At 70.6% G+C, this 57,671-nt stretch carries 45 protein-coding genes, 1 tRNA gene and 1 pseudogene (1 of these 47 running past the window's edge); 26 read left to right on the forward strand and 21 right to left on the reverse strand.

Features of this window, described 5'->3' with window-relative positions; translation table 11 throughout:
* The first annotated feature begins 371 nt into the window (after nt 1-371).
* Together ACWEQG_RS35480 and ACWEQG_RS35485 are read left to right on the forward strand one after the other, a co-directional pair.
* Entirely contained in the window at nt 372-1,526 is a 1,155-nt protein-coding gene (locus tag ACWEQG_RS35480) for a sensor histidine kinase (RefSeq protein WP_452291588.1), read from the forward strand.
* A complete protein-coding gene (locus ACWEQG_RS35485) occupies nt 1,523-2,179 on the forward strand; it encodes a response regulator (RefSeq protein WP_452291590.1) in 657 nt (218 codons plus the stop codon). The genes ACWEQG_RS35480 and ACWEQG_RS35485 overlap by 4 nt, the downstream gene beginning before the upstream one ends.
* Before the next feature lie 10 nt (nt 2,180-2,189).
* Here ACWEQG_RS35485 and ACWEQG_RS35490 read toward each other — a convergent pair whose 3' ends face one another.
* Together ACWEQG_RS35490 and ACWEQG_RS35495 are read right to left on the reverse strand one after the other, a co-directional pair.
* Nucleotides 2,190-3,311 (reverse strand): Gfo/Idh/MocA family protein, encoded by a 1,122-nt coding sequence (locus ACWEQG_RS35490; RefSeq protein ID WP_452291592.1) that lies wholly within the window; start codon nt 3,309-3,311, stop codon nt 2,190-2,192.
* The gene (locus tag ACWEQG_RS35495) at nt 3,308-4,339 is read right to left on the reverse strand and encodes an aldo/keto reductase (RefSeq protein WP_452291594.1); all 1,032 of its coding nucleotides are present in this window, start codon (nt 4,337-4,339) and stop codon (nt 3,308-3,310) included. Before ACWEQG_RS35495 ends, ACWEQG_RS35490 begins: the two co-directional genes overlap by 4 nt.
* A gap of 106 nt (nt 4,340-4,445) precedes the next feature.
* Here ACWEQG_RS35495 and ACWEQG_RS35500 point away from each other — a divergent pair, with 106 nt between their 5' ends.
* The 3 genes from ACWEQG_RS35500 (at nt 4,446) to ACWEQG_RS35510 (ending at nt 10,357) form a co-directional block, all read left to right on the forward strand.
* A complete protein-coding gene (locus tag ACWEQG_RS35500) occupies nt 4,446-4,901 on the forward strand; it encodes a MarR family winged helix-turn-helix transcriptional regulator (RefSeq protein ID WP_452291596.1) in 456 nt (151 codons plus the stop codon).
* A gap of 192 nt (nt 4,902-5,093) precedes the next feature.
* Nucleotides 5,094-6,866 (forward strand): discoidin domain-containing protein, encoded by a 1,773-nt coding sequence (locus ACWEQG_RS35505; protein WP_452291598.1) that lies wholly within the window; start codon nt 5,094-5,096, stop codon nt 6,864-6,866.
* Nucleotides 6,867-6,883: 17 nt separating this feature from the next.
* Nucleotides 6,884-10,357 (forward strand): discoidin domain-containing protein, encoded by a 3,474-nt coding sequence (locus ACWEQG_RS35510; protein WP_452291600.1) that lies wholly within the window; start codon nt 6,884-6,886, stop codon nt 10,355-10,357.
* 8 nt (nt 10,358-10,365) lie between these two features.
* Here the strand turns inward: ACWEQG_RS35510 and ACWEQG_RS35515 are convergent, their stop codons facing one another.
* Nucleotides 10,366-11,301 (reverse strand): MBL fold metallo-hydrolase, encoded by a 936-nt coding sequence (locus ACWEQG_RS35515; protein WP_452291602.1) that lies wholly within the window; start codon nt 11,299-11,301, stop codon nt 10,366-10,368.
* 232 nt (nt 11,302-11,533) lie between these two features.
* Entirely contained in the window at nt 11,534-12,529 is a 996-nt protein-coding gene (locus tag ACWEQG_RS35520; protein ID WP_452291604.1) for a zinc-dependent alcohol dehydrogenase family protein, read from the reverse strand.
* An 89-nt stretch (nt 12,530-12,618) separates the two neighbouring features.
* Here ACWEQG_RS35520 and ACWEQG_RS35525 point away from each other — a divergent pair, with 89 nt between their 5' ends.
* The 4 genes from ACWEQG_RS35525 to ACWEQG_RS35540 all read left to right on the forward strand — a co-directional run bounded on the left by ACWEQG_RS35525 (nt 12,619) and on the right by ACWEQG_RS35540 (nt 16,802).
* On the forward strand, nt 12,619-12,960 hold the full coding sequence (locus tag ACWEQG_RS35525; protein ID WP_452291606.1) for an ArsR/SmtB family transcription factor: 342 nt from the start codon (nt 12,619-12,621) through the stop codon (nt 12,958-12,960).
* Between the two features lie 274 nt (nt 12,961-13,234).
* Nucleotides 13,235-13,840 (forward strand): DUF4956 domain-containing protein, encoded by a 606-nt coding sequence (locus ACWEQG_RS35530; RefSeq protein ID WP_363470922.1) that lies wholly within the window; start codon nt 13,235-13,237, stop codon nt 13,838-13,840.
* A complete protein-coding gene (locus tag ACWEQG_RS35535; RefSeq protein WP_452291608.1) occupies nt 13,837-14,661 on the forward strand; it encodes a polyphosphate polymerase domain-containing protein in 825 nt (274 codons plus the stop codon). The genes ACWEQG_RS35530 and ACWEQG_RS35535 overlap by 4 nt, the downstream gene beginning before the upstream one ends.
* Nucleotides 14,652-16,802: a CotH kinase family protein gene (locus ACWEQG_RS35540; protein WP_452291610.1), complete on the forward strand. Its 2,151-nt coding sequence runs from the start codon at nt 14,652-14,654 to the stop codon at nt 16,800-16,802. The genes ACWEQG_RS35535 and ACWEQG_RS35540 overlap by 10 nt, the downstream gene beginning before the upstream one ends.
* A gap of 99 nt (nt 16,803-16,901) precedes the next feature.
* On the opposite strand, the gene ACWEQG_RS35545 is transcribed toward ACWEQG_RS35540, so the two are convergent.
* From ACWEQG_RS35545 to ACWEQG_RS35555, 3 genes are all read right to left on the reverse strand, one after another.
* The gene (locus ACWEQG_RS35545) at nt 16,902-18,431 is read right to left on the reverse strand and encodes a hypothetical protein (RefSeq protein WP_452291612.1); all 1,530 of its coding nucleotides are present in this window, start codon (nt 18,429-18,431) and stop codon (nt 16,902-16,904) included.
* A 115-nt stretch (nt 18,432-18,546) separates the two neighbouring features.
* Nucleotides 18,547-20,718 (reverse strand): outer membrane protein assembly factor BamB family protein, encoded by a 2,172-nt coding sequence (locus ACWEQG_RS35550; RefSeq protein WP_452291614.1) that lies wholly within the window; start codon nt 20,716-20,718, stop codon nt 18,547-18,549.
* Nucleotides 20,719-20,730: 12 nt separating this feature from the next.
* A complete protein-coding gene (locus ACWEQG_RS35555; RefSeq protein WP_452291615.1) occupies nt 20,731-22,059 on the reverse strand; it encodes a hypothetical protein in 1,329 nt (442 codons plus the stop codon).
* 603 nt (nt 22,060-22,662) lie between these two features.
* Between ACWEQG_RS35555 and ACWEQG_RS35560 the strand changes: the two genes are divergently transcribed.
* Both ACWEQG_RS35560 and ACWEQG_RS35565 read left to right on the forward strand, forming a co-directional pair.
* Complete coding sequence (locus ACWEQG_RS35560) at nt 22,663-22,971, forward strand: DUF7677 family protein (protein ID WP_452291617.1); 309 nt, start codon at nt 22,663-22,665, stop codon at nt 22,969-22,971.
* A 507-nt stretch (nt 22,972-23,478) separates the two neighbouring features.
* Nucleotides 23,479-24,393, forward strand: a complete 915-nt coding sequence (locus ACWEQG_RS35565) for an alpha/beta fold hydrolase (protein ID WP_452291618.1) — start codon at nt 23,479-23,481, stop codon at nt 24,391-24,393.
* Nucleotides 24,394-24,681: 288 nt separating this feature from the next.
* Here ACWEQG_RS35565 and ACWEQG_RS35570 read toward each other — a convergent pair whose 3' ends face one another.
* From ACWEQG_RS35570 to ACWEQG_RS35580, 3 genes are all read right to left on the reverse strand, one after another.
* Nucleotides 24,682-25,416 carry a VOC family protein gene (locus ACWEQG_RS35570; protein WP_452291620.1) on the reverse strand — a complete coding sequence of 245 codons (735 nt, stop codon included), beginning with the start codon at nt 25,414-25,416 and terminating at the stop codon, nt 24,682-24,684.
* A 96-nt stretch (nt 25,417-25,512) separates the two neighbouring features.
* On the reverse strand, nt 25,513-27,117 hold the full coding sequence (locus tag ACWEQG_RS35575) for a serine/threonine protein kinase (RefSeq protein WP_452291622.1): 1,605 nt from the start codon (nt 27,115-27,117) through the stop codon (nt 25,513-25,515).
* 202 nt (nt 27,118-27,319) lie between these two features.
* The gene (locus ACWEQG_RS35580; RefSeq protein ID WP_452291625.1) at nt 27,320-28,144 is read right to left on the reverse strand and encodes an ArsR/SmtB family transcription factor; all 825 of its coding nucleotides are present in this window, start codon (nt 28,142-28,144) and stop codon (nt 27,320-27,322) included.
* Between the two features lie 712 nt (nt 28,145-28,856).
* Between ACWEQG_RS35580 and ACWEQG_RS35585 the strand changes: the two genes are divergently transcribed.
* On the forward strand, nt 28,857-31,553 hold the full coding sequence (locus ACWEQG_RS35585; protein WP_452291627.1) for a ricin-type beta-trefoil lectin domain protein: 2,697 nt from the start codon (nt 28,857-28,859) through the stop codon (nt 31,551-31,553).
* A 77-nt stretch (nt 31,554-31,630) separates the two neighbouring features.
* Here ACWEQG_RS35585 and ACWEQG_RS35590 read toward each other — a convergent pair whose 3' ends face one another.
* On the reverse strand, nt 31,631-32,371 hold the full coding sequence (locus ACWEQG_RS35590) for an ABC transporter permease (RefSeq protein ID WP_452291629.1): 741 nt from the start codon (nt 32,369-32,371) through the stop codon (nt 31,631-31,633).
* The gene (locus tag ACWEQG_RS35595) at nt 32,368-33,072 is read right to left on the reverse strand and encodes an ABC transporter ATP-binding protein (RefSeq protein ID WP_452291630.1); all 705 of its coding nucleotides are present in this window, start codon (nt 33,070-33,072) and stop codon (nt 32,368-32,370) included. Before ACWEQG_RS35595 ends, ACWEQG_RS35590 begins: the two co-directional genes overlap by 4 nt.
* An 87-nt stretch (nt 33,073-33,159) precedes the next feature.
* Here ACWEQG_RS35595 and ACWEQG_RS35600 point away from each other — a divergent pair, with 87 nt between their 5' ends.
* Both ACWEQG_RS35600 and ACWEQG_RS35605 read left to right on the forward strand, forming a co-directional pair.
* Nucleotides 33,160-34,263, forward strand: coding sequence for a sensor histidine kinase (locus ACWEQG_RS35600; RefSeq protein WP_452291632.1), 1,104 nt, complete (start codon nt 33,160-33,162; stop codon nt 34,261-34,263).
* Nucleotides 34,260-34,883, forward strand: coding sequence for a response regulator transcription factor (locus tag ACWEQG_RS35605; protein WP_452291634.1), 624 nt, complete (start codon nt 34,260-34,262; stop codon nt 34,881-34,883). The genes ACWEQG_RS35600 and ACWEQG_RS35605 overlap by 4 nt, the downstream gene beginning before the upstream one ends.
* Nucleotides 34,884-34,982: 99 nt before the next feature.
* Here the strand turns inward: ACWEQG_RS35605 and ACWEQG_RS35610 are convergent, their stop codons facing one another.
* A complete protein-coding gene (locus ACWEQG_RS35610) occupies nt 34,983-35,396 on the reverse strand; it encodes an RNA-binding S4 domain-containing protein (RefSeq protein WP_452291636.1) in 414 nt (137 codons plus the stop codon).
* A 162-nt stretch (nt 35,397-35,558) separates the two neighbouring features.
* Nucleotides 35,559-35,935 (reverse strand): annotated as a pseudogene (locus tag ACWEQG_RS35615) (VOC family protein); the annotation flags it as partial.
* A 610-nt stretch (nt 35,936-36,545) separates the two neighbouring features.
* On the opposite strand from ACWEQG_RS35615, the gene ACWEQG_RS35620 reads away from it, so the two are divergent.
* On the forward strand, nt 36,546-39,437 hold the full coding sequence (locus tag ACWEQG_RS35620; RefSeq protein ID WP_452291638.1) for a glycosyl hydrolase family 95 catalytic domain-containing protein: 2,892 nt from the start codon (nt 36,546-36,548) through the stop codon (nt 39,435-39,437).
* Between the two features lie 239 nt (nt 39,438-39,676).
* On the opposite strand, the gene ACWEQG_RS35625 is transcribed toward ACWEQG_RS35620, so the two are convergent.
* A tRNA-Arg gene (locus ACWEQG_RS35625) sits at nt 39,677-39,751 on the reverse strand.
* A 148-nt stretch (nt 39,752-39,899) separates the two neighbouring features.
* Between ACWEQG_RS35625 and ACWEQG_RS35630 the strand changes: the two genes are divergently transcribed.
* Both ACWEQG_RS35630 and ACWEQG_RS35635 read left to right on the forward strand, forming a co-directional pair.
* Nucleotides 39,900-40,268: a response regulator transcription factor gene (locus ACWEQG_RS35630; protein ID WP_169983076.1), complete on the forward strand. Its 369-nt coding sequence runs from the start codon at nt 39,900-39,902 to the stop codon at nt 40,266-40,268.
* Nucleotides 40,269-40,341: 73 nt separating this feature from the next.
* Nucleotides 40,342-40,962 (forward strand): LysE family translocator, encoded by a 621-nt coding sequence (locus ACWEQG_RS35635; RefSeq protein WP_452291640.1) that lies wholly within the window; start codon nt 40,342-40,344, stop codon nt 40,960-40,962.
* On the opposite strand, the gene ACWEQG_RS35640 is transcribed toward ACWEQG_RS35635, so the two are convergent.
* Complete coding sequence (locus ACWEQG_RS35640; protein ID WP_452291642.1) at nt 40,963-41,670, reverse strand: alpha/beta fold hydrolase; 708 nt, start codon at nt 41,668-41,670, stop codon at nt 40,963-40,965. It lies immediately after the preceding gene.
* 81 nt (nt 41,671-41,751) lie between these two features.
* Here ACWEQG_RS35640 and ACWEQG_RS35645 point away from each other — a divergent pair, with 81 nt between their 5' ends.
* Both ACWEQG_RS35645 and ACWEQG_RS35650 read left to right on the forward strand, forming a co-directional pair.
* A complete protein-coding gene (locus ACWEQG_RS35645) occupies nt 41,752-42,345 on the forward strand; it encodes a TetR/AcrR family transcriptional regulator (RefSeq protein WP_452291644.1) in 594 nt (197 codons plus the stop codon).
* 254 nt (nt 42,346-42,599) lie between these two features.
* The gene (locus ACWEQG_RS35650) at nt 42,600-43,178 is read left to right on the forward strand and encodes a DUF5666 domain-containing protein (RefSeq protein ID WP_452291646.1); all 579 of its coding nucleotides are present in this window, start codon (nt 42,600-42,602) and stop codon (nt 43,176-43,178) included.
* 52 nt (nt 43,179-43,230) lie between these two features.
* Here the strand turns inward: ACWEQG_RS35650 and ACWEQG_RS35655 are convergent, their stop codons facing one another.
* Nucleotides 43,231-44,619, reverse strand: a complete 1,389-nt coding sequence (locus ACWEQG_RS35655; protein ID WP_452291647.1) for a glycoside hydrolase family 16 protein — start codon at nt 44,617-44,619, stop codon at nt 43,231-43,233.
* Between the two features lie 376 nt (nt 44,620-44,995).
* The gene (locus ACWEQG_RS35660) at nt 44,996-45,508 is read right to left on the reverse strand and encodes an anthrone oxygenase family protein (RefSeq protein WP_452291649.1); all 513 of its coding nucleotides are present in this window, start codon (nt 45,506-45,508) and stop codon (nt 44,996-44,998) included.
* 76 nt (nt 45,509-45,584) lie between these two features.
* Here ACWEQG_RS35660 and ACWEQG_RS35665 point away from each other — a divergent pair, with 76 nt between their 5' ends.
* A complete protein-coding gene (locus ACWEQG_RS35665) occupies nt 45,585-46,532 on the forward strand; it encodes a cupin domain-containing protein (RefSeq protein ID WP_452291651.1) in 948 nt (315 codons plus the stop codon).
* A 72-nt stretch (nt 46,533-46,604) separates the two neighbouring features.
* On the opposite strand, the gene ACWEQG_RS35670 is transcribed toward ACWEQG_RS35665, so the two are convergent.
* Entirely contained in the window at nt 46,605-49,361 is a 2,757-nt protein-coding gene (locus ACWEQG_RS35670; protein WP_452291653.1) for a glycosyl hydrolase, read from the reverse strand.
* 411 nt (nt 49,362-49,772) lie between these two features.
* Between ACWEQG_RS35670 and ACWEQG_RS35675 the strand changes: the two genes are divergently transcribed.
* The 5 genes from ACWEQG_RS35675 (at nt 49,773) to ACWEQG_RS35695 (ending at nt 55,417) form a co-directional block, all read left to right on the forward strand.
* Nucleotides 49,773-51,074, forward strand: a complete 1,302-nt coding sequence (locus ACWEQG_RS35675; RefSeq protein WP_452291655.1) for an extracellular solute-binding protein — start codon at nt 49,773-49,775, stop codon at nt 51,072-51,074.
* 81 nt (nt 51,075-51,155) lie between these two features.
* Complete coding sequence (locus ACWEQG_RS35680) at nt 51,156-52,178, forward strand: carbohydrate ABC transporter permease (RefSeq protein ID WP_452291657.1); 1,023 nt, start codon at nt 51,156-51,158, stop codon at nt 52,176-52,178.
* Complete coding sequence (locus tag ACWEQG_RS35685; protein ID WP_452291659.1) at nt 52,171-52,995, forward strand: carbohydrate ABC transporter permease; 825 nt, start codon at nt 52,171-52,173, stop codon at nt 52,993-52,995. The genes ACWEQG_RS35680 and ACWEQG_RS35685 overlap by 8 nt, the downstream gene beginning before the upstream one ends.
* A complete protein-coding gene (locus ACWEQG_RS35690) occupies nt 52,992-54,383 on the forward strand; it encodes a GH1 family beta-glucosidase (protein ID WP_452291661.1) in 1,392 nt (463 codons plus the stop codon). Before ACWEQG_RS35685 ends, ACWEQG_RS35690 begins: the two co-directional genes overlap by 4 nt.
* Before the next feature lie 38 nt (nt 54,384-54,421).
* On the forward strand, nt 54,422-55,417 hold the full coding sequence (locus ACWEQG_RS35695) for a LacI family DNA-binding transcriptional regulator (RefSeq protein WP_452291663.1): 996 nt from the start codon (nt 54,422-54,424) through the stop codon (nt 55,415-55,417).
* A 27-nt stretch (nt 55,418-55,444) separates the two neighbouring features.
* Here ACWEQG_RS35695 and ACWEQG_RS35700 read toward each other — a convergent pair whose 3' ends face one another.
* Nucleotides 55,445-55,783, reverse strand: a complete 339-nt coding sequence (locus tag ACWEQG_RS35700) for a rhodanese-like domain-containing protein (RefSeq protein WP_452291665.1) — start codon at nt 55,781-55,783, stop codon at nt 55,445-55,447.
* A 96-nt stretch (nt 55,784-55,879) separates the two neighbouring features.
* Between ACWEQG_RS35700 and ACWEQG_RS35705 the strand changes: the two genes are divergently transcribed.
* Nucleotides 55,880-56,473, forward strand: a complete 594-nt coding sequence (locus tag ACWEQG_RS35705; protein WP_452291667.1) for a TetR/AcrR family transcriptional regulator — start codon at nt 55,880-55,882, stop codon at nt 56,471-56,473.
* A 78-nt stretch (nt 56,474-56,551) separates the two neighbouring features.
* Here the strand turns inward: ACWEQG_RS35705 and ACWEQG_RS35710 are convergent, their stop codons facing one another.
* Nucleotides 56,552-57,671: the 3' portion of a hypothetical protein gene (locus tag ACWEQG_RS35710; protein WP_452291669.1), read on the reverse strand. 77 nt of this gene lie beyond the right edge of the window; the window shows 1,120 of its 1,197 coding nt (coding positions 78-1,197); its start codon lies beyond the right edge, outside the window — the gene reads right to left on this strand; it ends in the stop codon at nt 56,552-56,554.

Genomic DNA, 57,671 nt, shown 5'->3' on the forward strand with positions numbered 1-57,671 from the left:
CTGGTCTCGACCGCCAACTCCGCCGACGAGATCGGCACCTCGAAGGTCAACGCCGACCTCGCCCTGCGCACCCCCGTCGACGTCGCCGCCGGCGAGTACCACTCCACCCTGACCCTTTCGCTGTTCAACCAGTCCTGAACCGGAGGCCTGGAAGGCCCTCCACCCGGGGTGCCCCGTGACGCGAGTCGCGGGGCACCCGCTTCCGTTCTCAGGCTCGCCCGCGGCGTCTGTCCGCGAAGCCGGGATACTCCCGGCGGAGTAGCCGTACGGCGGACGGAGCATGCCCGAGGTGCCTGTGGCCGGACGACGCGGCGCGGACGCGGCCCGGCCTAGCGTTGCGGCGTCACCATTTCCCTCGTGGAAGGGCCCGCATGGCCGCATCGCACACAGTGCCCGCCTCCGCCCACCCCTTGCATCAGGTTCGCCAGACCGGCTGGATCGCCGACGTCGCACTCGCCGCTCTCACCGTGGTCCTCTTCGTGACGGTCGCCCTCGCCACCGGAGTGCGACAGCCGTGGGACGGCGTCATCCCCGTCGCGCTGATCCTCGGCGCGCTTCTGCTGGTCCGGCGCCGATGGCCGATGACCGTGCTGCTGCTGTCGGTCGCCGCCGTCTTCGCCTATCACCTGGGGCATCCCTCACCCGCCGGATGGATCTGGCCCGTCGCGGCGGCGTACTTCACCGCGGCCACCGTCTGCCGCACACGCTGGGTGGTCGCCGTCGGCGTCGCCCAGCTCGTCTACTCCGCCGTCGACGCCCGGTGGATCATCGAGCGGAACGTCATCCGCTACTTCATCCACACCCTCGGCGAGGGGCTGTTGCTCGCGGCCCTCGTCGCCGCGGGGCTCGCCTACGCCGCGTCGCAGCGCCGGCGCGACCTGCTGCGCGAAGCCGAGTATCGCGCCCGCGCCGCGGAGGAGCGCCTGAGCGTCGCGCGCGAGGTGCACGACATCGTCGCCCACACCCTGGCCGTCGTCGGCGTCCACCTCAACGTCGCCGCCGACACCCTGCGGGAGGAACCGGCCGAGGCCGCCGCGGCGCTGAGCCTGGCCCAGGAGGTCAGGAACCGGGCGATGAAGGACCTCAACGCGCTCATCGCCGTCCTGCGGGAGGGCCCCGCCGGCACCGAGCCCCAGCCCGACGTGTCCGCGATCGGCGTGCTCGTCGCCGACGCCCGCGCCGCCGGGCTCGACGTCACCCTCCACGAACACGGCGATCTGTCCACGATCCCCGCGCCCGCCTCCGTCGCGGTCCACCGCATTGTGCAGGAGGCCCTCGCCAACACGCTCAGGCATTCGGGGGCGACCAGGGCCGAGGTGACGATCGGCCGCCACCCGCGAGCGATCACGGTCGAGGTCGCCGACGACGGCAAGGGCGACCCCTCCGGCGGCGGCGTCACCGAGGGGAACGGCCTCACCGGCATGCGCGAGCGAGTGCGCGCCCTCGGCGGGACGCTCACCGCGGGCCCGTCACCGCGGGGCTTCGCCGTGAAGGCCGAGATCCCTGTGGCAGGCTCACCGGAGTGACGATCAGCGTGCTCCTCGCCGACGACCAGGCACTCGTACGGGCGGGTTTCCGCAGCCTGCTGGCCCGCTCGCGGGACGTGGCCGTCGTCGGGGAGGCCGCCGACGGCGCCGAGGCCGTACGGCTGGCCGCGAGCCTCCGTCCCGACGTCGTCCTCATGGACATCCGCATGCCGGGGACGGACGGCATCACGGCCACCCGGAGCATCGTCACGGGCCAGGACTGCCGGGTCGTCATCCTCACCACCTTCGACACCGACGAGCACGTCTTCGCCGCGCTGCGGGCCGGAGCCAGCGGTTTCCTGACCAAGGACGTCGAACCGGCCGAGCTGCGCCGCGCGGTGACCGCCGTGGCCGCCGGCGACGCGCTGCTGTCCCCCGGGGTCACGCGCCGTGTCATCGAGCGGTTCGCCCGGCGGCAGGACCTCGCGCCCGACGCCGGGCAGCGGCTGGACGCCCTAACCACCCGCGAACTGGAGGTGGTGCGGCTCGTCGCGCTCGGCCTGTCCAACGGCGAGATCGCCGAGCGCCTCGTCATCAGCCCCCTGACCGCCAAGACCCACGTCGCCAGGGCCATCGCCAAGCTGGACGTCCGCGACCGGGTCCAGCTCGTCATCCTGGCCTACGAGAGCGGCCTGGTACGTCCCGGCGGCTGAGGTCTCATGGTCAGGCCGTTGTAAGGGCGGATTCGATGCCGCGGTGCCGGGCGGCGCCATGCGCGAAATCGGGCACTCCCGGCGTGCGGCCCTCGCGCATGTCGTCCAGGAACCGCTTGTAGGCGTGTGCGACGGCGTAGGCCGGCGCGTCGGCGTGGGGGTCCAGCCGCGGGACGCGGACGTAGGACTCCGGCACCGTCAGCGGCGCGAGCCCGGATGCGCCGCGCCCGCCTTCGAGGGTGACCGGGCTGAGCTGGAGATGGCCGACCGGGGCGGTGATGACGAGGTCGCCCTCGGTGCCGTTGATCTCCCAGCGGAAGTTGACGCCCCGGGACATGCCTCCGCGGTAGTGGAAGGTGGCCACCGCGCCGCCCGGCAGCCGTCCCGAGGCCACCACCTGGTCCGGGGCGGTCATGGGCACGGGCCGTCCGCTCTCGGTGTCCACGGCCGACGTACGCCGCGACGCCAGGTCGATCCGCAGATCCTCGGGCTCTCCCAGGACGGACGCGAGTCCGTCGAGGGTGTGCGCGAAGGGGATCGTCAGCAGCGTCATGCCGTTGGCGGCGTCGAGCACGTGGTGATCGCCTGGGCCTACGGTGGCGCCCCACGCGCCGCCCGAGCCGACGACCGTCGTGGACAGCACCTCCCCCACATAGCCGTCGGCCACGAGATCCCGCACGTAGGCGAGCGCCGGGTGCGACCGCGCCTGGAGCCCGACGACGGTCGGCACCGCGCGGCCGCGCGCCTCCCGCGCCATGTCCTCGGCCTCCGCGAGCCCGTTGCCGAGCGGCCACTCGCACAACACGCTCTTGCCGGCGCTCAGCGCCGTCCGCACCAGCTCCCGGTGGTGCGGCACCTTCACCGCCACGACCACGAGGTCCACCTCGTCGCAGGCGGCCAGGTCGGCCGCCGTTCCGAAGGTGCGCGACACTCCGTGCCTGTGTCCGGAGCGCTCCGCCGACTGTTTCGAACTCGTGCTCAGGGCCCTCAGCTCGTAACCCGGGACGGCGCGCAGGGCCGGCAGGTGTGAGCGAGCGGCCCAGCTTCCGTCCGCCCCGAGCCCGACGATCCCCACTCCGATCGGCTTCCCGGACCGGGCCTGCTCGGCGAGCGGTGACGTGGATGTGTTCATGATTCGCGACCTGTTCTTCCTGTGGATGGCGACTCGCTGTCCAGCAGAGCCATGAGGGGTGCGGCGTACCGGGTGCCGGCCACCGCGCCGGCCGGGACGGCCTCGTCGATCGCGCGCAGGTCCGCGTCGTTGAGGGCGACGCCGATCGCGGCCAGGGCCTCCTCGACGCGGTGCGGCCGGCGGGTGCCGAGGACGGCCACGATGGTGCCGCGCTCGCGGCTGCGGGCGACGACCCAGGCGGTGGCGAGTTGCGCCACGCTGATGCCATGCGCCTCGGCGAGCGGCCGCAGCCGCTCGACGAGGGCGAGGTTCGCGGCGAGATTGCCGGGATGGAAGCGCGGCAGCCAGCCGGCGCGGGGGTCACCGCCGGCGGGTTGCCGGTAGGCGCCGGTGAGCAGGCCGTGCGCGAGGACCCCGTAGGCGGTGACGCCGATCCCCAGCGCGCGGCAGGTGTCCAGGATGCCGTTGGTCTCGGGGGCACGGCTGAACAGGGAGTATTCGATCTGCACATCGCAGATCGGGTGCACGGCGTGGGCACGGCGGATGGTCTCCGGCCCCACCTCGGAGAGCCCGATGTGGCGCACGTATCCGGCCCGGACCAGCTCGGAGATCGCGCCGATCGTGTCCTCGATCGGAGTGGCGGGGTCGAGGCGGGCGGGTCGGTAGATGTCGACGTGGTCACTGCCCAGGCGGCGCAGGGAGTAGGCGAGCGCGTTCTTGACGTGGGCGGGCCGGCCCTCGATGCCGACGAAGGCTCCGTCGGGGCCGCGCAGACCGCCGAACTTGACGCTGAGGAGCACCTTGTCGCGATCGCCGGCGCGGAGGGCTCGGCGGATGAGGTCCTCGTTGTGGCCCATGCCGTAGAAGTCGGCGGTGTCGAGGAGGGTGACGCCGGCGTCGAGGGCCGTGTGGATCGTGGCGATGGCGTCGGCCTCGTCGGCGGGGGCGGTGTGGTCGGACATGCCGGCGCAGCCCAGGGCGAGAGGGGCGACCCGAGGGCCGCCGGTTCCAAGGGGTCGGGTGTGCATGGCGCCTCCTGTGGGGCGGGGGAGCATGGACGCCGCCGACAGGGCTGCCGTGAACACAGCCGTCTGTTAGCGTTGATATCTCAACATTAGGAAGAGGCGTGTTGATATGTCAACACAGATTGGTGAGACCGCCATGCCGGACGAGGCCGCGACCGGAGCCGCGCCGGACCCTGTCGACTTCTGGGCTGCCTTCAAGCGCGTCCACGAGGTCGTCCGCGCCCGCGTGATCGCGGACACCGCCGAGGCGGCGGGCCTGTCCGAGCCGGACCTGTCGATCCTCGTCAACCTCGGCAAGGCGGGAGGCGCCCTGCGCCAGAGCGAACTCGCCGCGTCGCTCGGCTGGGATCGCACCCGCGTCTCCCACCAGCTCACCCGCATGGGCACCCGCGGGCTCGTCACCCGCGAGCGCACCGGCGGCGTCATCGTCACCCTCACCGACGCCGGACGCGCCGCCATCGCCGCCGCACAGCCCGGCCTGGACGCCGCGGTGCGCCGCCACTTCACCGACAAGCTCTCCGCGCGGGAGATCGAGACTCTGGCCTCCGTTTTCGGCCGGTTCTAGGACCGGACCGCGAAGCGGTCGACGCCGCCGCGGAACCAGGCGGCCCTCGACTCCCGATCGGCGACTCCGGTGACGCCGCCAGTCAAGATCAATTCCTTGCATACTAAATTCAAGTATTGACCTAAGTATCGAAGGCGATCATTCTCTGGGTCAGGGCTCGCCCTGTTCACCCCCCGAAAAGGAATCGCCACCATGAGAAGACGCCCAACGATCCATTCCGCCCGCCGCGCCCTGACAGCCGTGATCGGCGGGCTGGTCCTGGTCGCGGCCTGCGTCGTGGCCGGCGCGGCCGTGTCCGGCCCGGCGAACGCCGCGCCCGTCCTGCTGTCGCAGGGCAAAGCCGCGACGGCCTCGTCCGTCGAGAACGCGTCCACCCCCGCAACCGCCGCCGTCGACGGGAACACCGGCACCCGCTGGTCCAGCGGATTCGGTGACCCGCAGTGGCTCCAGATCGACCTCGGGACCACCGCGACGCTGAGCCAGGTCACCCTCAACTGGGAGGCCGCCTACGCCAGGTCGTTCAAGATCCAGGTCTCGGCCGACGGTTCGGCCTGGACCGACGTCTACTCCACCACCACCGGCACCGGCGGCACGCAGACCCTCACCGTGACCGGCTCGGGCCGGTACGTCCGCCTCTACGGCACCGCCCGCGCCACCGCGTACGGCTACTCGCTGTGGGAGTTCCAGGTCTACGGCACCACGTCGAGCGGCGGGTGCGGCACGGCCGACGCCGCCCAGGGCAGGCCCGCGACGGCCTCGTCCGTCGAGAACGCCGGCACTCCCGCGTCCGCCGCCGTCGACGGGAACACCGGCACCCGCTGGTCCAGTGCGTTCGGCGACCCGCAGTGGCTCCAGGTGGACCTCGGTTCGGCCAGGACGGTCTGCAGGGTCGTGCTGAGCTGGGAGGCGGCCTACGCCACCGCGTTCAAGATCCAGGTGTCCGGCGACGCTTCCACCTGGACCGACCTCTACTCCACCACCACCGGAACCGGCGGCACCCAGACCCTCACCGTCACCGGCACCGGCCGGTACGTCCGCCTCTACGGCACCGCCCGCGCCACCGCGTACGGCTACTCGCTGTGGAGCTTCACCGTGAACACCACGGGCGGCTCGACCGATCCGACGACCGGCCCGACGACCCCGCCCGACGCCTTCTGGGGCGACACCTCGACCATCCCGGCGGCCAGGAACGTCGTCATGGTCAAGATCCTCAACCGGACCAACGGGCAGTATCCCGACTCGCAGGTCTACTGGAGCTACAACGGCCAGGTCCACTCGATCGCCGAGCAGCCCTACTTCGACATGCCGGCCAACACGGCGGGCCGGATGTACTTCTACCTCGGCTCCCCCAACAGCCAGTATTACGACTTCATCGAGTTCACCGTCGGTCCTTCGGTGTTCAACGGCAACACGACCCGGGTGGACGCGTTCGGCCTGAAGCTCGCGATGCGCCTGCACGCTCGCGACGGCTACGACGTGGCCGTCGGCGAGGACTACGCCACCTTCGCCGAGTCCCGCGCGGCGACGTTCCAGCGGTTCGCCGACGAGGTGCCCGCCGAGTTCAAGCCACTGGCCCAGGTGCAGGCGCCGTACCGCATCCCGGCGCCGGGCAGCGCCTCGATCTTCCAGCCCGGCGGGGCGTACGCGAACTACTTCACCGGCTACGCCGCCCAGCAGGGCGTGACGGCGACGACCTCGCAGGTCACCGGGTGCGCCGGGCCGCTCGCCGAGGCGCCGAAGATGTGCGCGGCGCTGAACCGGCACGTCGCCGGGCTGTCCGACGCCCAGCAGTCGGACGCGTCGAACTACTACAAGGCGGCTCCGGCGAACTACTACGCCAAGTTCTGGCACGACCACGCCATCGGCAAGCTCGCCTACGGCTTCCCCTACGACGACTACGCGGGCCACTCGTCCTTCATCTCGCACGGCGACCCGCAGTGGCTGCTGGTCGCGGTCGGCTGGTAACGCGGACAGGAGACGCCATGAAACACGCCCTTCCGCTACGGCGCGGACTCCTCCTCGTCCTGGCAGTGGCGCTCGCGCTGCTCGCGAGCGTCGTCGCCGGGCCGGCGTACGCCGCGCCCGTCCTGCTGTCGCAGGGCAAGGCCGCGACGGCCTCGTCCGTCGAGAACGCCGGCACTCCCGCGTCCGCCGCCGTCGACGGGAACACCGGCACCCGCTGGTCCAGTGCGTTCGGCGACCCGCAGTGGCTTCAGATCGACCTCGGAACCACCGCGACGCTGAGCCAGGTCGTCCTCAACTGGGAGGCCGCCTACGCCACCGCGTTCAAGATCCAGGTGTCCGGCGACGCCTCCACCTGGACCGACGTCTACTCCACCACGACCGGAACCGGCGGCACCCAGACCCTCACCGTCACCGGCACCGGCCGGTACGTGCGCCTCTACGGCACCGCCCGCGCCACCGGCTACGGCTATTCACTGTGGGAGTTCCAGGTCTACGGCACCACGTCGAGCGGCACCTGCGGCGGCACCGACGCGGCGCTGAACCGGCCCGCGACGGCGTCGTCCACCGAGAACGCCGGCACCCCCGCATCGGCGGCGGTGGACGGCGACCCCGGCACCCGCTGGTCCAGCGCCGCCGCCGATCCCCAGTGGCTCCAGGTGGACCTCGGCTCGGCCAGGACGATCTGCGCCGTCGTGCTGAGCTGGGAGGCGGCCTACGCCACCGCGTTCAAGATCCAGGTGTCCGGCGACGCCTCCACCTGGACCGACGTCTACTCCACCACGACCGGAACCGGCGGCACCCAGACCCTCACCGTCACCGGCACCGGCCGGTACGTCCGCCTCTACGGAACCGCCCGCGCCACCGCGTACGGCTACTCGCTGTGGGAGTTCGCGGTCCGCACGAGCGGCGGCGGCACCACCGACCCGCCGCCGACCGGCACGCCGATCTCGGCGTACAAGCAGGTGGCGGCCTCGTCCTGGGAGGGCGGCAACGCTCCGGCGGCGGCGCTCGACGGGCGTACGACGACCCGCTGGTCGAGCCAGTACTCCGACGACCAGTGGCTGCGGGTGGACCTCGGCGGCGCCGGGCACATCACCGGCGTCACGCTCAACTGGGAGTCGGCGTACGCCACCGGCTACCGGATCGAGGTGTCCGCCAACGGCACGTCGTGGACGCCGATCCACACCACGACCAGCGGCAGGGGCGGCGTCGAGAACCTGAACGTCACCGGCGACGGCCGCTACGTCCGCTTCGTCGGCACGGCCCGGGCCACCGGCTACGGCTACTCGCTGTGGGAGTTCCAGGTCTTCGGCACCGTGGACACGGCGGCCACGACCGCGCCCCTGCTGTCCCCGCCGACCAGGGCCCCGGCGACCACCGGCCAGTTCGCGCTGTCCGCCCCCGCCGACAAGGCCATGATCACCGACACGCGCAGGCCCGCGTTCTCCTGGGCGGCGGTCTCCGGAGCGGTGCGCTACGAGGTCTGGCTGAACGTCAGCCGCACCGACTACGACTTCACCGCCCCGGGCAACCTGATCGACCTCTACACCAAGGTCGCCGAGCCGACCGGCACGAGTTACACACCTGCCTGGGACATCCCCGACCGGTGGACGTACAAGTGGTTCGTCGTCGCGGTGAGCGGGTCGGGCGCGAGGACGACGTCGAACATCCGCGCCTTCAGCCTCTACCTGCCCGACGTCGAGCAGGTCGCCGACGGCGTGGCGGTCGTCAACGGCGCCCGCGACCTCAACAAGAACGGGACGATCGAGCCGTACGAGAACTGGCGGCTGCCCGTCGAAACCCGGGTCAGCGACCTGCTCGGCAGGATGACGCCGGAGGAGAAGGCGTACCAGATGTTCTACAACGCCCAGAGCTACCCGCTCTCGGGCTGGCACTTCGGGCCGGCGTTGCCGAACGACCTGCACGCCGTGCTGCTGAACGCGTCCGGGACCCGGCTCGGCATCCCGCCGGTCTCGGCCGGTGACACCATCGCCGGATACCAGACCACCTATCCGCTGCAGAGCGCGCTCGCGGCGGGCAAGGACTACGCGCTCGACTACAAGCTCGGCGACATGCAGCGCCGCGAGGAGCTGGAGGTCGGGGCGCGCGGCGTGCTCGGCCCGCTCGCCGAGGTCGGCACCAAGGTCCTGTATCCCCGCATCCAGGAGGGCAACGGCGAGAACGCCGACGTCGCCGCCGCCCAGGTCCGCGCGCTGGTGGCCGGGCTGCAGGGCGGCCCCGAGCTCAACCCCGCCTCCGTGCTGGCGACCGTCAAGCACTGGCCGGGCGAGGGCGCGGGCGGCGAGGCGGGGATCACCTACGACGCGGTGACGATCAAGTACCACATGATCCCGTTCAGGGCCGCGATGGAGGCCGGCGCCGTCAACATCATGCCGGGCTACGCCGGGAGCTCCTACCTCGACCCGGGCGGGTCGGGCGCGGGCGACAGCAAGCCGATCCTCGACTACCTGAGGAACAACCTCGGCTACACCGGCCTCATCACCACCGACTGGCTGCCGTCCTCGGTCTGGGTCAAGGCCGCGAACGCCGGCTCGGACGTGATGGGCGGCGCCGACCCCGGAGCCACCGGGTTCACGATGGCGACCTTCCTCGCCAATGTGCCGATGGCGCGGATCAACGACGCGGTGACCCGGATCCTGCGCCTGAAGTTCACGCTCGGCGTGTTCGAGCGCCCGTACGGCGACCCGGTGAACGGTCCCTACCGGTTCCACCAGCCGTCGTACGTCGCGCTCGCCAACCAGGCCGCCCGGCAGTCCGTCACGCTGCTCAAGAACAACGGCGTGCTGCCGCTGAAGCTCAAGGCGGGCGACAACGTCATCGTCGCCGGGCCGCGGGCCACCGACGGATCGGCCTGCTGCATCTGGACGAGCTTCTTCCACCAGGAGTACGGCTCGCAGACCCTGCTGGAGGCGGTCAGGGCGCGGGCGGCCACGACGGGCGTCAACGTCAACCAGGACACCGGTCCCTCACCCAAGCTCGCGATCGTGGCCGTCGGCGAGCCGACCTACACCCACGCCACCGCCTGGGTGAAGGAGCAGCCGCAGCTGCCCGCCGACCAGCTGGCCGTCATCCAGAACTTCAAGAACCAGGGCATTCCGGTGGTCGTCGTGCTCACCCTCCCCCGGCCCATCGTCATCAGCGAGTGGAACGGCCTGGCCGACGCCATCGTGGTGACGTACCGGGGCGGTGAGGAGGTCGGACCGGCCACGGCGAGCCTCCTGTTCGGCGACTACACACCGCGCGGTCGCCTGCCGTGGCAGCTGCCGCGCGGTCTCGACCAGGTCCTCAGACCGGGAGGCGGCGACGTGCTCGCCGACGCCGTCGAGGACTGGAACATTCCCTACGACCTGGGCGCCACCGCCGCCCAGCGGTCGGAGATCCGGGCCCGCATCGACGCGGGCCAGACCGTCCCCACCACCTACGGCAACCCCCTCTACCCGTACGGCGCCGGCCTGCAGGGCTGGTCGTGACGCCGGCCTCACACTGAGGTCGGCAGCGGCCCGCCGTGCCAGGCCATCGCGTCGCCGAAGGCGGCGAGGAGATCCACCTCGCCGCCTTCGGCCTCGGCGTAGGCGCGGTGCAGGTTGAGCACCAGGCGCTCGGCGTCCGCCCATCCGGCGAACTCGCCCAGGCCGGCCGCCCGCGCGGCGGCCAGCGGGGTGAGCCCGTTCTCCCGTCCCGTCCGGGCGACGTCGAGGACGAAGCGGTAGTACCGCTCGTGCGCCGCCAGCACCTCCGGCAGCTCAGCGGCGGTGGCGAGCGGCCCGTGTCCCGGCACGACGTGCTCGGGTTCGAAGGCGGCCAGCCAGTCCAGCGACCGCAACGCTCCCTCGACCGACCCCATCAGCACCAGCGGGGTGAGCCCGTTGAACAGCAGGTCCCCCGCGAACAGCACGCGTTCGCCCGGAAGCCACGCCACCACGTCCCCTGAGGTGTGAGCGGCGTGGCCGGGGTGCCGCAACTCGACGCGGCGCGCCCCCAGATGGACGGTCAGCCCGGAGGTGAACACCACCGACGGCGGGCGGCGCCTCACGTGTCCCCAGTCGGGCACCGGCGTCCATATCGGCGGACACCCGTCGATGAGCGGATCGGCCAGCAACGCCTCTCTCATCGCCGTGTGCCCGAAGACGACCGTGTCGTGCGGTAGCAGGCTGTTGCCGTAGCAGTGGTCCCCGTGCTGGTGGGTGTTCACCGCCATCCGGACCGGGGCGTCGCCGGTCGCCGCGGCGACCGCGCCGAGGAACCGCCGGGTGCGTGTCTCGGTCGCGCAGGTGTCGACGATCAGGAGGCCATCGTCGCCTGCCACGGCTCCCGCGTTGTTCAGCCACCAGGTGCCGTCCGGCTGCACCCACGCGAAGACCCCCCGCTCCACCTCGTGCAACCGTGCTTCGCCGGTCCGCTCCACCACGCTCACGATTCCTCCCTCGTCCGGGGCCTGCCCACGGACCCTACCGACGAGGCGGCCGAAGCCGGGCTCGATGACGGGATGAGCACGCGCATACGCGGCCTCCGGGTCGAATTCCACTCTTCCGCGATTTCGAAATTGGTGCGAAATGTTTTCTCCTCGACAATGCCGATCACCGTCTTGACAATGCCGGTCACGGTCGGTACTGCTCGACCCGAAAGGCATGCGGACTTTTCTGCGCTCAGACCGTGAGCACGATCTTGCCGACGTGAACGCCGGATTCCATGTGCCGGTGGGCCCGCGCGACCTCCTCCAGCGGGAACAGGCGATCCACCACCGGGCGGAAGACGCCCGCACGCAGGCCCGAGGCCACGAAGGCGACCGCGCGGCGCAGCCGCTCGGGGTCCTTGGTGATCTCCAGCACCGTGAACGTACGCATGTTGAGCGCGGGCATGCCCAGGTCGAATCCCGGATAGGGCGTCGGCTGCCCGCTCTGCGCCCCCCACAGGAGCAACGTCCCGCCGGGCGCGACGACCCTGGCGAGCTCGGTCACTCCCGGTCCGGCGACGGCGTCGAACACGTGCCCGGCACCCCTGCCCTCGGTCAGCTCCAGCACGCGCCCCGCGACGTCCTCCTCGTCGGAGACGACGACCTCGGCCGCACCCTCCTCGATCAGCCGCCGCCTCTTGGCACGGGTGCGGGTGACGGCGATCGGGGTGGCGCCGACGCGGCCTGCCGTGTGGATCGCGGCCAGGCCGACGCTGCTGGACGCCGCGGTGATCACCACTGCGTCGCCCGCCCGTATCCCGGCCACCTCCACCATCGCGCCGTAAGCCGTGAGGTAGGGCATCCACACCGCCGCGCCGGACACCGCGTCCAATCCGTCCGGACGGGACAGCAGCGCGGACGCCGGCACGATCGCCCGCTCGGCGTACACGCCGTAGTCGTTCTGCGAGAAGAAGCCCGGCAGGACGCTGACCGGCCGGCCCTCCGCGAACCCGGACACATCCGGGCCCACCGCCTCCACGACACCGGCGGCCTCGGTGCCGAGCCTCGCGGGCAGGTTCTTGACCGGCTCGATGTACCGGCCGCTCCGGAACAGGATCTCGGCCCTGTTGACGCCGATCGCCTCGACCCGGATCCGCACCTCGCCCGGCCCCGGCTCGCCGGGCTCCAGGTCGTCCAGCCGCAGCACCTCTGGGCCGCCGATCTCGTGGAACCGCACCGTCTTCGACATGTCGTCCTCCGCTCGTCGTGATCGCGGACCACTGTGCGGCAGAAGTACGACCATTGTCAAACTTCGATGAACTTCGTACTATTGGCCCCGTGGGACGCACGCCGCCGCACCCAGAGGTGTCACAGTTCAATCTCCAGCAGGTGCTGGAGGCCCTTGTCGACCCGGTGCGCCGCAGCATCGTCGCGCAGCTCGACGCCTCCGAGGTGGACATCCCCTGCGGCGGCTTCGACATCCCGGTCAGCAAGTCCACCGCCACCCACCACTTCACCGTGCTGCGCGAGGCGGGCCTGATCCGGCAGTACTACGTGGGGACCTCACGGATGAACTCCCTGCGCCGCGCCGACATGGACGAGGCGTTCCCCGGCCTGCTCCACGCGGTCACCCGTCGTACGGAGAGAAAGGCCTCGCGCCCCGCGACGCTCACCGGGTGAAAGTTTCACCAAAGCGCGCCCTTCCCTGAACGCGCTCGGCCTTTCTTGACAATGGCGCATCACTCGCCGATATAGGCCGATCAGGGAGATCCTTTCATTTCCGGCAGGACGGCGTACCAGACGTTCATTGACGCGCCACCGGTTATTCACCTATTGTTCCGCACGGGTTGTCGAAAGTTTCTATCGATGCTCGAAACTTTCGAAACCCTCCGGACCCCTGCGAGGAAGCGGGTGGTGCCCTGCCCGTCCCGGCTGCGAATCAGGAGGAACGACCGTGCTGTCCCAGCTCGTTCTGTTCGCGATCGACATCTGCGCAGTGGTGTTGCTCGTCTTCGGGCTCTATTTCCCCCGGCACCGCCGACGCGACCTGGTCGTGTCCTTCCTCGGGGTCAACATCGGCGTCCTCGCTGTGGCGAGTGCGTTGAACGCCACCGACACGGGCGCCGGGCTCGGGCTGGGGATGGCGTTGTTCGGCGTGCTGTCCATCATCCGTCTGCGCTCGACCGAGCTCGACCAGCACGAGGTCGCGTACTACTTCTCCGCCCTCGCCCTGGGGATCCTCGGCGCCCTGAGCACCACCTCGGTGTGGCTCAGCGGCGGCCTGATGGCGCTCATCCTCGTGGTGATGTTCCTCGGCGACCACCGGCGGCTGTTCCGGCACTACCGGCACCAGATCCTGGTGCTCGACTCGGCCTTCACCGACCACGTCGCGCTCGTCGCGCACCTGGAACAACTGCTCGACGCCCGGGTGCACGCCGTCACCGTCCAACGGCTCGACCTGGTCAACGAGACCACCGTGGTCGACGTCCGCTACGCGCGGACCGACCGCGCGCTGATCACCGAATCCGGCGCACCCGCACCCGCCGGAGCGCGCCGATGACCACGACACCCATCGGTGCGGTCCTGGCGCGGCTGGCTCCTGTCGGGCTCGCCGAGCTCGTCGACCGGGCCGCGCTGCAGACCCGGGTGGACCGCAAGTATCTGGTTCCGGCGGAGTCCCTGCCCCTTCTGCTGGAACGGCTCGTGCCGTACGCCCAGGTGCTGGACATCGACGGCGAACGCGGCTTCCGCTACCGGTCGGTGTATTTCGACACCCCGCAACTGGTCAGCTACCACCGCGCGGCGCAGCGCAGGCGGCGGCGTTTCAAGGTGCGCACCCGCACCTATCTCGACTCCGCCCAGTGCTGGCTGGAAGTCAAGATCAACGGTGCGCGGGGAAGCATCACCAAGCACCGGCTGCCCTATCACCCCGGGGACTGCGACACCGTGGACCCGGGGCGCGACTTCGTCGACGGGGCGCTCGCCCGCGAGTCGATCGGTCCCGCCGCCGGGAGCCGCCTCGACCCGATCCTGGTGACCGAGTACCGCCGCGCCACCCTGCTGCTGCCGGACACCGCCAGCCGGGTCACCGTCGACACCGCACTGGCCTGGCGGCACGGCGACGCCACGCTGTGGCTGCCCGGCCTGGCCGTGGTCGAGACCAAGACCGCCTCGGCCGCCACGCTGGTCGACCGCATGCTGTGGCGTGCGGGCATGAGACCCGCCCGCATCTCCAAGTACGCCACCGGCCTGGCCGCCCTCCGCCCCGACCTGCCCGACGGGCCGTGGCGGCGGACGCTGCGCCGCCACTTCCACGGCGCGGCGTCGCCGGTCGGTCCCACACTCTCCCCCCTCCCCGAACAGGAGGCATCGTGCGTCTGACCCTCCGCAGCACCGGCGCGGCCGCCGCCCGCCGCGTCACGAGGGCCGCGGTCGCCGCCGTGGTCCTCGCGGGACTGCTCAACGCGTACCCGTCGCCGGCCGGCGCCGAATCGGCGTCCGGCGCCCGGCCGGCCGGACGCGTCGCGAGCGCCGCCACATCCGCCGCCACGTCGGCAGCCGCGTCCGCCGCGGCGGACGACCTGACAGGCGACATCGTCTTCTCCGTGCCGAGCGGCACCTTCCAAGGCCAGGTGTCGGTGTCGCTGAGCACCACGGTCAGCGGCGCGCAGATCCGCTACACCACCGACGGAACGCCGCCCACCGCGCAGTCGGCGCTCTATCAGGGCACACCGGTGCAGTTCACTCGCACGACCCAGTTGCGGGCACAGGCATTCGCCGGCGGCGCGGCGTCCGGCAGGCCCGGCACGGCCATGTACGTCGCCCGCAACACCACCACGGCCCACGACCTGCCGGTGGTCCTGATCGACTCGTACGGCAAGGGCAAGCCCGGCCGGGATTACCTCGACGCCGCCACCATGATCTTCGAGCCGGGCGGCGGAGCGACGACGTCGCTGGCCGCGGCCCCGGCGGTCGCCACCCGCTCCGGATTCCACCTGCGGGGCCAGTCGTCGGCCAGCTTCGAGAAGGCGCCGTACCGCCTCGAGTTCCGGGACAACGACAACGACGACGCCGACTACCCGGTGCTGGGGATGCCCGCCGACTCCGACTGGGTGCTGCGCGGGCCGTTCCCCGACAAGTCGCTGATCCGTGAAGCCCTGGTCTACGACCTCGGCAAGGAGATGGGGCTGAAGGTTCCCCGGTACCGGTTCGTGGAGCTCTACGTGAACGGCGACACGGGTCCGGTGGGCTCCGACGACTACATGGGCGTCTACCTGCTCACCGAGACGATCAAGAACAGCAAGAACCGTCTCGACCTGAAGAAGCTGGACGAGGACGACACGAGCCTGCCGAAGATCACGGGCGGGTACATCTTCAAGTTCGAGTGGATGGCCGCGGAGGAGCCGACGCTGCCGTGCACCGGGGCGGCGGCCACCTGCTGGACCTACCTCGAAGTGGCCGACCCCTCGCCGCTGCAGCCGCAGCAGAAGGAATGGCTGCGGGGCCACATCCAGGAATTCCACAACGTGCTGCACTCGCAGAACTTCGCCGACCCGAACACGGGCTACCGGGCGTACATCGACGTGAACTCCTTCATCGACCAGCTCATCGTCTACGAGCTGAGCCGGAACATGGACGCCAACTATCGCAGCGCGTACTTCTACAAGGACCGCGACACCAAGATCTTCGCGGGCCCGCTGTGGGACTACGACCTCACCTTCGGCGTGGGCGGGTTCTTCCAGAACGACCAGGCCGCGGGCTGGCAGTACCAGCAGACCCGGCAGCCGGTCGCCAACGACTGGTTCACCCAGCTCATGCGGGATCCCGCCTTCGTCGACCAGGTCAAGTCGCGCTGGCAGACGCTGCGCCGCGGCCTGCTGTCCGACTCGGCCCTGCAGAGCAGGATGGATGCCCTCTCCGCGCCGCTGGCGAACGCGGCGCAGCGCAACTTCCAGCGCTGGCCGAACCTGACGACGCGGACCATCGGCTTCTTCAACACGCCGACCGCCTCCACCTGGCAGGGGCAGGTGCAGTACCTGCGCGACTGGACGCTGCGCCGCGCCGCGTGGCTGGACTCGACGGCGGGGTGGGGCGGCCCGGTCACCTCGCCCAGCCCGAGTCCCTCGCCGAGCCCCTCTCCCAGCGTGTCGCCGAGCCCGTCGCCGAGCGCCAGTCCGAGTCGCTCGCCGAGCCCGTCGCCCAGCCCGTCGCCGTCCGGCGGGACGACCGGCGCGTGCTCGGCGACGGTGCGGGTGGTGAACTCCTGGGCCGGCGGGTTCCAGGGTGAGGTCACGGTGCGCGCGGGCAACGCGGCGATCAACGGCTGGACCGTGAAGTGGACCTGGCCCGGTGGGCAGACCATCACCCAGCTGTGGGGAGGCCTGAACTCCGGCTCCGGCTCGGCCGTGACGGTGCGCAACGAGACGTGGAACGGCTCGGTCGCGGCCAACGGGAGCACGACCTTCGGCTTCATCGGCAACGGTTCGTCGGCGACCCCGGCGGCCACCTGCACCAGCCCCTGACGAGCGACGCGGCCACCCGCATCAGCCCCTGACGGGGGACCTCGAGGTCCCGTTCCGGCCATCGGCCCGGACGGGACCTCGGCACGATCGCGGGACGTTTCAGCCGCCTCCGACGCACCGGGACACCAGCGCCGACATCACGGCGGGCGGCAGTGACGGATTGGCCGCGGCCGCCTCCCCCACCGCCCGGTCGTCGTCGGCGAGCAGCTCGACGACGAGCCGCGGCGGCAGGGCCGGGTGACCCGCGGCGACGGGCCTGGCCCGCGGTTCCCGCAGGCAGGCCGACAGCGCCCGGGCCGTCGCGCTGGGGTGTAGCGCCACCTCGCGCAACGCCTTCCGCGCCGACGGATCGTGCCGGACCAGGTCCTCCAGCAGTTCCGGCGAGGCGTCCGGATTCCTCGCCACCCTGGCGACGACCTGCATGCCGTGCCGGTCGACCATCGCACGCAGCCGGCTCTCGGACAGGCCCGGATGCGGCGCGACAGACTTGGCGACCTTGGCGTCGGGGTCGGCGGCGAGCACGTCGCGGATCGAGGGCGGCAGATCGCGCCGTTCGGCCGGCAACATCCGCACGGCCGGGCTCGGCGAGGCGGCCAGCTCCTCCACCTCCGCCCGCGAGGCGGAGGCGATCCGCGGCAGCAGGGTGGGACCGATCCTGACGGCTCCGGCCAGACGGGTGAGCACCTCCAGCGGCACGCGCGGGTTGTGGGCGAGCCTGCGCCGCACGTCGTGACCGGCGTCTTCGGCCAGCCGGTGGAGCAGGGTCTCGCCGATCGAGGGATTCTCCGCGAGAGTGCCGCGGATGCCCGCCTCCGGGCTGCCGGCGAGGCGTTCGTACACCTCAGGCGGCAGGTCGGTGCGCCCGGCCAGCTCCCATCGCAGCCACGTCGAGGGATGATCGGCGAAGCCGGCCACGGCCGCGGCAGGAGTGGCCGGGTTTCCCAGCGCCTGCTGCCGCGTGGCATGGACCGTGGACTCGTGGGAGCCGTCACAGGAGGCATCGGGCGGGAGCTCGCAGCCGGGTTCCCGGCAGTCCGGGTCGTGGACGAACGGCGTCCGCTTCCGGTCGCAGACCAGGCACCGCCGGGCCGGGGAGACGCCGTCGCCGGTGAGCAGCGCGGCCAGCACCTCCGGCGGTGCCGCCTCGTTGGCGGCCACCGCGCGACGGACCTCGGCATGCGGGTGCTCCGCGAGCCGCGCCGCCACGTCCGCCGTCGTCCACAGCGCGAGCTCCGCGACGACCCCTATGTCGGCGTCCGCCGCGAGAGCCTCCGCCACGTCGGCCGGAAGACCGGGGCAGGCGGCCAGCCGCTCCCGGCGGCCGGGGTCCGGATCCGCCGCGAACAGGCGTGCCCACTCCGGACGGCCGGCTCCCACGGCGAGCAGGGCGAGCGCGGCGGACGGCTGCGCCACCGGATCGAGGTCACCGGCCGTCAGCAGGCCCCGCTCCGCGAGCTCCACGGCGCTGTCCTCGTCACGCGCGACCAGCGCCGCCGCCTGCTCGCGGGTCAGGTCCGCGCGCTCGGCCAGTCTGGCGGCGACGATCTCGTCCGCGGTCCTGACCAGCCGGTCCAGCAGATCGGACGGCAGGGCCGGATTGACCGCGAGGCCGTACAGGACATGGTCCACGGGGACATACTGCCCTGACCGTGATCACTCCGGCGTGGTCTCCCTCGACACCGCCGAGAAGCCTCGGCACGCCTATCCGTGCCGCGGCCGTCGCCGCGGGCACAGCGTCACGCGTTCAGCTCTCCCCGGTGCCGACGTAGATCACCGCGTGCTTCACGGCGACGGGCGTCCACGGCACGATGACCACGGCGCCGTCGCGTTCGAAGACCCGCGCGTCCTCCCCGTCGGTGCCGTACTTCTGCGGCAACTCCGCCACCTCCGCCGCCTTGCCGGTGGCCGCGTCCAGGCGCACGAGCCGGGGAGGCAGATCGCGCCGGTCGCCGACTTCCAGGGCGAGCAGGCCGTGGTCGTCGGCGCGGACGAGAGTCAGCATCGTGGGCTTGGTGCCGGACGACTGCCACACCTGCCTGCCGGTCTTGAGGTCGAAGGCGAGCGCCTTGTCGCTCGACCGCGCCGCGCCCTTCACGTTCTCCGGGAAGGTCATGAGGTAGAGACGGTCGCCGTGCACGGCATAGCGGCGCTGCTCGAACATCCCGTTCACGAACGCCACGTTGTTCATCGCGAGCATGTCCACCTTGCCGGTCGTGAACTCGCTGACCTTGCCGCCCCGGTCGTCGAGGACGGTGAAGGTGTTCTTGTCGCCGTCCTCCTGACTGACGATCAGCGGGTCGGCCGACAGCATCGTGCTCATCAGGCGCAGCTCACCCATCTTGTACTGCCACCCGGCCTTGCCGGTCTTCGGGTCGAGCGCCTGCACGACGCCGCCGGAGCCCTGGAAGGCGCAGTCGAGGAGCAGCGCCACACGGGTCGCCGCCGCGTTCACGTCCTTGATGTGGCAGCCGTCGGGCAACTGGTAGGTCCACTGCTTGCCGCCGTCGGACAGGCGGTAGCCGGACAGGACGCGGTTGGCGTACACCACGGCGATGTCGCCCGCGCTCATGATCTGCGGCACGACGAGCAGGTTGGCCAGCCGGGACTTCTCCGCCGGAATCCTGACCTTCCAACTGATCTTGCCTGTCGCGGTGTCGATGCCGGCCAGGTGGTCGCACAGCTGGTCGCTACCGTACGCCACGGCGCCCTTGCCGCCGGCCAGGTCGGGAGTGGCGCCGCAGAGCTGGTCGCCGGGCGAGGGCGTGCCCCAGGCGCGCTTGCCCGAGGCCAGCTCGTAGGCGAGCACCCCGTCCCGCTGCACCCGCATCACCGTCTTGTCGCTGAGCCAGCTCGCGAACGCGAGCCCCTGGGTGAAGTCCATGCTGTCGGCGTTCGCGAGCGGGACGGACCACTCCTTCTCTCCGCCGCCGGGTCCGGTGCCGGAACCTCCGCCCGCGACGAACCAGGCGGTGCCCGCGCCCACCGCGAGCAGCACCACCAGCCCGAGCGCGACGAACAGCAGCGTTCTGCCTCTGCCTCCGGGCGCCTGCGGCTGTGGCGGGGAGCCTTGGGCGGGATGTGCCGGAGCGGCGTAACCCTGCTGGCCGGCGTAACCCTGCTGGCCGGCGTAGCCCTGGCCTGGGTAGCCCCACTGCTGACCGGCGTAGCCCTGCTGATCCGGGTGCCAGGTCGCCTGACCCTGCCCGGGCGGAACGGGGGCCGGAGCGGCCTGGCCCGGCTGCTGCTGTTCCCAGGGCTGCGGGTAGGGCGAACCGGGATACCCCTGCCCCGGCTGACCCTGAGCTGACTGGCCCGGCCCCGGATACCCCTGACCCGGCTGGACCTGACCCGGTTGCCCGTACGGTGCCGAGGCGCCGGGGGCGCCCGGGCCCCAGGTCGCGGCCTGGCCGGGCGGGCCGTGACCAGGAGGGCTTTGCGGGCCCGGCCCGGGCTGAGTCGGCGGGACGGGCGCACCCCACTGCCCCTGACCACCAGGCTGACCGTACGCCTGCTGGCCATAGGCCGGCTGGCCGGACGCCTGCTGATCGGGCGCGGGCTGCCCATACGCCTGCTGGCCATAGGCCGGCTGACCGTGCCCCGGCTGGCCGGGCGCGGCCTGACCGTACGCCTGCTGCCCATACCCTGCTTGGCCTGGCGCAGGCTGACCATACGCAGGCTGGCCGTAGGCCGGCTGACCATACCCTGGTTGGCCGGCCCCGACCTGCCCGTACGCCTGCTGGCCGTACGCAGGCTGGCCGTACGCCTGGCCGGGCGCGGGCTGGCCGGGCGCGGGCTGGCCCCACCCCCCTGCGTCACCCGGCTGTCCCTGGCCCGGGTTCGGCTGCTCCTGTCCGGTGGGATACGGCGAGGGCGCGTTGGAGCCGATGTACGGGTCCCCGGCGTGCTGGTCCGTCATGTCTCTCCCCGATCACGCGAGCTGGGAGCGGACGTAGCCCGCCCACTGCCGCTCGAAGCCCGCCTTCGTCACCCCGAGCGCCTGGAACAGGGCGGCCTCGCTGTCATCGCCGGACGCTCTGTAGGCCGCGACCACGCCCTCGACCAGCTTCCGCTCGCCGTACTTCTCGGCGATGAACCGCATGGCCAGATGCCCCATGAGGTAGTTGGTGTTCGTCATCCCCTTGAAGTCCCAAAGAGCGTTGGTCGGCAGCGTGCCCTCGAAGGGCATGGCGAGCCGCCCCTGCAGGTAGGCGCGGCCCTCCGGGGATCGCCGGTTCTCCCTGATCGGCCGGTCGCGGCCGGCCATGTACTCGGCGAAGCCCTCGACGATCCATTTCGACCTGCCGAGGAAGCTGAACTCCGCACTGTCGAGCCCGGCGATCAGCGAGTGCGCCAGCTCGTGCTCGGAGATCTCCAGGATGCCCTGCTCGTCCTTGAAGAACGCGGTGGTCGTGTCCATCACGACGCGGGTGCCGCCGACCTTCACCGTGTCGTCTCCGACCCCCCAGCTCGGCATCCCGATCGAGATGCCGGCCTCCTCCGCCTTGGCCGTACGGAACAGCCTGCCGAGCTGGGCCTGTCCCTCGACCAGCGCCACCACGAACCCGGTCGGCACGGCGGCGTTCGGATCGCCGTTCTTCCGCCAGAACGCGAGGTCGCCCGCGGCGGCGGCGGAGACCGTCGGCGCGACGCGCCGGGCCAGGGCGGCGTCCTGCGGCCTGGCGAGGACGAGGTTGCTCCCCGCCTTGACCACCGCGATGTCCGGCCAGATGTCCCACGGCCCCGGGTAGTACATGGTCTTCGACTCCTCGCCGCTGATCGTCGGCGGCGCGCCTGCCACCTTCGTCACGACGAGAGGCGCGTCCGGTGACGCCTTCTCGATGGTCCAGCGGTACCACTCGGCGACCGGACGCAGATCGATCCCGGTGAAGCGGTGGACGAACGCGACGTCCTGCGTGAACTTCACGCCCCGCCCGAAGCTGTCCTCGGCCCGGCCCTGGCGGCGCAGCACCTGATAGGACTTCTCGGCCAGCGGCATCTTGCGCAGGTTGGCGAAGACCCTCGCCTGACCGCGGACCAGAGCGGCGTTCCGCTTGTCGAAAATCGAGGTGAACGCCTTGGCGTCACCCGAGGCCAGCGCCTTGCTGTGCCCTTCGACCAGCTTGGCGATCTCCTCGTCCTTCACGACGACCGTGTTCGGGTCGGTGACGCCGTCACCCGTGGCATCGCCACCGGAGTCTCCGCCCCGCAGGACCAGGCCCACCCCCGCACCCACGGCGACGACGAGGACGAGAGACACGACGCCGAGCGTCACCCACAACCCGGTCTTACGTACGGGCGGAGGAGGAGGCGGAGGGGGTGACTGCCATTGCTGTGGTGGAGGACCGTACCCCCATTGCGGCTGAGGGGGAGGTGGAGTCTGCCACTGCGGCGGCTGAGGCGGATGCTGCTGCTGATAACCGGGCCCCGTCGTCACTTCTGCCCCGTAATGATCAAGTTACCGAAAGGCGTAAATCGTACCAGTGGTCAAGAAGCGCCCACGGGCGCTTCCCCGAACGCGCCATGGACACTTCGACATGGCGTTTGACCAGGCGATTTGTCGCCTCCCAGCCGAATGCGCGGGGCCTTCACAGGGTCCCCCGCCATTAGCGCGAACCGCCGGGTGCGGTACGCACCGAGGGTGGAACGATCCATTCTTATTGCGGCCGCCATATCGAATTGAACCGGTGATCACCTGAAGCCGAGAGTGTTCTTCGGGGTCGCGGAGCAGGACCGACCCGCTCAACGGCGGAACCCTCCGCACTGCGGCGGATGAACCGCGACGCCGCCGCCGACCGCCGATTCCCGATCCCCGGGCGAAGCGTCCCATTCGCACCGGAGCGAGACCGAGTAGGTTACGCCCATGGCTTTCCGGCTCACTCCTGGCGCATCGGGGGCCATCCGTCGTTTCGCGGGGTGGGTCGCCCGGGGCTCGGTCGGCCATCCCCTGCTCGACGGAATCGACTACTGGACCGAGTTGCGGGACTCGCCCTCCCAGATGGAAACCTGCTTCGCCATCTTCGCCAACGTCCTCGAACTCGACGACCGGGGAGAGCCCGTCAACGAGAAGTACGCCGAGCGCCGTGCCGCCACCTGGCTCTATCTGTACTGCACCGGAGAGCTTCCTCCCGGAGAGCCGGACCTTGAGCCGTGGGAGTGCGCGCTCCACTGACCCGGCATGACCGATACCGCTGACATGCGGGCGGTGGGATCGGCACGTCGACGCCGGCCGCGCCGGCCATAGGCAACCTGGTCACGAGTGCGCCGCCCGTAGCCCCGGCCGTACGGGGCGACCGGCCAGTGGACGGAGCTCGGCGCTCGCCGAAGTCGCTCACCATGCCTGCCCCACCTCCCGATGACCGCCTGCCTCGGTCTGGACGAATCCACGATGTCCGGCCTCGTCGACCGCACCCGGCGCCGGGGCTGCTAACGCGCGGCGAGAACCCCGATGACGGCCGGGTCGTCGATGTGTACGCAACCCCTGCCGGGCTCGAACTGGCCAAGCGGACGGAGGACGGCATGTGTCCCCCGCGCGAGCTACCGGCGAATGTCCACTGAGCGGTGACGATCTCGGACCGTCCGATCCGTAGCGTTACGACGCAGCCACGGCGCTCCGTCGCTTTCCCGCCGCACCGCCGTGCGCGTGACTTCGTCATCGACTCCCTCACTGGAGGATTTCATGCTTGGCAGAATCAGGACATCCGCTGTGGCGGCGCTGTGCTGCACCGTGCTCGCTGTAGGGGTCGCCGGCTGCGGCGGCGACGCGCTGGAGAAATGGGACCCCTTGGCCTCCGCCACACGGACGCCCGACGCCACCCCGATCTCCGGGACAGAGAAGATCGATGTCGCGGGCCGGTCGGTGAACGTGTCCTGTTCGGGCGACCCGGAGAAGGGCAGGCCGGTCGTCATCCTGATGCACGGGGCGGGCGATGGGCTGGACAAGCTGGCCGACATCCAGAAGACGCTGAGCAAGCGGAACCGGGTCTGTTCCTACGACCGGCTCGGCTCGGGCGCGAGCGACCAGCCGGACGGCGCTCAGAGCTTCGCCGACACGGGCGAGATCCTGACCTCGGTGCTCGACCGCGTAGCCGGCGACAACCCGGTCGTCCTGGCCGGACACTCGCTGGGCGGGCTGATCGCCGCCAGGTACGCCCCCGAGCACCAGGACAGGGTCAAGGGGCTGGTCCTCATGGACGCCACCCCGCCCACCATGGCGCACGACATGGCGAAGGCGATCCCCGAATCCGCCACGGGCCCGGCGGCGGAGTTGCGCGCACAGAACCTCGCGATATTCCAGGGCGAGAACCCGGAGAAGCTCGTCGTCCCCGACGGCAAGGTCCATTCCGCCGGGAGCATTCCCGTGGGGGTGATCCGGCACGGGACGCCGTACCTCGCGGCCGTCCCCAAGTACGGGCCGCGTCTTGAGCAGGCGTGGGCCACGGGCCAGCGCAAGTGGCTCGCGCTGTCCAGCGACAGCAAGCTGACCACGGCCGCGAAAAGCGGCCACTACATCTACGTCGACCAGCCCGATCTCGCCGTGAAGGCCATCGAACGCGTCACCGCGCAGGCCGCACGTCAAGCGCATGGGGAGTGACCGGCCTCCCGGTGACTCGGGGTCGCTTCCCGTCACGACCTCGCCGCGTCGAACAGGGGCCGGCGCAGCCAGGTGGTGAAGCAGTGGTCGCTCGGACGCGGGTTCCAGACCGTGTCGATGCTCAGCCGGGGAGAGGGAACGGGACCTTCTCGATCCGCAGGTCGACGAGCGTCCGCGTCTCAGAGCCGACCCGGTAGCTCAGGAGGGCGACCCCGCCCGCATCGCGTACACACACATGTTCCACATGGCCTGACATAGATCACCTGCATGACCCGAGCCTGCCGGAGCTCAGGCTGGAGCGAGGACGCAGAACTCGTTGCCCTCCGGGTCGGCGAGGACGATCCACGAGACGTCGCCCTGGCCGACGTCGGCGGGCCTCGCGCCGAGTGCCCGCAGCCGCGCCACCTCCGCGGCCTGGTCGTCGCCGGGGTAGGGCAGCAGGTCGAGGTGGACGCGGGTCCACGTCGTCGTCGCGCCGGGCGTCGTGCGGACGAACTCGAGGTACGGCCCGGCGCCCTCGGCGGAGCGCAGTCTCGCGTGGTCGCCGGTCGCCTCGTGCACGGTCCAGTCCACCGCCTCGCTCCAGAACCGGGCCATCGCCCGCGGGTCGGCGCACTCGACCATCATCGCGGCGATCGGCCCGGTGTCCCGGTAGATCTCCCGGGGCTCCAGCACACAGAACACGTTGCCCTCCGGGTCGGCCAGAACCGTCCACGGGACCTCACCCTGCCCCACGTCGGCGGGCCTCGCGCCGAGCTCCTTCAGCCGCGCCACCAACTCCGCCTGATGGGCCGCGGAAGTGGTGGCCAGATCGAGGTGCACGCGATACCTCACCGTCTCGGGATCCGGGACGGCGACGACGCAGACGGCGAGGGACTCAGGCCAGACGAAGCCCACGGGCCCGACACCTGTCACTGGGGGTCCCTCGCTGAAGACACCCCAGCCCAGCGCCTCCGCCCAGAACCGGCCGAGCGCCGGACTATCCCGGGCTTTGACGTTCACCAGACCAAGTCGCAGCGCCATGCCGCCCACCCTAGATCGGCTGTGGGCCCGCGCGGCTCCGGCCCGACGGGCGGCGACGGGCAGGTAGGTCCTGGCGACACCGCCGGTTCGGAATGGTCAGTCCCTGATCAGGAGGCCCCGGAAGGTGACGTCACCTTCGTCGCCGTCCCATCGGTACGCGAGCCCTTCGCCGGTCTGGATCAGGGTGACCCTGCCCACGGCGCACGTGCCCAGCCGGAAGACCAGTGCCGTGCCGGAGCTACGGGTCAGCGTCAGACTCCCCCGGCATGAGCTGTTGGTGTCCTTCCAGCTTCCGGTGCGCCCGCCCGACTCCAGCACGATCTGGACGTCGGTCTCGCTGGTTCCCACGAGCTGGTCGGGCTCCAGATGGCCGCCCCAGGTGCCGGCGAACGCGGCCGGAACCGTCCCGCCCGGCGTGGTCGACGGCACGGGTGCGGCCTTCGGCGTCGTCCCGGCGTCCCCCCCGGCGTCGCCCGTCGTCGCGGTGTCGTTCGTCGCGGTGTCGTTCGTCGCGGTGTCGTCCTGTCCCGCGCCGGCGTCGTCCTGGGGCGCACCGTCGTAGTCCGTGACGGTTTCCCCCGGCGTGGGGTCGGCGGGCGGCGCCGGTGAGCCGCCGGTGTGCGAGACGGTCGTCGTGGCCGCGGGTGACGAGGTGACGGCCGTGCCGCTGGACAGCAGGCGCGGCCCCAGCAGAGCGGCGGTGACCGACACCGCGGCCACGGCGGTCACCACCCCGGCGACGATCCCGGCACGGGAAGCCTGCCGACGGCCGCCCGCCCCGGTGGTCTCCGAGCCCGACGGGCGCGTCCCCGCCGAGCCGTGAGCCGGGAGGATCGCGGTCGTCCCGCCCTGCCGTACGTCCTCCGGCCTGGTGGTCGCCGCCGCCGCGCCCGCCTGGAGCGGGTCGGGGGCTGACCCGACGAGTTCCAGCAGCAGGTCGCGGGAGGCCGGCCGGCGCGCGGGATCCTTGGCGAGGCATCGTTCGACCACCCCGCGCAGCGACCGGGGCAGCGCCGACGTGTCGGGCTCTGCGGTCAGGATCCGGTGCATGACGGCGGGGACGCCGGCGGCGCCGAAGGCCGCGCGGCCCGTGGCGGCGAAGACGATCGTGGCTCCCCAGGCGAACACGTCGCAGGCGGGCGTGGCCGGGTCCCCGGCGATCTGTTCGGGAGCCAGGTAGGCCGGGGTGCCGACCGGGCCCGCCGTGATCGTGTCACTCGCGCCGTTCCTGGCGATGCCGAAGTCCACCACTCGGGGGCCGTCCGGCCCCAGCAGCACGTTGGCGGGCTTGAAGTCCCGGTGCACGATCCCGGCCGCGTGAATGGCCGCCAGCGCCGTGGCCGTGCCGACGGCGAGGCGTTCCAGCTCGCCGCCTTCCAGCGGCCCGCCCGAATCGACCCGCTGCTGCAGAGACGGCCCGTCGATGAACTCGCTCACCACGTACGGCACCCGCCCGTCGGCCACCGCCGTCAGCACCCGGGTGGTGCAGAAGGGCGCGACTCCGCGCAACGCGTCGAGCTCGCGGACCAGCCGCTCCTTCACCGACGAGTCGAACCCCGACTTGAGCACCTTCACCGCGACCGGTTTCCCGCGCGGCGATCGGCCGAGGAACACCACCCCCTGCCCGCCCTCGCCGAGCCGTCCGCTGAGTGTGAACTCACCCAGGACGCGCGGGTCGTCGGGCTCCAGAGGAGTGACCATGGCACCGAACCCTAGCGACGCGGGGGCGCGGTTCGGTATGCCTCACGACAACCGGACGCCGGCCACGGAGACGAGCCCGCGCCACTCCCTGTCGACCGGGCAGCCCCTCACCGAGTGCTGCTGTCGCCCTCCTCCGGGACGGTCGCCTCCGCAAGCCGGCCCGGCGGCGGCTCGCGACGCCGTCGAGCCCCGATCGCGGAGGTCACGCATCCTCCGGCAGCGGCTCGCCGGTCTCCAGCAGCGACTTCAGGCTCGCCACCACGTTCGGCCAGCCGTGGCTGACCATCTCGGCCATGCTCGATCCGGGCTCGAAGCCGTCGTGCACGACGGTGAGCTTCACCACCTGCGCGGCGGCCTCCTCGATCGTGAAGGTGACCTTCGAGCGGGCCTCGCCGGACAGCCGGGCGAGCAACTCCTCGTCCCAGCCGAAGCGCTTGGCGAGCTCCGGGGTGATGGCGTGCCAGGTGTAGGAGAGCCGGCTGTAGGGTTCGGCCTCCAGCACGACCTGCTCCGGGTCGCTGATCAGCACGCCGTGGTTGTCCCATGTCATGGGCGAGCCGACGGACCAGTCCGTGGTGAACTCCGTGGCCCAGTAGCGGCGGGTGAAGGCGGGCTCGGTCAGTGCCTGCCAGAGCTTCTGCGGCGTGGTGCGGATGTAGGTGGTGTAGACGAAGGTCGGTGCGTCCATCGGGGTCTCCTCGAGGGCGAGTTTCAGGTCCGCCAGGGCTTGGACCCTGGCCCGGTCGTAGCGGCTGATCCACCGATGGGCGATCTCGTGCACGGGCGCGGCGTTGAGGTAGTGCAGCTTCTCCCGGCCCCGCCGTACGGTCGCGACGAGCCCGGCCTCCTCCAGCACCGCGAGGTGCTTGCTGACGGACTGCCTGGTCATGTCGAGTCCGGCGCACAGCTCGCGCAGCGTCTGCCCGTTGCGGACGTTGAGCGAGTCGAGCAGCGCGCGCCGGCTCGGATCGGCCAGCGCCTTGAACACCTCGTCCATGCCCGCCCTCGTACCCGGGTTGCCGTTCACGATATGCAGCCTTTCGGTTGCATGTAAGTTAGGCAGCCAGATGGTTGCCTGTCAAGGCGTGGCTACCTTCGGCCGAAGGTGCGGCTCTCGACGAGCTCGAGGGTGGAATGTGATCACATTTGAGCGATGAAAGTTTCATCAGCAAACGTGATTCACCACAGCTGAGACCAGCGCTCCGCGTATGACCGGCGGCGTCCCTTCGCAGCCCCCGAAAAGCCCACGATGTCGGGGAAGAGCACCCGGCGCCGCCAGGGGTGGACGAGGGTGCGCCTTCCCTCCCTCCTCGACTGCCGCGCGGCGCCCCTGTCGATGCGACATCCCCCTAGACATCAGTCGGCATACGTCATACGTTTCGTCCCGAAATGGCAGCGCCACGTCTGCCACAGACCTCTTAGGGCGTGTTATGAGGCGACCTCGCGCGCCGGCGGCGTGACCCTCGTCAGCGTGGGGCCGGTGTGGACGGCCAGGACTTCTCCAACACGGGCAGGCTCTTCCTTCGCGCGTACTGGAGGGCCGTGAGTCGCACATACGAATGCTCTCTGCGTGAGACCGGCCCGCCCCTCGCCCCGCAAATATGCACGGCCCTCCGATCGACGCCCGCGACTGCAAGACAAGGCGCCACGTCCGCGCAATGGCACACCCCGATGAGTTCTGCCAAGGCGGTGCGATTTCGCGGCGGAAATGTGCTCGGAACCAGCGAAAGGAACAGAGCGTGAAGTCAGCCCTGTCCACCACTGGGAAGGCGTTAGCAGCGCTTGCGGTGTTCGTCGCCGCTGTGTTGCTGCCGGCTTTCACAGGTAATACCCCCGCCTCGGCGGCGACCCAGGCAACCTACTACGTCGCCCCCGACGGCAACGACGCCAACCCTGGAACGATCACGTCGCCGTTCAGAACCTTGCAGCGCGCGAGGGACGTCGTTCGCACGGTGAACGCCGGCATGACAGGCGACATCTACGTGTATCTCCGCGGGGGCAACTATCCGGTCGGCAGCACGATCGACTTCACGCCGGCCGACTCCGGCACGAATGGGTTCCGGGTCATATACGCCGCGTACCAGAACGAGACGCCGGTCCTCACCGGAGGCGTCCAGGTGACCGGATGGACGCAGCACAGCGGTAACATCTGGAAAGCCCCGCTGAATCGCAGCAACAAGCTCCGTGCGCTCTACGTCAACGACAAGCGAGCGTACATGGCTTCGAAATCGATAGGCTCGCAGGGGTGCTACGGCACCTACACCATCACGGCAGGACAGGCGTCCTGGGCGTGGGAATCGGGTTCGCAGTGCGCGGGAGCGAAATACAGTCTGAGCGATTTTCCCGCCATCGCCGCCAATCAGGACGACATCGAGATAGAGACGTCGACGACCTGGACCACGGCCATCGTGGGTGTCCGGCAGGTCACCACTGAGGGCTCGAACCGTATCGCTCTGTTCCAGCAGCCGGGAGCGGCCATCGCCCAGGGCGCCTTCAACGGCAACGCCCAGATCGGCGGCACCCACAAGGTCATGAACGCCTACGAGTTCCTGGACGCGCCGGGCGAGTTCTTCTTCGACAAGACGAGCCGGACGCTGTACTACTACAAGTCGAGCTCGGAGGACATGACGACCGCGGCGGTCTGGGCACCGAACAATGTGTCCACCCTCATCCGGGTCGCCGGCACCTCCACGAGCAACCGCGCCCGGAACATCACGTTCTCCGGCCTCACCGTCCAGCATTCCGACTGGAACCTGTTCAACGTGGCCGGCTCGGTGCTCAAGCAGGCCCAGCAGGGCAATCTCGGCGCGCTCGCATATGCCAAGCAGAACTTCCACGCCTACTACTACCGCAACGTCGACCTGGCGCCCGGCATGATCCAGATCGAGAACGCCGACGGGCTCGTCCTGCAGAACAACCGGATACAGCACACCGGTGTCGACGGAATCACCATGGCCAACGACGTGGTGAACACGCAGCTGATCGGGAACTACACCAACGACATCGCCGGATCCGCCATCTCCGTGGGCCATCCCCAGCATGTCTACATCGGGGACTACACCTCGTCGAACCGCGAGAAGTATCCCGCTCAGGTCGAGGGCGCCCCCAAGAACATCGAGATAAAGAACAACTACATCTACGACAGCGCCGTGTTGTTCAACGGGCACAGCCCCATCTCGGCGTACTTCGCCGACAGCCTGTCCATCCAGCACAACCGCATCGAGAAGACCCCGTGGTCCGGTATCACGCTCGGCTGGGGGTGGTGGAACTTCGACGGATCGTCAGGCTCAATCGCGCCCAACCGGCCGACCACCACGGCGAAGAACAACACCATCAGCTACAACCACATCATCGACACGGTGCAGCGCCTTAGCGACACCGCACCCATCTACACGCTGGGCAGCCAGCCCGGGACCACCATCACCAACAACTATCTGCAGGGCGTCCCGTCCGGTCACAAGTACGGACTCCACCCGGACGAGGGCTCGGCGTACATGACTTTCCGCGACAACGTCCTGAGCGTGGACAAGAATGTCACCTGGCTCATCAACTCCGACGACTTCGGGCGTAAGCATGATCTGAGCATCACGCAGACATACGGCCCTATCAACAAAGTCTCGAACAAGAACCTGCCGAACAGCACGGTCCAGGACATCCTCGTATCCTCCGACTACGTCTGGCCGTCGCAGGCCTACGGCATCGCCGTGAACTCCGGACTCGAGGACGCGTACAGGAACATCATTCCGCAGAGCAATCTCTCTCTGCCGGATTACGTCCTGCCCGCCAGCACGTCCGTCGGCGCCGGGGTTACATCGATTCCCATTCGCAGCACCGGCGATGCGAGCAAGACGGTCTGGCTGGCCCCCTCGGGTACGACCTCCTTCTCCGTCGGCAATACGATGACCCGGGCAGGCGGAACCGCGACCTCCATCGCCGTTCCGACGTCGACCGGTGAATACCGGCTCTACGTCGTGGACGCCCAGGGGAACCGGTCGGCCGAGTCGAAATCGCTCGTCAGGCAGGGCAACGGCGGCGGGACCGGCCAGCAGAGCGGCTCGATCGTCGGCGCCCAGTCCGGCCGATGCGTGGACGTCACCGGCGCCTCGGCGACCAACGGCGCGCAGGCGCAGCTATGGGACTGCAACGGACAGACCAACCAGCGGTGGACGTACACGTCCGGCAAGCAGCTGCAGGTGTTCGGCAACAAGTGCCTGGACGCGTACAACCGGGGTACCTCGAACGGCACCCAGGTGATCATCTGGGACTGCAACGGACAGAACAACCAGCAGTGGAACCTGAACTCCAACGGCACCATCACCGGTGTGCAGTCCGGGTTGTGCCTGGACGCCAACGCGGCCGGCACGGCCAACGGTACGAAGCTCATTCTGTGGTCGTGCAACGGCGGCGCGAACCAGCAGTGGAGCCTGCGCAGCTGACGTGAGGGTCCTACCGGGCCGCGGGCGGTCGTACACGCACCACCCGCGGCCCACCCTCGACGCCGCTCCATCAGCGGTTATGCGCGGTTGTTGGCGAGAACCGCGATCACCAGCGGCACCACAGCCCAGGCGCCCAGGACGGCGAAAGCGGCCGCGTCCGGCATGATGTCCGGCATCTGCTCGATGAGCTGGAGCACCGGATAGCCCGGCAGGATCCGGTTGACCACCTCGCCACCCGGCAACATCCGCCCGGCGAAGGGAACCAGCACCAGGAGCACCACGAGCACGGAGATGGCCACGACGCCGTTGCGGACGATCGCGCCGAGTGCCAGCCCCAGCATCGTGGTCATCACGATCGCGAGCGTGCCGCCGCCGATCACCACCCATGCTGCGGCGGGTGGCAGCGTGGGGTCGGACCCGGAGGCCACCACGTGCCCGTACAGGTATCCGGGGATCGCGATGAGCAGCGAGGCGGCGACGGCTATCCCACCGAGCACGGACGCCTTGGCGAGCAACACCCGTGCGCGCGACGGTGTGGCGACGAAGGTCGTGTGGATCATCCCGGAGGTGTACTCACCGCTGATCGACATGGTGCCGAGCATGCCAAGCGGCAACTGAGCCAGCACGACCCCGACATAGACGGCCACGACGATCCCCATCGCCGCCTGCTCGCCCGTCCGTCCCGGATCCCACCGCGAGACCACCGTGGATGCGCCGAGCGCGGTGAGCGCGAGCGCCGTCAGCACTCCCGAGCCCAGGGCCCACCAGGTCGACCGCAACGTGCGCAACTTGATCCACTCAGCGGCGACGGCGTTCACGACGCGCTCCCCTCGATGACGTTCATGAACGCGTCCTCCAGCGACAGCCCGGGCCGCACGAACCGCGCGGTCTCCATGTCGGCCAGCAGCCGGCCCCGCCCGATGACGATCAGGTGATCGGCGGTGACCGCCATCTCGTGCATGAGATGGCTGGAGACCAGCACGGTCCGCCCTTCGGCCGCCAGCGACTTCAGCAGTCCGCGCATCCACCGGATGCCTTCGGGGTCGAGCCCGTTGAGCGGCTCGTCGAGCAACAGCACCTCGGGATCGCCGAGCAGGGCGGCGGCCAGACCCAGCCGTTGCTTCATGCCGAGGGAGAAGCCGCTCACCCGCTTGTGCCCCGCTTCGCCGAGCCCGACCAGCTCCAGCAGCCCGCCGATGCGCGTACGGGAGATCCCGTTGGATCTGGCCAGCCACTGCAAGTGTTGCTCGGCGCGACGTCCGCCCTGCACAGCGCAGGCGTCGAGCAACGCGCCGACTTGCGTGAGTGGTCTATCCAATGTCCGGTACGGCACGCCGTTCACAGTGGCCCGTCCGGAGGTCGGCTGGTCCAGTCCGAGGATGATCCGCATGGTCGTGGTCTTGCCCGCGCCGTTCGGCCCGAGGAACCCAGTGATCTTTCCGGGGGTGACGGTGAAGGACAGGTCGTCGACCGCGGCGCTCCGCCCGAAGCGTTTGGTCAAACCGGTGACTTCGATCATGTCCCTCACGATCCGCCTCGGCGGCCGGACCGCACATCGGTCCTGAGACCGATACGCGCCGCCGAGCCCGTGGTTAGGGTCGCAAACGTGCGTGATCAGCCCCGCCCTCCCCTGCTGAGCCGAATACCGGACTGGGCCTGGGTGTCCCTCGACACCGTGGTGGCCCTGCTGCTGGCGGCCGGCTTTCTGGGGCTCATCGCTTCGCGTAACCCCGCGCCGCCCGACGCGCTCGACTACATGGTGGCCCTGGCCACCAGCCTGCCCCTCGCGGTCAGGCGCCTGTGGCCGCGGGCGGTGTTCGTGGTCGTGCTGGCCGGCGGGCTGGGGATGCGGGAGTTCCTCATCCCGCAGACGGATCCATTCGGCCTGCCGCTCGTGCTCTACACGCTGACCACCCGGAGCAGGGCGCTGCCCGCGCTGCTCGTGGCGGTGGCGGTGACGCTGCAGGGAGTACTGGAGTTCCCGCTGCGAACCCACATGATCGATCAGCTCGGGCTGGCGCTGGCGATCGTGGTGGCGGCCTGGACCACCGGCACCGCGGTACGGCAGCGCAGGCGCTACATCGAGCAAGTGTCCGTTCAGGCGGAGGAACGGGCGCGTGCCGAGGCGGCGAGGGAACGCCTGCGCATCGCCCGCGAGCTGCATGACGTCATCGGCCACAGCCTCAGCACGATCGCCGTACAGGCTGGCGTCGAACGGCACGTCGGCGACGCCGAGGAGATGCGCCGCACGCTGGGCTCGATCGAGGAGACCAGCAGGTCGGCGCTGCGCGAGACCAGGCGCCTGCTCGGCGTGCTGCGAGAGGACAGCCCGGCAGACCTGGCCCCCGCTCCGGGGCTCGGCGACCTCGACGATCTCCTGTCCAGGACCAGGGCCGCGGGCCTGGAGGTGGAGTTGCGGCTCGACGGCGAGATTCGGGGGGAGATGGAGCTCACGGTCTACCGCATTGTGCAGGAAGCGCTGACCAACGTGCTCAAGCACGCCCGGGCCCAGCGGGCGACGGTGCTGATCGAGCGGCAGGAGGAAGAGCTGGTCGTGGAGGTCACCGACGACGGCAGGAACGCACGGGAGCGGCCCTACGGCCACGGGCTGACGGGGCTGCGCGAGCGCGTGCGTCTCTTCGGCGGCGAGTTCGAGGCGGGCGTCCGCCCGGTAGGTGGCTTCCGGGTGATGGCGAGGTTGCCACTGTGATCAAGGTGCTGGTGGCCGACGACCAGGCGCTCGTCAGGGCGAGTTTCCGTCGGCTGATCGACAGCGTGCCGGAGTTCCAGGTGTACGGTGAGGCCGCGACGGGCACGCAGGCAGTGGCCATCGCCGCGAGCGAGCCGCCCGACCTGGTGCTGATGGACGTGCGGATGCCCGAGATGGACGGCATCGAGGCCACGCGCCGTATCTGCGCGGCGAATCCGCAGACTCGCGTGCTCATCGTGACCACCTTCGACCTGGACGAGTACGTCTACGGAGCGCTCCAGGCCGGCGCCACGGGCTTCCTGCTCAAGGACACCCCACCGGCCGAGCTGATCAGGAGCGTGCGGGCCGTGGCTTCCGGCGATTGCCTGCTGGGGCCCAGCGCCACGCGGCGGCTGATCGAGCGTTACGTGAGCTCACCGGCTCGTCACCTGGCCATCACCGAACGCGAGCGGGAGGTCCTGGTCCTGGTGGCGCGCGGCCTGTCCAACGCGGAGATCGCGCAGACCCTGTACGTCTCGCTGAGCACGGTCAAGACGCACGTCAGCAACCTGCTGCTGAAGCTCGACGCCCGTACGAGGGTTCACCTGGTCATCGCCGCCTACGAGGCGAACCTCGTCTAGCCGGTGCGGTGACCACGAAGGTTCGCCGCCCCCTTGGCGAACACCTGGCCAGGTCCGGTCCGCCGTGATCGCCGTGCTCAGGGAGCTTGATGGAGTACGTCAGTTTCCACGTGGCCGGCGGTCCCGCTCCTCGGCCAGCGGGCGCCCGAGCAGCTTGTCGATGCTGCGGCGCTCGCGTTTGGTGGGGCGTCCCGCGCCACGCGCCCGAACGGCCACCGTCACGGCCTCCTCGCGCGGAGGAGGCGGAGGGCTCTTGTCGACGTAGCACTCGGCGGCCACGGGCGCGCCGACGCGCTTGGTGATGACGCGGGAGACGACCACGACGCGTTCGCGCCCCTCGTGCCGCAGACGGACCTCGTCACCGACCCGCACGACGTGCGCGGGCTTGACCCGCACCCCGTTGACCCGGACGTGACCACCCCGGCAGGCGTCGGACACGATCGAACGAGTCCGGATCAGCCGCACCGACCAGATCCAGATGTCCACCCGTACGCCCACCTGCTCACCCGACACCCCGCCACTGTACTGAGAGCGGCGCGTTACCGGCGTGCGAGCCCACCTGGCCCCCGAAGCTCCGCTATCGGTGCGACGACCGCGATCCCCCAGGCGTTCCCGCTCCGGCCACGGTCTGGTCTCGCAGCGCGAAGGCCCGGTGAGGCGAGCCTAGACTCCGCGTCAGGCTGGAGCGAGTACGCAGAACTTGTTGCCCTCCGGGTCGGCGAGAACGATCCACGACGCATCGCCCTGGTCGACGCCGGCAGCGTCGCGCCGAGGATCTGCAGCCGGGCCACCTCCGCCGCCTGATCGTCACCGCGGTACGGCAGCACGTCGAGATGGACGCGGTTCCACACGGTCTTCACGCCGGGCGTTGTGCGGAGGAACTCGAGATAGGGCCCGGCTCCCTTGGCGGAGCGCAGCCGCGCATGGTCGTCGGTCACCTCGTGCACGGTCCGGTCCATCGCCTCGCCCCAGAACCGGGCCATGGCCCGCGGGCGCAGTCCACCACCACCGCGGCGATCGGCCCGGTGTCCCCGGTACGTCTCCCGAGGCTCGCCTACCGGGGCGGTCACGTCCGGGTCAACGGGGTGCGGGTCAAGCCCGCGCACGTCGTGCGGGTCGGTGACGCCAGCCGAGGCCGCCATCGAAGCCGGCGGGATTCCGCTGGCGGTGGTGTGGCTCGGGCGCACCACCGCCGACGATCAGCAAGATTCCAACAATCGTGCATGGATTCTTCGCCGCACGACTACCAAAGGTGGGATGACTCTCTGCGGGCGCGTCGCGCCCACGGATGGATCAACCGACGATAGGCGCACACCTCGCGGTCGCCGTTCTGGCGCTCAACCTTCCCGTCGGTGAAAGTTTCACCAAGCTCCCGAAAGAGGCGTCGGCCGTCCTGGAAACCGGGACCAGGTTACACGGCGCTCGAGATTGTTCTTGACCCGATACATCAGACGTCATACGTTACGCGAAACGCGCCTATTCATGGGATGTCCTCCCGACAACCCAACTGTGTTCTTGCCCTCGGAGGCACCCCTTTGGCCGCATGCGCTGCATCAGGGTGTCCCGTCGAATCGCGGCCGTACCGCGGAGGTGGACCAGTCGTGGCGGCACAGCCGGCACCCGGCCGCAAGCATCACGCCCAACTCGCCACCAGGAGCTTCAATGAACATGCCGCTGAACCGTCGACGCTTCATCGCCACCACGGCGGCGACCGTCGGCGCCGCCGCGCTTCCTTCGGCGATATTCTCTGGCCGGGCGGCCGCCGCCGTACCGCCGCAGGTGACGCTGCCGCAACGCGGCATCTACGACACGGCCGCCGCCGCCAACTGGACCGACGCCTTCCTGACCGGCAACGGCGAGTACGGGGCCATGCTCTACGGCGCGCCCACCCTGGAGAAGGTCGTCTTCACGCATCATCGGTTCGTGCTGCCCAACGGCACCCGCAACCTGACCCCGCCGGTGCTGTCGGGGCGGTTGGCGGGGGTCAGGGACAAGGCGCTCGCCGGTGACTTCAACGGTGCCACCGGCGACTTCACCTCCGGCTGGTCGCTGCGCTGGACCCAGACCTTCCATCCGGGCTATGAGCTGCGGATCAGCACCCCGGGGATGACAACGACCGCAAACTACGCCCGGATCACCGATTTCAGGACCGGGGAGATCACCTCGACGTGGACCGACAGCTACGGTGCGTGGACGCGCCGGGCCTTCGCCTCCCGAGCCGACCGGGTCATCGTCCACGAACTCACGGCCGCGCCGGGCCGGACGATCGACACCACGCTGAGCGTCAACACGGCCCTGAGCGGCGTGCCGGGGTCCGTCGGCTTCGCCACCCTGGCCACGGTCGGCAATGGTGACGGCTACCTGAACCTGCGGGGCACCTACCCCGCCGGGCAGGGGGCGTTCGGCTACGAGGGCGTCACCCGGGTGGTCGCGACCGGCGGCTCGGTACGGGTGAGCGGGTCGGCCATCGTCGTGGCCGCGGCGACCAAACTCGTGCTGCTGACCAAACTCGACCGCTACGAGTCGTCCACCGCGTGGGACGCGAAACCGCTGCACACGGCGCTGGCCGCGCTGAGCGCCGACTACGCGACGCTGCTCACGCGGCACACCGCCCAGCACACCCCGCTGTACGACCGGTCACGCCTCGACCTGAACGTCAGCGCCGCCGATCGGCAACTGTCGACCGGTGAGCTGATCGCCCGGCAGAATTCCAACCGCAACGTCATCGACCTCGCGTTGCTGGAGCGGATGTACGACTCAGGCCGTTACCTGTTCCTCAGTTCCAGCGGCGTCCTGCCGCCGCGACTCACCGGGCTGTGGACGGGCGCCTGGGACGCGGCCTGGGCCGGCGACTTCACCACCGACGCCAACGTCAACTTCCAGGTCGCCGCCGGCAACATCCTGTCTCTCACCGAGGCCATGGACGGCTACTTCAACCTGATCCTCGGCCAGATCAACGATTGGCGCACCAACGCCAGAAATCTTTACGGCACTCGCGGGCTGCTCGCCCCCTCCCGCACCGACGGCGAGTACGGCAAGATGCTGCACTTCGACGGCGGGTTCCCCGGCCACACCTGGATCGGCGGCGCCGACTGGCTGCTCTATCCGCTGCTCGAGTACTACCAGGTCACCGGCGACGCCACCTTCTACCGCACCAAGCTCGCTCCGGTCCTGATCGAGCTCGCGTTGTTCTACGAGGACTTCCTCACTCGCACCGACGCCAACGGCAAGGTCGTCTTCGTGCCGTGCTTCTCCATGGAGAACAGCCCCGGCAACACGGGCAGGCAACTGTCGATCAATGCGACCGGCGAGATCGCCGCAGGCAAGCATGCGCTGCAGGCCGCCATCGACGCCGCCGACTTCCTCGGCACCGAGCAGGGCCCAGGCCAGGGCGTGCAACGCTGGACCGCCCTGCTGGCCAAGATGCCCGATTATCGGGTCAACGGCGACGGGGCGCTCGCGGAATGGTCGTGGCCCAGCCTGACCGACCGGTACAACCACCGTCACGTGCAGCACATGTATCCGGTCTGGCCGCTGCACGAGATCAACCCCGAGGACAAGCCCGACCTGATCCGCTACGCGAGCCGTGCCCTGGATCTGCGGGGGGACGAGGGAGGGGAGGCCCACGGCGCCATCCACCGCAGCCTCGCCCGGGCCCGGCTCAAGGACGGCGCCGGCGTGTACGGCAGCCTGCGGAAGATCCTGGGCAACAACATGATCTTCCGATCGTTGATGACCTCGCACAACCCGAACCTGTCGATCTACAACGCCGACGCCGCGAACTCGCTGCCCGCGATTCTCGCCGAGGCGTTGGTCTACACCAGGCCCGGCATCCTGGAGTTGCTGCCCGCGCTGCCCGACCAGTTCGCCAAGGGCACGATCACCGGCGTACGCGGCCGCAACCGCATCCGAATCGACTCGCTCACCTGGGACATCAGCTCCCGGACCGTCACCGCCACCGTCATCTCCGACATCACCCAGACCGTGACGCTCATCTGCAGGCGCGGGATCTCCTCGGTGACCACCAGCGCGGGCGTCGCCGACTCGCCGTTGGGCGGCCATGCCCGGCAGGTGTCACTGACCGCGGGTACGACGACCCAGATCACCGTCGAGCTGGGCACCGGCGGCCCGTCCACCGGCGTCGTCCGCCTGGTCAACCGCAACAGCGGCAAGGTGCTGGACGTCTACGGCGGCTCCACCGCCGACGGCGCGACCGTCGTCCAGTGGCCCTGGAAGGGCGGGGCCAACCAGCAGTGGCGGATGACGCAGAACTCCGACGGCTCGTTCCGGCTTATCAGTGTCGGCAGCGGCAAGGCCCTCACCAGCCCGAACGCCAATCAGGGCACCGCCCTCGTCCAGATGACCGACACCAACGGCACGAACCAGCGGTGGAAACTCGTCCCCGCTGCCACGAGCGGCTACTACCGGCTCGTCAACGTGGGCAATGGATTATGTGCGGACGTCGAAGCCGGCTCCACGGCCGACGGCGCCCGAGTCATCCAATGGGCCGGCAACAGCGGCGCCAATCAGGAATGGCAGATCACCGCCGTGTGACACCGGGACCCGGCCGCGTTCCTTCGCACTACCCGGCTAGCTTCCCGTCAGCTGTGGGACTGCAACGGACAGACCAACCAGCAGTGGAACCGCAACTCCAACGGCACCATCACCGGTGTGCAGATCTCTGCCCGCAGACCCTGTCGCCACGCGTTCGACACCGTCGCAAGACGGCAAGCCGCAATAGTCGTATGACATGAAAAAGGCCAGATCACACGATGTGCGATCTGGCCTTGATCTGGTGCCCCCTGCAGGATTCGAACCTGCGCACCCGGCTCCGGAGGCCGGTGCTCTATCCCCTGAGCTAAGGGGGCTCAACCGCTGATAAGGCTACCAGCACTTGAAGGCCGTTCGTCACATCAATACGGCCGCCCGGGAGTGTGCGCCCGTAGATCAGCGAAAACCGCGCGCCCACCCCGTCTCATTGCTAGCTTTGCCGCCGTGAGCGAGCTTCTGGGACGCGTGCTGGTCGTGGATGACGACGAGGTCATCCGGCAGCTCATAGCGGTGAACCTGACCCTGGAGGGGTTCGAGGTCGAGACCGCCTACGACGGGCAGGACTGCTTGGACCGCGTTCACGACGTGGATCCCGATGTGATCACGCTCGACGTGATGATGCCGCGTCTGGACGGTTGGGAGACGGCCAGGCGGTTGCGGGAGGACCCGAGCACCCGGCACATCAAGGTCATGCTGATCACGGCCCGGGCCCAGGAGGACGACCGCAGGCGGGGATACGACATCGGTGTCGACGCCTATCTCACCAAGCCGTTCGACCCGGCCGAGCTGATTCAGATCGTACGGGACCTCGCCAAGGGCCCCGGCTCGCTCTGAGCGGATTGGTCCACGCACACGGCGGCCGATTGGCCCGGGAACGCGGGACGGAACGCTTCTAGCCTCGGCAAGCGTGATCGATACTTCGACGTTCCTGGTTTTCACGGCGACCTCGGCCGCTCTGGTGGCCGTGCCGGGGCCCAACCATCTCTACATCGCCGCACGGGGAGTCACCCAGGGCCGCCGCGCCGGGGTCGCCTCGGCCCTGGGCGTGGAGACGGGCACGCTGGTGCACATCGCCGCCGCGGCGGCCGGGCTGTCCTATCTGCTCGCGCGGTCCGCGGCGCTGTTCGCCGCAGTGAAGTGGGCCGGCGTCGCCTATCTGGTCTATCTCGGCGTCCGCGCCATGACCGGCCGGGGCACCGGCGGCGACGAGCCGAGGCCGCAGCCGCTGCGCCGGGTCTTCCTCGAAGGCGTCGTGGTCAACGTGCTGAATCCCAAGACCGTGCTGTTCTTCCTGGCGTTCCTGCCCCAGTTCGTGGATCCCTCGGGCGACGTGCCGGGGCAGGTCCTGCTTCTCGGCCTGGTGATCGCCGTCATCGGGCTGGCCTCCGACCTCGCGTACGCGCTCACCGCCGGGTCACTCGGGAGGCGGCTGCGCGCGAGCACGCTCAGGTACGCCTCGGGGCTGGTCTACCTGGCGCTCGCCCTCGTCGCCGCGCTCGGCGGAGCCGGACGTACGGCGCGGGGGTGATCAGGCCGGGCAGCCGGAGACCGTCTCGGCGGCGGCGTCGACGAAGCGGGCGAGCCAGGCGGGGTCGGCGAGCACGGTCAGATGACCCCGGCCCGGCACGTGCGTGAGGCTGCCGTTGGCGCAGGCCCGCAGGAACGCCTGCTCGTCGACCCGGAACGGGTCGCGGGCGCCGTTCACCAGCCAGACCCGCCCGGGATAGGCCGCCAGGGAGGCGAGAGGGTCCTCCGCGGTGACCGCCGCGATGACGGGCGCCACGACCTCGCTGCTCAGTCCGCCTTCGATCATGGCCTCGCCGGCGGCGCCCGGCAGCATCCGGCGCAGCGCGAAACGGCTGACCCTGTCGGCCCGCTCCGGGGTGCGGGAGGCCAGGCGCCCCAGGAACCGGTAGGCGTGCGCGATGGGCTGGTCCGGGCGCGTCGTGCACCCCATCGCCACCAGGCCCGCGACGAGGCCGGGATGCCGTGCGGCGGCGGCGATGCCGACGTAACCGCCGAGGGACAACCCCACGACGAGCGCCCGGCCGCCCAGGCCGGTGATCGCCTCCGCCACGACGTCGCAGGCCGCCTCCGTGTCGTACGGCCAGCCGCGTCGGCGACCGTGACCGGGCAGGTCGGGCGCTGCGGACGGGGCCCGCAGCAGCGCCCGGACCGGGGTCCACATCGTGCCGCTCACGCGTATGCCGTGGACGAAGACCACCGGCAGGCTCATGACAGTCCTCCTTAAAACAACGCACCGTTGCGTTGCACTTGTCCAGTAAAACACAACGGCGCGTTGCAGTAGGCTCCCGGCATGGCCCCACGCAAGAAGGACGACATCCTGAACGCCACGCTGCTGCTCCTGGCGGAGAAGGGGTACGAAGGCCTCACCATCGAGGGCGTGGCCGAACGGTCGGGGGTCAACAAGACGACGATCTACCGGTGGTGGCCGTCCAAGGCCGCCCTGCTCGGCACGGCGCTGGTGGAGGCGCGGGCGCTCGACTTCGACGTGCCCGACACCGGCAGCCTCCGTGGCGACCTCCACGCGCTGCTGGACGACCTGGCGCGGCTGGTCACCACTCCCCCAGCGGCGGACATCGCCGTCGCGGCGCTCGGGGCCGCCGCCAACAACCCCGAACTGGCGGCGGCGGCCAAGGGCTTCTTCGCCGACCGGTTCGCCCGGGAGCGCCCGATCTTCGAGCGGGCCCGGGAACGCGGCGAGATCGGCGATGACGCCGACCCGATGACGATCATGGATCTGCTCGCCGGCGCGGTCTGGCTGCGGGTGGTATTCCGGCAATTGCCTCTGGACGATGGCTTTACCGCGCGGGCGGTGAGCGCCGTACTCGATGGGGTAGGGCGGCCAGGGGATCCGAAGGCAGGCCGACCGGCGCTCACCGGCGGCTGACCAGGCGGATCGGGCGGATCGGGCGGATCGATCGGGCGGCCTGGGCGGGCACGCCCGTGGCGGCCCGACGGGCTCGCCGGCGCCGCGCGCTCCACGCGCGGCCGCGTGCGCCCGGCCCATCTTTCCCGCGGACGTTCCAGGACCCGCCGCGGTCACGTCCGCTCACGTCATTCGCGCACATCCCAGCCGCGCCGGCCACGTCAGGCCGCACCGCGTCATGCCGTGCCCCGGCGCGGAGTGGAGGGAGCACACCGATGACCACTTCCAGCAAGCCGCCGAAACCTCACGGCAAGCGGCCCCGGCTCCTTCTCGGAGTCGCCGCGGCGCTCACCGTCGCCACCGGCGCCGGCCTCGCCGCGGCCGGCGCTCCCGGTCAGGACCAGCCGCGGTACGCCCAGGCGACCCAGATGCGGCCGGGCCCGGAGCAGTTCGGCATGACCGACCTCGCCCTGCTCCAGCTCGGACCGGCCGGGGCACAGGCACAGCCCAGCCCGTCCGGCGACTACCAGACCTTCACCAGCCAGACGGGCGCCGTGGACTCGCTGCAGGGCAGCACCCTCACGGTGAACGGCCGCGCCTACACGGTCGACGAGTCGACCAGGATCGTCGCCGACTACAAGGGCCTGCAGGGCATCCGGCAGGGCGACCAGGTCTGGGTCGTGGGCACGACCGGGAACAACCCGAAGGCGATCATCGTCGCGGACGCGAGCCGGCCGGCGCTGCCGGGCCACGGCGGCGGTGGGGCGCCCCCGACGGGGGCCCCGCAGACCCCGACCGCGCCCGCGACACCCAGCGAGACGGCGTCGCCGGAGACCGTCACACCCACCGAATGACGTCACTCGTGGTCCACGGGCGGGGACCACCGCGGCCCCCGCCCGGGCGAGCTCACGACGTGGCGAACGTGAACCAGTTGAGGTTGACGAAGTCGGCCGGCTGGCCGCTGCTGAAGGTGAGGTAGACGGTGTGGGTGCCGGTCGTCGGCGCGATGTTGGCCGGGATTGTCGTCCACGTCTGCCAGCCACCGGTGTTGCCGACGGCGAAGTCGCCGATGGGAGTGGCCGTCGGGCTGTCGAGCCGCACCTGTACGAGGCCGCTCACGCCGGCCGCCGCACCGGAGGCGACCCTGGCCTTGAACTGGCGCGCCGCCGTCGAGCCGAAGTTGACGCCGTCATAGCGCAGCCAGTCGCCGTTGGAGATGTAGGCGACGTTCTGGCCGCCGCCGGTGTCCTGGGTCGTCTCCGTCTGCGTGCCGCTCTGCGCCTGGTGGTTCTCCGCCTGGATGGTGGAACGGGCGTCCACGCCACCCGGCGGGGGCGAGCTCGGCGGCGGGCTGCTGGTGGCTCCGCTCTGCCACACGGCCACGTAGTCGACCACCATGGGCCGTCCGGACACGGTGGAAGAGGTCGGTGTGGAGAACCCGGCGACGCCGTTGGGGAAGCCGCCGCCCATGGCGACGTTGAGCAGGATGAAGTAACCGGCGTGGGAGGTCATGTTCGACCAGGTCGTGGCGTCGAGCTGGCTCTGGCTGATGCTGTGGAACTGCTGGCCGTCCACGTACCAGCGGAGCTGGTTGGGGGTGACGCTGCGGTCCCACTCGAAGCGGTAGGTGTGGAAGGCCGACTGGCAGGTCGAGCCCGGGCAGGCCCGGCTCGCGCCGATGCCGTTGGTCTCTCCGCACGCCCCGCCGGGGTTCACGCCGCAGTGCAGCACGCCCCAGACCGAGTTGATGCCGTTGACGTTCTCCATGATGTCGAACTCGCCGATGGCGGGCCAGTTCTGGTAGTTGCCGCGGTACGGCGAGCCCAGCGCCCAGAAGGCCGGCCAGTAGCCGAGGGCGGCGTCGCCGGTGACGTTCGGCATCTGGATGCGGCCCTCGATGCGCAGGATCCGCCCGGCCGCGGGCTTGAAGTCCGTACGACGGGTCTCGATGCGGGCGGAGGTCCAGTTCTGACCGCTGCCGATGGGGGTGATGCGCAGGTTGCCGGAGCCGTCCAGACTGACGTTGGCGGGGTTGGCCGTGTAGTTCTGGATCTCGCCGGTGCCCCAGTTCGAGGGGCCTCCGGGGTAGGAGTGGCCGGTGTCGATGATCCAGTTGGTGGACGACGGGAGCGATCCGGCCGCGCCGGTGAAGTCGTCCGACCAGACCAGCGACCAGCCGGACGGCGTCCCCGGGACGGACGCGTCGGCGGGCCGTACGGCGAGGGCCATGACCGCGGTGGCCGCGGCGAGCAACGCCAGCATCGAGCGCCGCCATGGGGAGTGGAGCACACGCATGAGTACCTCTCTCCTCGGTCCGGTCGTCGCGGCGGGGGGATGGGGGGTGCGGGCGGCCTCACGGAGTGGAGACGGCAGACGCCTGCCGGAAGGCCGGACGGCGGCGTCCGGAGGGGGCCGTGAGAGCCCGCGCACCGCGACCGCGGACCACTTGAGCGCCACTGTCCCCTCTGGGTCTCACTGGCGTCAAGAGGGTCTGTGAAATTCGAGAGAGCGTTCTCTCGACCACATCCCCAGTGAGTGGCCCCAACGGAGAGCGCTCTCCTCCACACAGCCCGTCGCCGTCTCCCGTCGCGGACATGCGGGTGCCCGCCCTCAGGGACCTGGGCACCGGAACTCGTGGGGGTTACGTCAGGATCGGGACGCTGGGGCCCGGTCAGGAGCCCCGGCCCCAGCGGTAGGCGCCGTACCCCATCAGCAGCAGGCTCACCCCGCCGGCCACGGCCCGCCAGGTGTTCCAGGCGGTCCACCGGGACGAGTAGTCCGACCAGAGCCGCGCGGCGGTCTCGGTCAGGTCGCCGTGGGCCGCCGCGGCGGCCAGGGCGTCGTTCATCGGCACGTTCACCGCGGCCGTCGTCAGGATCACGCCGACCGCGTAGACCGCGGCCGCGGCGAAGAACGGCCAGGCCGCGCCGGAGTGAGGGGTGGCCAGCAGGAAGGCGCCCGCCCCGGCGGCGGCGACCGGGGCGAGGACGAACGCCGCGAGGAACACCGGGTTCTGGATCTTGACGTTGATCGCGTTCATCGCGTCGATAGCCGAGGAGGCCGGCATCGCGTTCAGTCCCGGCATGACGCCCACCGAGAACCCGAAGAACGTGCCCGCCATCCCGGCGGTCATCAGCGTGGACAGGGCGGCGGAGGCGGCGGCGAGGAGGTACATCATGGTCATCAGTGAACCGGCCGGCCGCTCCGGGCGACATCGTCGAGGATCTCGGCCGCATATCCGGGCGTCTACGATTCCCGGCATGGACGCGCTGGCCGATCTCCTGGACGGGCCCCGGGCGCGCGGGGCGTTCCTGCTGCGGGCGACACTCAGCCCGCCCTGGTCCGTGCGGATCCAGGACGAGGCGCCGCTGTGCCTGGTCGCGATGGTGCGCGACCAGGCGTGGATCACCCCGGACGGCGACCCGGCCGTACGGGTGGGGCCCGGCGACGTGGCGGTCGTGCGCGGGCCCGGCCACTACATGGTCGCCGACGACCCCGCGACCGCGCCGCAGGTCGTGATCCACCCCGGGCAGGTCTGCACCACGCCGGACGGCCGCGGCATGTCGGCCGAGATGGACCTGGGCACGCGCAACTGGGGCAACGACCCGGACGGCTCGGCCGTGATGCTCATCGGCACCTACCAGATGCGCGGCGCGGTCACCCATCGGCTGCTGGCGGCGCTGCCGGCACTGCTGGTGCTGCGCGGCGACTCCTGGGACGGCTCCCTGGTCACGCTGCTCGGCCGCGAGATCGTCAAGGACGAGCCGGGTCAGGAGGTGGTGCTCGACCGCCTGCTCGACCTGCTGCTGATCGCCGTGCTGCGGACCTGGTTCTCCCGCCCCGACGCGCAGGCCCCGGGCTGGTACCGCGCGCACGGCGACCCGGTGGTGGGGCCGGCGCTGCGGATGCTGCACGCCGATCCGGCCCGTCCCTGGACGGTCGCCGAGCTGGCGGGCCGGGCGGGGGTCTCCCGCGCCGCGCTGGCGCAGCGGTTCGGGAGGCTCGTCGGCGAGCCGCCGATGGCCTACCTGACCGGGCTGCGGCTGGCGCAGGCGGCCGACCTGCTGCGTGAGACGGACGCGACGCTGGAGACGGTGGCCCGCCGGGTGGGATACGGCACCGCCTTCGCGCTGAGCTCGGCCTTCAAGCGGGAACACGGCGTGAGCCCCCAGCGGTACCGCGAGAGCCTGGGACGCGCGACCGGCTGAAAGCCGCCGTCGGGGCGGCACGCCGTTCCCGGCGTGCCACCCGCCGCGGTCGTCGTCCGTCAGGACCGTTCATCAGGATGTGGCGAACGTGAACCAGTTGAGGTTGACGAAGTCGGCCGGCTGGCCGCTGCTGAAGGTGATGTAGACGGTGTGCCTGCCGGTGACGCCCGTGATGTTCGCGGGGATCGTCGTCCAGCTCTGCCAGCCGCCGGTGTTGCCGAGGGCGAAGTCGCCGATCGGGGTCGCCGTCGGGCTGTCGAGCCGCACCTGTACGAGCCCGCTCACGCCGCCCGCCGCACCGGAGGCGACCCTGGCCCTGAACTGCCGCGCCGCCGTCGGCCCGAAGTCGACGTCGTCGTAGCGCAGCCAGTCGCCGTTGCCGATGTAGGCGACGTTCTGCCCGCCGCCGGCGTCCTGCGTCGTCTCCACCTGCGTGCCGCTCTGCGCCTGGTACGCCTCGGCCTGGATGGTCGAGCGGGCGTCCACCCCGCCCGGAGCGGGCGACGGGGATCCCGAAGGGGAAGGCGACGGAGACGGCGAGGGCGAGGGCGAGGGTGACGGGGAGGGCGAGGTGGACCCGCCCGCGCTGGTCGCCGTGGACCGGGCCGGCACGGTCAGGGTCCTGCCGTCCGAGAACCTCACGACCCTGGCCGACGTGCCGAAGTTGTGCGCGACGTACGTCCGGGTGGAGGCGCTCGCGAAGACGGCGGCGGTCGGGCTGTCGGCCGTCACGCCGGGGTCGACCGTGCCCATCCTGGCCAGGTTGTAGATCCAGTGGTAGGTGTGCGCCAGCGACTCCCCCGACTCGGGCGCCAGCGTCGTGTATCCGGCGTCCCACGCGCTCTTCGCCGCGGCCGGGTCGGCCAGCGCCCGGAACTGCCAGACGACGTCCTTCCACTCGACGGCCGGGCCGCCGTTGTTCGCCTCCATCTCGGACAGGTTCTGCCTCACGTCGGCCTGGTAGAGCCCGTGGTAGAGCGACCCGCCGGTGACCGGCAGCATGTTGATCCCGTGGATCTCCTCGGGGTTGGCCGTCCACCAGGTCGAGTACGCCGCGCCGGAGCCCCAGACCATGCCGGCCGTGTCGTGCCCGAACCCGGCCGGGAAGACCGCGTCGTCCTTGTCGAACCAGTACTGCGCGATCGCCGACGACTGGGTCGTGTAGAGGTAGACGCCGAGGTCGCGCAGGGCGGTGTCCCCCGTCGCCGCGCCGAGGAGTATCGCCCCGGTCGCGAAGTTCATCGCCTCCGACGACGACTCCTCGTTGTTGCCCGCCGCGAACCCCTGGTGTCCCGACGCCCAGCCGTTGCCGGCGTACGGGTCGAAGTTGCGCAGGAACGGGAACCGGGTCTCCGACCTGTCCCCGTTGTTGGCGTCGGCGGCCAGGAGCTTGGCCATCGGCGCCCAGCTCGCCGCCCAGGACGAGTCGTACCTCGCCACGGTCGCGGCGGCCATCAGGTAGTAGCCGTAGTGGAAGTGGTGGTCGTTGACCTCGGTGTCGCTGCCGTACGAGGCCGGGTAGCCGGTGAGCACGCCCCAGGTGGCGTCGTAGCGGAACTGCTCGGCTCCTCCGGCCGTGAACCAGCTCTCCAGCTCGCCCTTCAGCAGGCCGAGCAGCTTGTCGCGTGAAGCGGTGTCGCCGAGCTGGTCGGCGATCGGCACGAGCTGGGCCAGCCGGCCGAGGGCCTTGCCGGTCCAGTAGGTGTCGGTCGCGCCCTTCCACGGGTCGGCCGCGTTCGCCTCCTGCCTGACGTAGCTCCCGAGCCTGGTCCTGTCGTACGCGCCGAGGTCGGGCAGCGACGGCAGCACCCCGTGGAACGTCTGGACGGTGCTGAACGACGTGCCCTCGCGCAGCTTCATCGTGCCGCGCGGCGAGACGTAGGCGTACGACGTCAGCGGGCTGCTCGTGGCCAGCCACTGGTGGCGGTAGAGCGCCAGCAGCGTGCCGGTCTGCGTGCCCTCCTTGGCCGAGGTGGTCGCGGTGTAGGTGGTGGTGAGCCGCGCCGACGCCTCGTCGTACGACCAGGTGACCCTCGTGCCGGTGACGAAGCTGAAGGCGTACTTCGCGAACAGGTCGAGGGTCGAGGCGGACGCGTCGGGCAGCACGGCGACCGAGAAGTAGTTCTTCCCGCCGAGCGCGTCGGTCGCCACCGTGCCGCTGAGGCTCCAGTCGGTGCCCGACGGCCCGAAGATCCCGTAGTGATGGCCGTTCACGGTGACGCCGAGGACGTTGCCCCGGTCGGCCCAGACCGTGGGCGTGGCCACGAACGCGACCCGGGCGTCGCCGCCGCTCGGCGTCGCGTAGACATATGGCAGGCCGTGCCCGATGGTCGCCTTCAGCGAGCGCGCGCCGTCCGACCAGTACGGCGTGACGGTCCAGTCGGACCAGTCGTCCACCTTGGTGTCGGGCGAGTTCAGGCCGGTCACGCCCAGCGTGAGGTCGCGGGCGTGCGGGAACTCGTACTGCCGGCCGTCGGAGCTGATCAGCGGCGTGGTGGGGTAGCCGACCTCGAGGCCGCCGGCCGCCGCGTGGAAGGTCAGCGGGTGACCGTACATGTTCTCGGAGTACGGGTTCCCCGCGTACCGCTGGAAGGCGAGCGACGACCACCAGTCGTTGGTGGGCACCTTGCGGGTCACGTTCGAGGTGACCTTGGGCGTGACCGGAGCGCCGGCGGAGTTGGCGGGACCGCTTGCTCCGGCGGGCAGGTCGGTGGTGTAGCCGCCCGCGCCGACCGGGACCGTGGCGGCGCCTGCGGGCAGGGCGGGCAGGGACAGGGTGAGGGCGGTCAGGACGGCGAGTCCGAGGGTCCTGACGGGACGAAGTGGCATATGCGACCTCCGCTGGGGGGTCAACGACTGCGGGAGGCGGAACTCCTGCCGGCCCGTGATCCGGCAGTATCGCTGGAAGCGCTCTCAGCGCCGCTGACGCTAAGCGGGTTGCAACCCCTTGTCAACGCGGAGAGAAAGTTTCACGGAGATCGAGAAAACGCTCTCTCTTCCTCCTCGGTTCCCGGCCCGGCGATCGATCCGCGCCCCGGCCACCCCTCCCATCGGCCCGTGACAGGACGCCCGCACGCTGCGCGAATGGTCGTGGGAGCGCTCTCACCAGCGCATTCGTCGGTCGGAGATAACGGGAATCGTTACTGATCCAGCCCTTGACGACCTCACAGCCGACTCCCACTCTTGTGCGAGAGCGCTCTCTTCAAGATCGATTTCATATACGGGACCCAAGGAGGGTTCATGGGCACTCCCCACCCGGGCCGCCGGGCCGTCCGGTTCGTCGCCCCCATGCTCGCCGCCACCCTGCTCACGCTCACGGCGTGCGGCGGAGGCGGATCCGGCACCGGGACCGGCGGCGGCCAGTCCACCGAGAAGGTCAAACTCAGCGTCGGCCTCTTCGGCGACTTCGGCTTCAAGCCGCTGTACGAGGAGTTCAAGAAGACGCACCCGAACGTCGAGATCGAGGAGCGCCAGGCGGCGTTCGCCGACCACCACACGAACCTCGCCGCGCACCTGGCCACCGGGGCGGGCGCCGCGGACGTCGAGGCGATCGAGGTGGGCTACATCAGCCAGTTCACCTCGCAGCCCGACAAGTTCACCGACCTCAAGCAGTACGGCCTCGACAAGCGCCAGGGCGAGTACCTCGACTGGAAGTGGCAGCAGGGCCTGGCCCCGGGCGGCGCACTCCTCGGCCTCGGCACCGACGTCGGCGGCCTGGCCATGTGCTACCGGACCGACCTGTTCGAGAAGGCCGGCCTGCCGAGCAAGCGCGACGAGGTGTCGGCCCTGTGGCCCACCTGGGAGCAGTACATCGAGACCGGCAGGAAGTTCGCCGCCAAGGCGCCCAAGGACGCCAAGTTCTTCGACAGCCCCGGCGAGATCTTCCGCGCCATCATCGCCCAGGCCCCGGTCGGCGTGTACGACGCGCAGGACAACATCGTCGTCGCCACCAACCCCGACGTGAAGAAGGCATGGGACCTGTCGATCCAGATGATCGACGCCGACCTGTCCGCCAAGATCGGGGCCTTCACCCCCGAGTGGAACACCGGCTTCGCCAAGGGCTCGTTCGCGACCGTGATCTGCCCCGCGTGGATGACCGCCTACATCCAGGACCAGGCCAAGGACTCGGCCGGCAAGTGGGACATCGCCACCGTCCCCGGCGGCGCGGGCAACTCCGGCGGCTCCCACCTCACGGTGCCCAAGCAGAGCAAGCACCCCAAGGAGGCCGCCGAGCTGATCGAGTTCCTGACCTCGGCGCAGAACCAGGCCGCGGTGTTCAAGGCGATCGGCAACTTCCCGTCGATCCCCTCGCTGTACGACCAGCCCGACATCCAGAACTTCACCAAGGACTTCTTCAACGACGCCCCCGTCGGCAAGATCTACTCCGACGCCGCGAAGAACCTCAAGCCGCAGCACCTCGGCCCCCGCGAGGGCGACGTGCGCACGGCCATCGGCAACGGCATCGGCCGGGTCGAGCAGGGCAAGCAGTCGCCCGACGAGGCGTGGGCCCAGGTCCTCAAGGACCTGGAGGCGATCAAGTAGTCCGTCGCCGGCAGGGCCCCCGGCGACCGCGCTCGGGGGCCCTGTTCAGTCCGTGTCTTCCCTCCCCGAGGAGGATCTTCCATGGCAACACCCCCGGGCGGGTCCGTGCGGACCGTGGCGCCCTCCCCCGGCGGCCCTCCGGCCGCCTCGCATACTCCCGCACCCGCGAAGACGGCGTCGGGCTGGCGCTCCCGGCTGCACCGGCTGGACCGGCAGGCCTCGCCGTACGCGTACGTCGCGCCGTTCTTCCTGCTCTTCGCCGCCTTCGGCATCTTCCCGCTCATCTACACGGCCTGGGTGTCGCTGCACGACTGGAACCTGCTGAGCAGCGACAACCCGTTCATCGGCCTGGACAACTACACCGCGTTGTTCGCCGACGGCTACTTCTGGAACGCGGCGTTCAACACGCTGTCGATCGGCGTCCTGTCGGCGGTGCCGCAGCTGCTGCTCGCGCTCGTGCTCGCGCACCTGCTGAACCGGCCGCTGCGGGCGCAGACGCTGTTCCGCATCACGCTCCTGCTGCCCAACGTGACCAGCGTGGTGGCCGTGGTGGTCATCTTCAGCCAGCTGTTCGGACGCGACTTCGGCCTGATCAACATGGTGCTCGACTGGCTCGGGTTCGGCCGGATCAACTGGCAGGCCGGCGTGGCCAGCTCGCACGTCGCCATCGCCGTCATGATCATGTGGCGGTGGGCCGGCTACAACGCGCTCATCTACCTCGCCGCCATGCAGGCCGTGCCCAAGGAGATCTACGAGGCGGCCACCCTCGACGGCGCGTCCAGCTTCCGGCAGCTGTGGGGCATCACGCTCCCGATGATCCGGCCGACCGTCATCTTCACGGTCATCGTCACCACGATCGGGTCGATGCAGATCATCGCCGAGCCCTTGCTGTTCGGCGCGCAGGTCAGCAACGGCGCGGCGGCCACCGGCGGCACCGACCGCCAGTTCCAGACCCTCGCCCTCTACCTGTACGAGAAGGGTTTCCGCAGCTTCGAGTTCGGCTACGCCTCGGCGGCGGCGTGGATGATGTTCCTCCTCGTGGTGGTGGTCGTGGGATTCAACTATCTCGTCGTCCGGCGCATGCGGGGAGGCCTCGATGTCTAGAGCGCTACGCGGGCATCCGCTCACCTATCTCACCCTCGTCGCGGTGGCGTTCTTCTCGGCGTTCCCGGTCTACTGGAGTGTGATCGTCTCCTCGCACGACAACGCGGCGCTGGCCGAGGTGCCGCCGCCGCTGCTGCCCGGCGGCAACTTCTTCGCCAACGTGCAGCGGGTCTTCGACACCGCGCCGTTCGCGCTGGCGCTGCTCAACTCGTTCGTGGTCGCGGGGACGATCACGGTGTCGGTGATGTTCTTCTCCACGCTGGCCGGCTTCGCGTTCGCCAAGCTGCGCTTCCGCGGGCGCAACGCGCTCCTGCTGATGACCGTCGTGACGATGATGGTCCCCACGCAGCTCGGCATCATCCCGCTCTACATGCTGATGATCAAGCTGGAGTGGACCGGCACGATGTACGCCGTGATCGTCCCGGCGCTGGTCAACGCGTTCGGCGTGTTCTTCATGACGCAGTACCTGAGCCGCGCGCTGCCCACCGAGCTGCTGGAGGCCGGCCGGATCGACGGGTGCAGCACGGCCCGGCTGTTCTGGCACGTCGTGCTCCCGGCCGCACGGCCGGCGGCGGCGGTGCTCGGAATGCTCACGTTCATGACGGCCTGGAATGATTACTTCTGGCCTTTGGTCGTCCTCACCCCCGACAATCCAACCGTGCAGGTCGCGCTGTCGCAGCTCGCCAGCGGCTACGTGCGGGACTTCACGCTCGGCCTCACGGGCACGGCGGTCGCGACCCTGCCGCTGGTGCTCATCTTCGTCCTGCTCGGCAAACAGATCATCGGAGGAATCATGCAGGGAGCTGTAAAGGGATGACCGCGACGACCATGGCTGCTCGGGGGACCGGATCGTCCGAGTTGGTCTTCCCTGACGGCTTCGTCTGGGGCGCCGCCACGGCGTCCTACCAGATCGAGGGCGCCGCCGCCGAGGACGGCAGGGGTCCGTCGATCTGGGACACGTTCTCGAAGGTCCCGGGCAACGTGGCCGACGGCCACACCGGCGACGTCGCCTGCGACCACTACCACCGGTACGCCGACGACGTCCGGCTCATGACCGGCCTGGGCCTGGCGGCCTACCGGTTCTCGGTGGCCTGGCCCCGGATCCTGCCCACCGGGGCGGGGCGGGTCAACGCCGCCGGCCTCGGCTTCTACGACCGCCTGGTGGACGAGCTGCTCGCCCACGGCATCACGCCCTACCCCACGCTCTACCACTGGGACCTGCCGCAGGCGCTGGAGGACGCCGGCGGCTGGGCCGTACGGGACACGGCTCAGCGCTTCGCCGACTACGCCGCCGTCGTGCACGAGCGGCTCGGCGACCGCGTCCGCACGTGGACCACGCTGAACGAGCCGTGGGTGGCCGCCTTCCTCGGCTACTGCTCCGGCGTCCACGCCCCGGGCAGGCGCGACCCGGCGGCCGCGTTCCGCGCGGCCCACCACCTGCTGCTCGGCCACGGGCTGGCGGCGCAGTCCCTGCGCGCCGCCGGGGCCGCCGAGATCGCGCTCACCCTCAACCTCGCGCCGATCATCCAGACGGACGACGGCCGGGAGGAGGCCGCCCGGGTGGACGCGCTGATGAACCGGCAGTTCCTCGACCCGGCGCTGCGGGGGCGCTACCCGGAGGAGGTGCTGGAGATCGCCGCACGCCACGGCGGCCTCGGCCACATCGGCGACGGCGACCTGGACGTCATCCACCAGCCGATCGACCTGCTCGGCATCAACTACTACAACCCGTCCTTCGTGTCGGCCCGGCCGGGCGAGCCGGCCAACCCCGCCTTCCCCGGCACCGAGGGCGTCCGGTTCGAGCCGCCGACCGGCCCGACGACCGCGATGGACTGGCCCATCGAGCCGTCCGGCCTGGAGACTCTGCTCGTACGGCTGTCGCGCGACTATCCCGAGGTCGGGCTGCTCGTCACGGAGAACGGCGCGGCCTTCGACGACCGGCCCGAGGGCGATCGGGTGCACGACGACGACCGGATCGGCTACCTCGACGGGCACCTGCGGGCGGCGCACGCCGCGATAACCGCGGGAGCGGACCTGAGGGGTTATCTCGTATGGTCTCTCCTGGACAACTTCGAGTGGGCCTACGGCTACCACAAGAGGTTCGGCATCGTGTACGTCGACTTCGAGACCCAGCGACGCGTTCCCAAGGACAGCGCGCTGTGGTATCGAGACGTCATCGCACGCAACGGGCTGGGGAGTGCCTGACGAACGTTTGATCGTCAGGCGCCACAAAGGGGGAATGGATGAAGCGACCCACTCTGGAGGCGGTGGCGGCGCGGGCGGGGGTGTCCCGCGCCACCGTCTCCCGGGTCGTCAACGGGCAGATGACGGTGACGCCGCAGATCCGGGATGCCGTGATGCGCGCCGTGGACGAGCTGGGATACGTGCCCAACTCGGCGGCGCGCAGCCTCGTCACCCAGCGGACCGACTCGATCGCGCTGGTCGTGTCGGAGCCGCCGACCAGGGTCTTCTCCGAGGACCCGATGTTCTCCACCGTCATCCGCTCGGCCAGTCTGGAACTCGAGGCCGCCGACCGTCAGGTCGTGCTCATGCTCGGCGGCTCGGCCCAGAGCCACGCGAGGATCGAGCGCTACATCGCCAGCGGCCACGTCGACGGGGTAATGCTGATCTCGATGCACGGCGCCGACCCGCTGCCCGCCGCCATCGCGCGGATGGGCGTCCCCGCCGTCTCGTACGGCAGGCCGGCGGTGCCGGTGCCCCTGCCGTACGTGGACAACGACAACGTGGGCGGCGCGGTGAAGGCGGTGCGCCACCTGCTGGACAGCGGACGGCGGCGCATCGCCACGATCGCCGGGCCGCAGGACATGATCGGCGGCCAGGACCGGCTCACGGGCTACCGCGACGCGCTGCGCGAGTCCGACCGGCGGTCGATCGTCGCCGTCGGCGACTTCACCCGGGAGTCCGGCGCCGTCGCGATGCGCCACCTGCTGCAGGACGACCCGAACCTGGACGCCGTCTTCGTCGCCAACGACCTCATGGCCATCGGGGCGCTGCAGACCCTGCGTCAGGCGGGCCGCCGGGTGCCCGACGACGTGGCGGTCGTCGGGTTCGACGACATCGAGGCGGCCCGCTACACCGAGCCCCCGCTGACCACGATCAGGCACCCGATCATCGAGCAGGCCGCCGCGATGGTCCGGCTGCTGCTGGGACTGTTCCAGGGCGGCCCGGCGGCCCCCGTGATCCTCCCGACCGAACTCGTCGTCCGGGACTCCGCCTGAGCGATCCCGGTGGTCAGGACGCCGTGGTCAGGACGCCGTGGTCAGCGACTCGACCGGCAGCCCGGCCTCGACCCAGTCCTGGATGCCCTCCCGGTACTTGCGCACGTCGGTGTACCCGAGCGCGGTCAGCCGGTTGGCCACGGCCTGGCTGTTGGAGCAGGCCGGGTTCGAGCAGTAGGTGACGATCGGGGCGTTCTTGTCCGGCAGCAGTTCCGCGGCCCGCTCGGCGACCTCGGACTCCGTCAGCGGGATCGCGCCCGGCAGGTGCTGCCGGGCGTAGTAGTCGCCGCCGAGCGCGTCGACGACGGTGACGGCGCCCGCGTCGATCGCGGCCTTGAGCTCGTCCCTGCTGATGAGAGCGGTCATTGCGTCCTCCAAGTAACTGGACTACAGTCCGTTTGTGTGAACAGCTCGAAAATTACCGGACCGCAGTCCGGTTCGTCAAGAGACCTCACCTCACTGATGGCGGACCCGCCCCGCGAGCGCGCGGACGCGGCCCGCAACCGGCGACGGGTGCTGGAGGCGGCGGCGAAGCTGTTCCGCGAGCACGGAGTCGAAGCGGTCTCGATGGACGCGGTGGCGGCGGAGGCCGGGGTGGGCAAGGGCACGCTGTTCCGCCGGTTCGGGGACAAGTCGGGACTCGTGGCGGCCCTGCTCGACGACAAGGAACGGGAACTGCAGGAACGCATCCTGTCCGGGCCGCCGCCGCTGGGGCCCGGCGCCTCTTCCGCCGACCGGGTGCGGGCGTTCGTGGCGGCCTACGCCGGCTATCTCTTCGGGCACCTCGACCTGCTGCGCGTCTCGGAGACCGCGAGCCCGGGCGCCCGCTATCGGATCGGCGCCTACCGTTTCTGGCACCGCCACCTGGCGATCCTGCTGGCCGAGGCGCGACCGGACGCGGACGCCGACTACCTCGCCCACGCGCTGCTCGCCCCGCTCGCGGCCGAGCACGTCACCGCCGTGCTGCGGGAGTGCGACGCCGCCCGGGTCGCGGCCGGGCTGGCCGTCCTCGCGGACGCCCTGGTCACACCCCCGTCGGCGACCTCGGGCCGGTGACCCGCACGGCGCGGCACGGCGGCATGCCGGACGCGCCGCGCCTGGGACGGGGTTCGGCGGTCGCCCGGTGACATCGAGTCAGGCGAGCGCCTCGGTGATGCGGCCGAGCGCGTCGAAGGGCGCCAGGCCGTACGCGGAGAAGTCGACGGCCCCGGCCCCCGCCGTACGGGCGGCGCGGACCTTGGCGGCCAGCCGGTCGGCGGAGTCGGTGTCCGGGGCGCCGGGGCGCAGCACGACCCTCAGCTCGGGGTTCTTGCCCACGGACCGGCGGTAGGCCGCGACGTCGTCGGCCACCCGGGCGGGGTCCCTGGCGTACCCGAGGACCGCGAACGACGGGACCAGGTCGCCGAGCGCCACCAGGTCGATCCCGAGCTGCCAGGAGTCGTGCGCGGCCAGACCGGCCGAGGGCAGCCCGTGCGTCTGGCCCTTGACCGCGCCCGTCGCGTCCGTGAACGTCAGCCGCGCACCCTCGGCCCGCACGGCCGCCGCGACCTCGCCGACCAGCGACGTGACGCTCTCGGAGCGGGCCCGCGCGTACGCCACCGCCTCCGGCCCGGCGTAGGCCGTCAGCGCTGCCCGCGTGACCTCGCCCTCCGCGGGAGGATCGCCGTCGAGCACGCCTGCGACGATCCTGGCGCACTCCTGCCTGGCCACCTCGGCGTTCACCCCGAGGTCGGCGGCCCGGCGCACGCAGTGGGCGCAGAAGCACAGGCCGAACAGGAAGGCGTCCATCGGACCGAGCGCCACGGAGCACCGATCGCAGGTGAAGGGCCCGAAGTGCAGCGACTCCGCGACGACCGTGTCCACCCCCTGCCGCGCGACGGCCCGGGCCAGCGCCACCGCGTACGCCCGCACGTCGGGGTGCGAGGGGCACAGGTCGGCCGGGGAGCCGTGGTCGCCGAAGCAGTTCTCCACGGTCACGTCCGGGCAGGCCAGGCCGATCGTGGCGTTGCGCAGGAACACCGTCCAGCCGTGCAGCCGCATCCCCCGCTCGGCGCAGGCGCGGCGCAGCTCGTCGAGGGGCCGGTCCTCCGCGCCCGGTTGCACGGGCGGGGCCAGGCGCAGCCCGCCGAACAGGTCGTCCGGCGGCGGGAAGTGGACGCCGTCGCGGCGCAGCGTCAGCCGCGAGGCGCCGTGCGGGGTCACGTCCCTCGCCTGGTGGTAGGCCGCGGCCACCGCGACGCCTCGCACGCCGTAC

It is taken from the genome of Microbispora sp. NPDC004025 (assembly GCF_053604425.1).

Bases quoted from the DNA above. Each gene is read 5' to 3' on its own strand.
- ACWEQG_RS35480 (WP_452291588.1), top strand. From the start codon at position 372: ATGGCCGCATCGCACACAGTGCCCGCCTCCGCCCACCCCTTGCATCAG.
- ACWEQG_RS35490 (WP_452291592.1), bottom strand. From the start codon at position 3,311: ATGAACACATCCACGTCACCGCTCGCCGAGCAGGCCCGGTCCGGGAAG.
- ACWEQG_RS35495 (WP_452291594.1), bottom strand. From the start codon at position 4,339: ATGCACACCCGACCCCTTGGAACCGGCGGCCCTCGGGTCGCCCCTCTC.
- ACWEQG_RS35500 (WP_452291596.1), top strand. From the start codon at position 4,446: ATGTCAACACAGATTGGTGAGACCGCCATGCCGGACGAGGCCGCGACC.
- ACWEQG_RS35505 (WP_452291598.1), top strand. From the start codon at position 5,094: ATGAGAAGACGCCCAACGATCCATTCCGCCCGCCGCGCCCTGACAGCC.
- ACWEQG_RS35510 (WP_452291600.1), top strand. From the start codon at position 6,884: ATGAAACACGCCCTTCCGCTACGGCGCGGACTCCTCCTCGTCCTGGCA.
- ACWEQG_RS35520 (WP_452291604.1), bottom strand. From the start codon at position 12,529: ATGTCGAAGACGGTGCGGTTCCACGAGATCGGCGGCCCAGAGGTGCTG.
- ACWEQG_RS35535 (WP_452291608.1), top strand. From the start codon at position 13,837: ATGACCACGACACCCATCGGTGCGGTCCTGGCGCGGCTGGCTCCTGTC.
- ACWEQG_RS35550 (WP_452291614.1), bottom strand. From the start codon at position 20,718: ATGACGGACCAGCACGCCGGGGACCCGTACATCGGCTCCAACGCGCCC.
- ACWEQG_RS35560 (WP_452291617.1), top strand. From the start codon at position 22,663: ATGGCTTTCCGGCTCACTCCTGGCGCATCGGGGGCCATCCGTCGTTTC.
- ACWEQG_RS35565 (WP_452291618.1), top strand. From the start codon at position 23,479: ATGCTTGGCAGAATCAGGACATCCGCTGTGGCGGCGCTGTGCTGCACC.
- ACWEQG_RS35570 (WP_452291620.1), bottom strand. From the start codon at position 25,416: ATGGCGCTGCGACTTGGTCTGGTGAACGTCAAAGCCCGGGATAGTCCG.
- ACWEQG_RS35575 (WP_452291622.1), bottom strand. From the start codon at position 27,117: ATGGTCACTCCTCTGGAGCCCGACGACCCGCGCGTCCTGGGTGAGTTC.
- ACWEQG_RS35595 (WP_452291630.1), bottom strand. From the start codon at position 33,072: ATGATCGAAGTCACCGGTTTGACCAAACGCTTCGGGCGGAGCGCCGCG.
- ACWEQG_RS35620 (WP_452291638.1), top strand. From the start codon at position 36,546: ATGAACATGCCGCTGAACCGTCGACGCTTCATCGCCACCACGGCGGCG.
- ACWEQG_RS35640 (WP_452291642.1), bottom strand. From the start codon at position 41,670: ATGAGCCTGCCGGTGGTCTTCGTCCACGGCATACGCGTGAGCGGCACG.
- ACWEQG_RS35645 (WP_452291644.1), top strand. From the start codon at position 41,752: ATGGCCCCACGCAAGAAGGACGACATCCTGAACGCCACGCTGCTGCTC.
- ACWEQG_RS35650 (WP_452291646.1), top strand. From the start codon at position 42,600: ATGACCACTTCCAGCAAGCCGCCGAAACCTCACGGCAAGCGGCCCCGG.
- ACWEQG_RS35655 (WP_452291647.1), bottom strand. From the start codon at position 44,619: ATGCGTGTGCTCCACTCCCCATGGCGGCGCTCGATGCTGGCGTTGCTC.
- ACWEQG_RS35660 (WP_452291649.1), bottom strand. From the start codon at position 45,508: ATGACCATGATGTACCTCCTCGCCGCCGCCTCCGCCGCCCTGTCCACG.
- ACWEQG_RS35665 (WP_452291651.1), top strand. From the start codon at position 45,585: ATGGACGCGCTGGCCGATCTCCTGGACGGGCCCCGGGCGCGCGGGGCG.
- ACWEQG_RS35670 (WP_452291653.1), bottom strand. From the start codon at position 49,361: ATGCCACTTCGTCCCGTCAGGACCCTCGGACTCGCCGTCCTGACCGCC.
- ACWEQG_RS35675 (WP_452291655.1), top strand. From the start codon at position 49,773: ATGGGCACTCCCCACCCGGGCCGCCGGGCCGTCCGGTTCGTCGCCCCC.
- ACWEQG_RS35680 (WP_452291657.1), top strand. From the start codon at position 51,156: ATGGCAACACCCCCGGGCGGGTCCGTGCGGACCGTGGCGCCCTCCCCC.
- ACWEQG_RS35685 (WP_452291659.1), top strand. From the start codon at position 52,171: ATGTCTAGAGCGCTACGCGGGCATCCGCTCACCTATCTCACCCTCGTC.
- ACWEQG_RS35690 (WP_452291661.1), top strand. From the start codon at position 52,992: ATGACCGCGACGACCATGGCTGCTCGGGGGACCGGATCGTCCGAGTTG.
- ACWEQG_RS35695 (WP_452291663.1), top strand. From the start codon at position 54,422: ATGAAGCGACCCACTCTGGAGGCGGTGGCGGCGCGGGCGGGGGTGTCC.
- ACWEQG_RS35700 (WP_452291665.1), bottom strand. From the start codon at position 55,783: ATGACCGCTCTCATCAGCAGGGACGAGCTCAAGGCCGCGATCGACGCG.
- ACWEQG_RS35705 (WP_452291667.1), top strand. From the start codon at position 55,880: ATGGCGGACCCGCCCCGCGAGCGCGCGGACGCGGCCCGCAACCGGCGA.